The sequence below is a fragment of the Actinoplanes sp. NPDC021490 genome (genome assembly GCF_055562135.1).
In genome coordinates this window covers 284,110-341,087 of the sequence record NZ_JBVHFW010000007.1, presented here as the reverse complement: position 1 = coordinate 341,087, position 56,978 = coordinate 284,110, and the positions used below count along the sequence as shown (strand labels likewise).

Sequence of the window (56,978 nt, the reverse complement as noted above, 5' to 3'; positions counted from 1 at the left end):
GGTCAACGGTTTCCGTCACTGATCCGGCCGGCGCGTCGATGCGCCGGCCGGGTCCCCACCACGCCTCAGGAGAGCTATGTCAGCCACCGATGCCGACACCACGTACGGATTGCATCGGCCCACCATGAACGACGCACGCGAGGCGATGCATCGCGTCCACGGTGACGACGGCCCCTCCGTCTGGGCCCGGTTGCTGACCGCCGCGGGTCTCGGCGCCGCCTCGCAGAGCGAAGCCGACCTGCCCCGGCTCCTGGAGGCGATGGCCCGGCTCGACCCCGTCTCCCGGCTGTGTGCCCAGGCCCTGAACATCCGGCTGTCGTCGCACACCTACCTGAGCGCCGCCCATACCCTCACGAGGAGATAGCAGTGGCCACCCTGAGCCTGCCCGAACTGTTCGCCCGCCTCGGCGCGCCGCAACGGATCCGACAGATCGCCCGCTACGACCTGTTCAACCCCGATCTGCCACCGCTGCTGGACGCCATCGCGGCCCGCAGCGCGGAGCAACTGCACGCCCCGGTGTCGGTGGTCTCGGTCATTCTGGACAGCTCGCAGTTCATCCTCGGTGGCCACGGCGTCACCGGCTGGGTGGCCGAAGCACAAGGCACCCCGGCGGAGTGGGCCCTGTGCACCCAGACCGTTCTGGGCGGCCGGCCCTATTGCGTCAACGACAACACCAGCGACCCGCGGCACGCCGCCAACCCCTTGCTGACCATGAGCGGTCTGCGGAGCTACGCCGGGGTGCCGCTCCGGGACGAGGGCGGTGAAAGTCTCGGCTCGCACTGCGTCCTGGACTTCGTGCCGCGAAGCTTCACCGACGAAGAACTCGCCGTTCTCGAGCACGGTGCCGAGGAGGTCATGCGGGTCCTCGCCGACTTTCGCACCGGCTGAGGCGCCGCGGGACGCGGCGCGGGGAGTCCGCCCGATCGGCGACCTGTCGTGAAGTTCGTGGGCCATCGGCCGGTAATACGGCTCAGCCGACGACTTCCAAGGTCGACGTGAATGGTGCAGGGCATCGCCGGGCAGTTCGTCCGGAGCGTCACCGGGTGAACGGGGCTGGGTGTGTCTGACATTTCGACGGGTGGATTGTCACCGCGTTCTCACCGTGGTGATCGGCGTCATCGGGGTGCTGCGGCTGCGGGAGACCAACGACCGCATCGAGAACATGCATCAGAACAACCTGCTGGCTGTAGGTTATGTCGGTACGGTGAAGGCGGACTTGGCGTTCGTCCGGTTCCAGCTGTTGAACATGCTGGTCGTGGACACGGACGCGGCCCGGGCGAAAGCGCAGGACCAGCTCGATCGGCTGGATGCCGATCTCGATCAGCAGTGGGCGGCTTATCAAGGCACCGGCGTCGCCGGCCGCGAACGACAAGTGGCCGCTTTCAGCGACAGCCTCGAAACGTACCGTCAGGTACGCGATGAGCGACTCATTCCCTTGGCGATGGCCGGCGACGAGGCCCAGTTCGTCAAGGTTCGCACCGCGGCCGCGGACGCCTCGATCAACACGATGGTCACCGCGCTCGACGAGATCAACGGCATCGAGTCGCGGTCGGCGGACCAGTCGCTGATGGAGTCCCGCCGCGCGGCCGACCAGGCGCAGCTGTTGATGATCGGCCTCATCGCCGCCGCGATTGTTCTCTCCGCGGGCATCGTGGTCGTGGTCACCCGGGCGATCGCCGGCCCGCTCCAGCGTACGGTCGCGGTGCTGGCCGGGCTGGCCGAAGGCTTCCTGGATCAGCGCCTGCACGTGGGTAGCCGCGACGAGATGGGCCAGATGAGCGGCTCCGTCAACACCGCGCTCGAGCGGCTCACCACCGCCATGCGCGAGATCGGTGTCAACGTCGAAACCCTGGCGTCGTCGTCCGAGGAACTGTCCGCGGTGGCCGCGTCGGTCAACGATTCCGCCCAGCGTTCCGCCGGCCAGGCTCAGGGCGCCTCCTCGGCCGCGGAGCAGATCAGCGTCAACATCTCCACCATTGCGGCCGGTTCCGAAGAAATCGGCGCCTCCATCTCGGAGATCGCGCGCTCGACGTCCAGCGCCGCGGCGGTGGCGGCCGGAGCGGTCACCACCACCGCGGAAGCCCGCCACATCCTCGACCGGCTCGGCGCGTCGTCGGCGGAAATCGACGACGTGGTCAAACTGATCACCAGCATCGCCGAGCAGACCAACCTGCTCGCTCTGAACGCCACCATCGAGGCGGCCCGGGCCGGTGAGATGGGCAAGGGCTTCGCCGTGGTCGCCTCCGAGGTCAAGGATCTGGCTCAGGAGACGGCCCGGGCCACCGAGGACATCTCCTCGCGGGTCGCGGCGATCCAGGGTGATTCGCAGGCCGCGGTCACGGCCATCACCGCGATCAGCGAGGTCATCCACCAGATCAACGACAGCCAGACCGCGATTGCCGCGGCCGTCGAGGAGCAGACCGCCACGACCACCGAGATGAGCCGTAACGTCAGTGAGGTCGCCACCGGGTCGGCGGAGATCAGTGCCAACATCAGCGGAGTGGCCCAGGCTGCCGCCGAGACCACCAACGCGGCCGCCAACACCGAGCAGACCTCCGCCGACCTGGCCCGCGTCGCCGGTGCGCTGCAGACCAACCTGGCCCGCTTCCGCTACTGAGTCCTAGGCGAACAGGTCCCGGCGGATCCCGGCCGCGCGGAAGAGGTAGTCGCGGGAGGTCTCGAGTTCGCCGCGGAGGCGGTTCAGGTCCGCGTCGAGCAGCTTCCCTTTCCACTTGCGCACCTTGCCGGCGACGATCACCGTCTCGACGTTCGTCCGGTCCATCAGGGAGACGACGGCTCCGGGCGCGCTGTTGAGGGGCGTCACGTTGATGGCCGTGGCGTCGAGCAGCACGATGTCGGCTTCCTTGCCCGGCGTCAGCGAGCCGGTCCGGCGGCCGAGGCGCAGGTGCTCGGCGCCGTTGACGGTCGCGAAGCGCAGGACGTCGCGGACGGTGAACAACGGCGGGGTGCCCGGGGCGGGAACCGGCCAGTTGGCAGGCGGTGTGAAGTCGCCCTGTTCGAGAACCATCTGGTTGACGATCATGCGCTGCATCATCATCGCCGAGCGCATCAGCGTGAACGGGTCGGCGGCCATCGTGGTCTCAACGTCGGAGCTGAGGGATGGCTGCATGCCGAGAGCCTGCAACTTGAGGAACGGCGGCATGCCGTGGCGCATGGTCATCTCGATCGGAGCGGCCACCGAGACCCGTACGCCGGCGTCCCGCGCCCGTTGCCACGCCAGGTCGGACATGCCGGTCATGTGGATGAGCAGCACGTCGGGGCCGAGCCCGATGTCGTTGTTCAGCCCGCCGGTTCCGCGGGCGATGTCGTCGAGGATGGGCCGCATGCCCGCGCCGGAGACGGCGTGGGCGGCGATCTGCAGGCCCAGATCGCGGGCGATGCCCCAGGATCGGGTGTAGGTCTGTTCGCTCAGATAGACCTCGCCGCCCATGACCATGCTGACCAGTTGGTCGTCGGAGGAGAACCACTGCTTCCTGATCCGGTACGCGTCCTGCGGGTAACGGGCTCCCGGGCGGCCGTCGCCCTCGAAGTAGCCGAACGCGGACCGGCGGCCACTGTCGATGAGGGCCTGGACGGCGGCGTCACTGTGCTCGGGCGAGTGGTGGATCTGGGAGACGTCGAGGACCGAGGTGACGCCCGCGTCGAGTTGGGACAGTCCCGCGAACAGCGAGTTGATGTAGACGTCCTGGGGCCGGTAGACCGGTGCGAACCGCTGCAGGATGTAGTCGGTGTACGAGGGGTCCGCGCTGGGTGAGCCCGAGCCGTCGTCGACCAGCAGGCCGTTGGCGAGGAACGAGCGCAGCGCGGTCTCGAACTGGTGGTGGTGGGTGTCGACGAAGCCGGGCATCACGATGCGTCCCCGGGCGTCGATCACGTCGGCCCCGGCCGCCCGGAGGCCCGGCCCGACCGCGACGATCCGTTTGCCCTCGACGAGGACGTCGGCGACCTCGAAGTCGCCCACACGCGGGTCCATCGACATCACCGTCCCGCCCCGGATGACATAGCGACGTCCCGGTCGGCCGCTGCCGCTCGGCGCCGCGTCCCGGCTCTGCGCCCGGGCCGGAGACGCCGCCAGCAGGCCTCCCCCGGCCGCCGCGGCCGCCGTAGCGGCTTTCAGGAAGGTGCGGCGTCCCTGTGCGAACTGGTGTTCCTGATCTTGTCCGGACACGCCGGACCTCCTCAGTCGGTAGGCGAAATCGGACCGCGGCAGCTCTCTCCGAGTTGACGTGTCACCTCAACATACGGCTTCGAGTTGACTTGTCAACTGGCGAGTACGATGACCGCATGGCGCAGCACGGACTGACCGAACGAGAGCTACGGGCCTGGCGGGTGTCCTTCGAGATGGTGGAGCGGCTGCGGACCCGGATCGAGCAGCAGCTTCAAACCAGCAGCGGCCTCTCCAACGCCGACTACACCGTGCTCGCGGTGCTCTCCGAGGCGACCGGTCACCGGATGCGGCCGTACGAGCTCTCCCGGGTGGCCGGCTGGGAGAAGAGCCGCCTGCACCACCAGCTCACCCGGATGGGCAAACGGGGGCTGATCGTGCGCGAACAGTGCGGCTCCCGCGGCATGTACGCGGTGATCACCGAGCAGGGCCTGGCCGCGCTGCGGGAGGCCGTGCCGGGCCACACGCGGGAGGTACGGCGGCTCTTCGTCGACCGCCTCACGCCCGAGGAACTGGACCGGTTCGCCGGCCTGGCCGCCACGATCCTGGACGGCCTGGAGGCAGAGGAGCCCTCGGAGGGGTGAGGTGCGCCAGGTCCGATCTCGGTAGAGTGCTTCTGGTAAAACACTTCACACCGAATCGAGGCGGACCTTGGCGGCGGGTGGTCGAGTCACTATCTACGACGTCGCTGACCGCGCCCAGGTGAGCATCTCGACGGTGTCCAACGTCCTGAACAAGCCCGACCGGGTCAGCCCGGCCACCCGCACCAAGGTGCTCGCGGCGGCCGACGAGCTGGGATTCGTGCCGAAGGTGCAGGCGGTGAGCCTGGCCCGGCGAGGCACCGGCCGGATCGGCGTCATGGCCCCGTTCACATCGTACGGGTCGTATCTGCGCCGACTGTCCGGCATCCTGACGGCCGCGACCGAGCTGGAGCTCGACGTCGTGGTCTTCGATCACGAGTCGGCCGCCCTTGCCTCCTCGCCGGTGCTGGCCAGCATGCCCATCCACGGCCGGCTCGACGGGCTGATCGTGATGGGGCTGCCGATCGAGGACGCCATCGCCGAGCGGCTCCGGGAGCGCAATCTGCCCACCGTGGCGGTCGACGCCGACAGCACGCTGTTCAGCCGCGTGATGATCGACGACGCCGAGGGCGGCCGCATGGCGGCCGTGCACCTGCGCGACTGCGGGCACCGCCACGTCGGTTACCTGCTCGAGCGGCAGGTCTCCGACTACGAATCCCAGGCGATCAAGCGGCTGTCCGGCTTCCGGAACGTCATCGCCGACGCCGGTGGTGACGTCCTCGTCGCGACCAGCGACAACTCGGTCGACGCCGCCCGGCAGGCCGCGGCGGTGCTGCTCGATGCCCCGGAACGGCCCAGCGCCGTCATGGCGCACCACGACGCGCTCGCCGTCGGCGTCCTGCTGGCGGCCCGCGACCGGGGACTGCGCGTGCCCGGCGACATCGCCGTGATGGGTTTCGACGACGGGGAAGCCGCGACGGCCGCCGACCTGACGACCGTGCGCCAGCCCTTCGAGGAGTCCGGGAGCGCCGCGCTCAACGTCCTGCTCGGTCACATCGACGGCTCGGATCTCCGGTCGACCACCGTCCTCGACGTGCGCCTGGTCAAGCGATCCACGACCTGACACCCGAAAGGGTGTCGCCTGCTGAGAGCGGCTGCGCCATCAATAAAAGTGCTTTAATGGAAACACTTGACTTGGCTTTGGCCATGAGGTTTCGTGCTTGTAACACGAGCGCACGGCCCGACTCTCCCTCAGCCGGCGCGATCCCTCAGCGCCGAAGCATTTGCCCTCCTGGAGGCCTGACATGGCTCATGGACCCATCAGCCGACCGCTACTCGCCGCTTTCACCCTGGCCGGACTTCTGGCCACCGCGGCCTGCAGCGCGCCCGGCAGCAACAGCGACACCTCCGGCACGAACACCAGCGCCGCTCCGGTCACCTCGGCGTCCTGCGGCACCGAGCCGGTGACCCTGAAGGGGTATTTCGAGACCGGTTTCCCGCTGCCCAAGAACCTCGCCGACGAGTTCACCAAGCAGTTCCCGAACGTCAAATGGGACATCCGTGAGGACCAGTTCGCGGTGATCACCCAGAACGCGCCGCGGGTTCTGGCCGACGACCCGCCGGACCTCATGCGCCTGCCCCAGGTCTCCGAGCTGGTCAAGGACGGCCTGCTGAAGAACCTCGACGGGTACGCGACGGCCTTCGGCTGGGACAAGTGGCCCGCGTCCCAGCTCGAGCAGATGCGGGTGTCGGACGCCGGGGAGCGCGGCGACGGCCCGCTCTACGCGATGGGCCTCAACTTCAGCATGACCGGCATCTTCTACAACAAGAAGCTGGCCGCCCAGGCCGGTATGACCAAACCGCCGGCCACGCTGGCCGAGTTCGACGCCGTGCTGCAGAAGGCCAAGGACGCCGGGCTGACGCCGATCAACCAGTTCAACGGGGGCGCCACCGGCGGCCTCGCCTTCCCGCTGCAGAACCTGATGGCTTCGTACGGCGAGGCCGGGCCGATCAACGACTGGATCTTCCAGAAGTCCGGTGCGAGCATCGACACCCCGGCGAACCTGCAGGCCGCCCAGCACCTCGAGAAGTGGGTCAAGGCCGGCTACTTCCCGTCCGACATCAACTCGCAGGACTACGCGACGATGATGAGCCGCTTCATCGGCGGCAAGAACGTGTTCATCTTCGACGGCGACTGGGAGTCGGGCAACCTCGACAAGCAGATGGCCGGCAACGTCCGGTTCTTCCTGATGCCGCCCGCTCAGGCCGGTGGCAAGCAGGCGGCAATGTCCGCCCCGCTGACGTACGGGATCAGCAGCAAGGCGAAGAACGCCGACTGCGCCGCCTTCTTCCTCAACTGGGTCGCGACCAACCAGCCGGCCCGCGACATCGCGGTCAAGGTCGGCGGCTCGCACCCGATGGGCCCGGCGGACGCCTATATGCCGTCGGTCGCGCAGAACACCGTCACGGCCGCCACCCTCGCCGCCGGCGCCACCATCGGCAAGGACAACGGCGCCATGGACTTCATCGCCAACGCCACCGGGGCGATCTACGCCAAGAGCTGGACGCCGCAGCTGCAGAAGCTCGCGGCCGGCCAGCAGACTCCGGACGGCCTGCTCAAGTCGGTGCAGAAGGACTACGAGAGCCAGGTCAAGGACTGATGCCGGCATCAGTCGAGGGGCGGCGCGCCCGTCGTGCGCGCCGCCCCCTGGCCGTCTGGCTGGGCTGGCTGTTCGCGGCGCCGGCCGTCCTGATGTATGCGACCTTCGTGCTGCGTCCCCTGCTGCTGACCGTGCAGTACTCGCTGTACGACTGGAACGGCATCGGCGCCTCCACCTGGGTCGGCTTGGACAACTACCGCCGCCTGTTCACCGACTCCGAGCTGTTCGCCTCGATCGTGCACGCGTTCGAGCTCATCGTCTTCTTCAGCCTGATCCCGGTGCTCCTCGGTCTGTTCGTGGCGGCCACCATCCGCGGCATCGCGCAGAGCCGGCTGGCCACGGTGGCCCGTACGGTGCTGTTCCTGCCTCAGGTCATCCCGCTGGTGGCGGCGGGCATCATGTGGAGCTGGCTGCTGTCCTCGACCGGCCTGGCCAACGAGCTGCTGTCGGCGGTCGGGCTGGACAGCCTCACCCGGGCCTGGCTCGGCGACTTCAGCACCGCGCTGGCCGCCGTCGGAGTCATCGGCGCCTGGGTGCTCGTCGGCCTCTGCACCCTGCTGCTGCTCGCCGGCATGAGCAAAATCGATCCGGCCCTGTACGAGGCGGCCCGGCTGGACGGCGCCGGACCGGTCCGCGAGTTCGTCTCGATCACGCTGCCCAGCCTCCGTCAGGAGATCGGCGTCTGTGTCACGGTGACGGTGATCGCCGCGCTGGCCAGCTTCGACATCGTCTACGTCGCCACCCAGGGCGGCCCCGGCAACTCCACCATGGTTCCCGGCCTGGAGATCTACTACCTCGCCTTCTCGGAGCGGGAGGTCGGGATGGCCTCGGCCCTCGCCGTCGCCCTGGTCGTGCTGGTCCTCGCCTGCGTGCTTCCCATCCAGCGACTCACCAGGGACGGCTCCCGATGATCGTCAACCGCCGCGAGACCCTGGTCGGGCGGGTCCTGCTCGTCCTGCTGATGGTGATCACCGTGGTGCCCTTCATCAGCCTGTTCGTCACGGCCCTGCACCCGGCGGGCACCTATCCCTCGGGGCTGTCCTGGCCGGACAGCCCGCAGTGGGGCAACTTCGCCGACGCGTTCCGGGCCGCGAACATGGGCAAGCTGCTGCTGTCCAGCTGCCTCATCGTGCTCGGTGTCGTCCCGATCTCGCTGTTGCTCGGCACCATGGCCGGCTTCGCCTTCGGGCACCTGCGGGTCCCCGGTCACCGGATCGGTTTCCTGGTGTTCTTGCTGGGTCTCACGCTGCCCTTCGAGGGCATCATCACGCCGCTGTACTACCAGATCCGGGACATGGGGCTGCTCAACACCCGGTGGGCGATCATCCTGCCGCTCATCGGCCTGTTCATGCCGTTCTCGGTGGTGTGGATGCGCGCCCACTTCGTGACCATGCCGGAGGACCTCTCCGAAGCCGCGCGCATCGACGGGGCCGGCACCTGGCAACTCTTCTGGCGCGTGCACGTGCCGTTGGCCATGCCGGCGCTCTCCTCGCTGGCGATCCTGCTGTTCCTCTGGACCTGGAACCAATTCCTGCTGGCCATCGTGCTGGTCGACGACCCGGCGAAACGGACCATGGCCGGCGCCCTCGGCGCGTTCCAGGGCCAATGGGGCACCGACATCCCGCTGTTGTGCGCCGGAGCGCTGCTGATCCTCGTACCCACGCTTGCCGTCTTTCTGGTCTTCCAGCGCCGCTTCGTCGCCGCGTTGCTGCAGGGCTCGATCAAGGGCTGAGAGATGAACAGACCACACCAGTTCCCGTACGCCGGCCGGTGGCCGTCGTGAGCACAGCCCCCGCCCCCACCGACGACGAACGCCGCAACTTCCTGCGCTACACCCGCACCCGGTCGTGGCCGATGCTCCAGCGGTTCCCGATCGCCGACGAGACGCATCTCGAACTGCTCGCCCAGATGCTGGCCGGCACGCCGGAGGCGATCCGCTCGCTGCTCGAGTCGTTGCGCGACGAGACGCGCGCGGGAGCGGAGCGCCTGCTGGCCGACCAGCAGCACCGCGACATCGTCACGTCACTGCCGTTCGGCCCGGACGACCGGATCGTCGCCGTCGGCGACTCCATCACCGCCGACCGGCTCGGCTGGTTCGACCTGCTGGCCGCGTCGCTCGACCGGATCGCGGCGCCCACGCCCACCCTGATCAATCTCGGCGTCAGCGGCAACACCACCGCGGACGTGCTCGAGCGCTTCGACCTGCTGATGGCGGCGAGACCGAGCCGGGTGCTGCTGATGCTCGGCACCAACGACGCCCGGGCCCACGGCCGCACCGACCGCTACCGCATGGCCACCCTTCCCGAGACCGAGCGCAACCTGCGGGCCTTGATCGACCTCATCGCCCTCGATCTGAACGCACCGGTCACGGTGATCACTCCACCCGCGGTCGACCAGGCCCGCATCGACACCACCTTCGGCGGCGCCCCGGTGCACTGGAGCGCCGAGGCCGTGGCCGAGGTGGCCGGCGTCGTCCGCAAGGTGGCCCCGGACGCGGTGGACCTGCATCAGATCACGCAGCCGCACGTCACGACCGACCTGCTCGAGTCCGACGGGGTCCACCCGACACCGGCCGGGCAGCGGTTCCTCCTCGGCCACATCGTCGAGCATCTCCGGCACGTGGCGTGACGCGGGCGGCCGCCGTCGTTCACGGTTTGCGGCCGACGCCCCCGTACTGGTCGATCTCGCGGGCCTCGGCCTCCGGCCGCCAGCTGGTCACCGGCACCAGACCCGGGTCGACCAGCTCGAGGCCCTGGAAGAGCCGCGTCATCCGGGCCGGGCTGCGCAAGTGATAGGGCAGGGCGGCCGACTCGTTCCAGATGCGGGCCGCCTCGACCACCGCGGGAGTGATGTCGGTGCCGTCGTAGAGGGCGAGGTAGCTGCCGGACGGGACGGCGCCGATCGCCTTTCCGACCATGGCCTGGGCGACGGCGTCATCCTCGACGTGACCGAGGACGCCCATGAACAGGATGGCCACCGGCTGCGTGAAATCGAGCGTGCGCCCCGCCTCGCGCAACACCAGATCCATGTCGTGCATGTCAGCCTGGACGTAGCTGGTGGCGCCTTCCGGCCGGGTGGTGAGCAGCGCCCGGGCGTGGACGAGGACCAGCGGGTCGTTGTCGACGTAGACGATGCGGCTGTCGGGCGCCACCGCTTGCGCCACCTGGTGGGTGTTGTCGGCGGTGGGCAGGCCCGTGCCGATGTCGAGGAACTGGCGGACGCCGGCCTCGCCGGCCAGGTATCGCACGGCCCGCACGTGGAACTGCCGGCTGAGGCGGGCGTGCTCGGCGAGTTCGGGCTGACCGGCCAGGATCTGGTCGCCGACCGCCCGGTCCACGGGGAAGTTGTCCGTGCCGCCCAGCAGGTAGTTCCAGATTCTCGCCGTCTGCGGGACGGAGGTGTCCACCGCCGGCTGCTGCTCGTCGTCCGACACGCGCGTCCTCCCGAGAACCGATGAGTGGCGCCAGCATAGCGCCTTCCACTGTGGACTTTTATCCCGGAAATCGGAGGCCGGCGGCCGCAAAGCGCGAGCACGGTTGTCAGTCGTGCACGACCGCCGGCCGGCGGGACGGGGCCAGCATCATCGCGACGGCGGCGATGGTGACGACGGCGAACAGTCCCACCAGCGCCTGAACGGCCGCGGGCACGTCGACGAAGAAGGCCGGCAGCGCGGTGACCACCGAGATGATCCGGGCGCCCGCCGCGACGCGGACGGCGCCGCGCCGGCCGGTGCGCCAGGCGATCACCACGGCGACCACGGTGATAAGGCCGAGCACGGCGTCGATCAGCAGAATCGCGTACGGCGGCCCGTCCTGATCGCCCGGGGCCGGCTGGAACGGTGAGGTGAGATCGAGGAGCCCGAGCAGGAAGGCGATGATCAGTCCGGCCTTGTTGAGCTTGGTGAGCCGCATGGGAGACACTCCGGAATCAGACGAGCACCGCTGATCGGCGCCGATGTGCCCAGCCTGCGGGCCGGGACCTTCCCGCCGGACCGGTGCGCGCACCGGCCGCGCCGGGGACTTCTCCCGGTCCTACCCGGGAAGATAGTCCTGGGCCGGGGCGGGCACAGCCCGCATGATGGACGCATGACGCCGCCGGACGGGCCGATCACCGTGGTCCTCGTGGACGACCACCCGGTGGTCCGCGGTGGCCTGCGGGCGCTGATCGAGTCGTTCGAGGGTTTCGCGGTGGTGGGCGAGGCCGCCGACGGCGAGCAGGCCGTACGCGAGGTGCTGCTGCACCGGCCCGACGCGGTGATCATGGACGTGATGATGCCGCGGGTGGACGGCGTCGAAGCCACGCGCCGCATCGTGCGGGCCTGCCCGACCACCGCCGTGCTGGTGCTCTCGATGGCCGAGGACGACGACGTCGTGTTCAGCGCCATGCAGGCCGGCGCCCGCGGTTACCTGCTCAAGGGCGCCGCGCAGGAGGAGATCGACCGGGCCCTCAAGGCGGTGGTGGCCGGCGAGGCGATCTTCGGTCCCGGCGTTGCGGCCCGGGTTCTGGGCGTGTTCTCCCGCGGGACGGCCGACCGCGCCGAGCCGTTTCCCGGGCTCACCCCGCGCGAGCGCGACGTGCTCGAGCTGGTGGCGCAGGGCCGGCGGAACGCCGCCGTCGGGCAGACGCTGGGGATGGCGTCCAAGACGGTGGCGAACCACCTGTCGTCGATCTTCGCCAAGCTTCAGGTCACCGACCGCTCGGCGGCCATCGTCCGGGCCCGCGACGGCGGCCTGGGCCGGGGCCGCCCGACATGACTCCGGTGGTGTGGACGGGATGGCTTCCGCTCGGCGCCGGGCTGGTGGTGCTGGCCGGAGCGGTCCTGGTCCTCCGCCGCACCCGGGCCGATCGAGCCGTTCCCGTACGGCTGCTGAACTTGCTGCTCGCCGCCTCGGTGACCGGTCTGCTGTCCGTTGCGCTGCGGCTGACGACCGGGCCCGGCGTGTGGCCCGACCGGTTGTGGGCGCTGAGCCTGGTCGTCCTTCTCCCGCTGGCGCTCCTGCTCTATCCGGACGATCGCCCGCCGGCCGGGCTCGGCTGGACCGCGGCGGCCGTGGTGGGCCTGTCCGGTGGCCTGGCGTTGATCTATCCGGCCACCTTCGCCGGCAGCGGTCTCAGCGAACTCGTGGCGTACCTGCTGCTGCTGGCCGCGCAGTGGTGGCGCTACGAGCACACCGGCAGCACCGGCCGGCGGGCCCTGCAGTGGCTGGCGCTCGGAACGGTGCCGGGACCTCTGCTGGCCGTCATCGCGAGCTTCGCCATCCCGTACGGGGCGTTGGCCGTGCTCGCTCTGGTCGTGTGGATCATTCTGGTGGGCTGTCTGTGCATCGGCCTGGCCGCTCCGGACCTCCGCGACGTTCGCTCGATCATGCTGAGCGTCAGCGTCCACTCGGTCACCGTCCTGCTGGTGGTGAGCGTGTTCGCGGCGGTCGTCGCCCTGACCGAGACGTTCGCCGGAAGACCCGTCGCCCTGTCGCCGGGCACGCTCGGGCTCGTCGCGGCGGCCTGCGCGATCGGCTACGCGCCCTTCGCGCGACTCTTCCGTCAGGTCATCGAGCTGCTGCTGTTCGGCGCCCGCAGCGACCCCTGGCAGGCCGCGTCCCGCGCCGGGGAACGACTCGGCGACGACCCGGTGCCCGCACTGCGTTCCCTGCGCGAGTCGCTTTCGCTGCCGTACGCGGCCCTGCTCGACGAATCCGGCCGGCCGATCGCGGTCAGCGGGCGCCCGCCGGAGTCGGTGGTCCGGCGCCGCCTGGTCGCGGGGGACGACATCCTCGGATCTCTCGAGATCGGCCTGCAACCGGACCAGCAGTCGCTGCTGCGCGGTGACGAGCAGGTGGTGGCCGTCCTGACGCCGGCCCTCACCCAGCTCATGCAGGCGCGCAAGCTCCGCGCCGAGTTGCAGGCGTCCCGCGCCGTGGTCGTCTCGGCGATCGAGGAGGAGCGCCGGCGGCTGCGGCGCGACCTCCACGACGGCATCGGCCCCCGGCTGACCGGAGTCGCCTACGCCGCCGACGCCGCCCGCAACCTCCTGCACCGCGACCCGGCGCAGGCCGCGCAGCTGCTCGCCGGGGTGCGGGCCGAGGCCGGCGAGGCGATCGTCGAGGTGCGCCGGCTGGTCGAGGGCCTGCGCCCGCCCAGCCTGGACCAGGTCGGGCTGGAACGGACCATCCGGCAGCACGCCCAGCATCTCCTCGACTCGGACGGCCATCCGATGACCGTCGAGGTGCGGGTCGCCACTGCCCTGCCCGCCTTGCCGGCCGCGGTGGAAGTGACCGCGTACCGCATCGTCGTCGAGGCCTTGACCAACGCCGCCCGGCACTCCCGCGGCCGACAGGCGACCGTCACCCTGGCCGTCGAGGAGTCGGCCCTCGCCGTCGAGGTCCGCGACGACGGGCCGGGCCACGAGCCATGGGTCACCGGCTACGGGCTGACGTCGATGCGCGAGCGTGCGGAGATGCTCGGCGGCACCCTCACCGCCGACCCCGGCCACACCGGCGGGCTGGTCACCGCCCGGCTGCCGATCGCGGACGACGCCGGTCCGGGGTCCCCGGCGCGTCAGTAGCCGCTCCCCGGATTGCGGGGCATCCCGATCGGGTAAGGAAGGGGAACCACAATCGAGGAGGCACCACCATGGCGACTCTCGCCCAGCGCATCGGAGCATTTCTGCGGAGTCCGCGGGGGCAGCGTCTGGTCGACCAGGGCCGTCGGCAGCTGGCCAAGCCGGAGAACCAGCGCCGGCTGCGCGGTCTGTTCACCCGGTTGCAGGGCAAGCGGCGCTAGGCCGGCTACTCGGGCGGCAGCGGCACGCGTACGTCGACAACCGTTCCGGACGGCTCGTTCGAGGTGAGCGTGATGGTGCCGCCGTGGAGCCGGACGATCGCACCGGCGAAAGTGAGGCCCAGCCCGCTGCCGGACGTGCTGTGATGACGCACGTTGCTGCCCCGGAAGAACCGGTCGAAGACGCGGTCCTGTTCGTGGTGCGGGGTGCCGATGCCGGCGTCGGTGATACGCAGTTCCGCCATGCCGTCGCCGACGCTCAGGCGCACGTGCACGTCCGCGCCGAGCGGGCTGTATTTGACGGCGTTGGACAACAGGTCGTCGACGACCTGCCGCAGACGGGCGGCGTCGCCGCGCAGCAGAACCCGGTCCGGCAGGTCAGTACGCACGTGGATGCCGCTGTCGGCCGCACTGTGCCGGGTCGCGGTGACCGCGCCCACGACGATCGGCACCAGATCCACATCCTCGACGTGCAGCGGCACGTGCCCCGACTCCAGTCCGGCGAGGTCGAGAAGCGTCCGGACGATCCGCTCCAGCACCGTGGTGTTACGCCGGATCGCCTCAATCATCTGCCGGTGCTCGCTGTCCAGCACGTGGGCGTCGTCGCCGAGCATGGTGGCGTAGGCGGCGATCGAGGTGAGCGGGGTACGCATCTCATGGCCGACCAGAGCGATGAAATCGTCTTGAGCGCGGGAGAGCTGCCGGGCCAGCGCTTCGGCCCGCCGTAACGCGACGTAGACGCCGATCTGCGCGGCTACACCGTCGAGCAGAACGGTGAGCAGTTCCTCGTGCTCTTCCTTGATGCCGGCGCAGCAAGTCAGCACACCCAGTAACACGCCGCCGTCACGGACCGGGACCGACAGGACGGTATGGACGCCGAACCCCTGATACGCCGAGCCCAGCTCCGGGTCGGCGGCGATGTCAGCGACCCACGCCGACCGCCCGGTCTGCCAGACCCTTCCCGTGGCGCCGTGCCCCCGGACCGGCGTACGGCCGAAAAGGTCCTGCTCCGCGCCGGAGGCGTCCCAGTGCCCGACCGCCCGCAGATCGCCGGTGGTGTCGTCGATGAGAAACAGTTCAGCGCACCGCCAGCCCAGCGCCTTCGTGACCAGCTCCAGGATTGCGGGCGCCGCTTCGCTGATTGAACTCGACGCGGCGAGCACTTCCTGCACGACCAGGTGGCAGGCACGGAATCGTTCGGCGCGGCGCATCGCGGTCAGTTCGTGCGCCACGGCGACCGCGCCGAGCACACCACCGCCCTCAGCGAGGATCGGCCGTGCGGTGGTGGCGAAGGTGCGCACCCGTTCGCCCGGCCCCACGGTCAGCACGTCCACGGCGTCGAGATGTTCCCCCCGGAAGGCCCGCATCAGGGGGGTCTGATGCCAGGGCATCGGCCGGAGACGGGCATCGTGCAGGATGCCGTCCACCGATGCCGGGTAGTCGTCCGGAAGGTCACTCCCTGACGGGATGCCCTGCGAGTCGCGCAGCACCCGGTTGAGCACGGTCACGCGGCCGGCGGCGTCGCAGGCGATGACCCCCACGGTGAGGCTGTCGAGCAGAGCCGTGAGGAAGCTGCTGTTGTGGTCCACCTTCTCCTGTACGGCGGCCTGCTCCGACAGATCGGTGAGGAACACGCAGGCGAGCGCGCCCGCCGCCCCCCGCACCACCGACAGTGAGGCCTTGACCGGCAGACGCCGGCCGTCGCCGCGCCGCACGGTGACGTTCCGCAGCATCGGTCCCGTGGGCGCCGCGGCGAACAGCCGGCCGAGCGCGGCGCCGACCGGCATCCCGCCGTACACGGGCAGCAAACTGTCGTCCAGATGCCGGCCGCACACCTGATCGGCCCGGAAACCGAGCATGTCCTGGGCCGCACGGTTGAAGCCGAGCACGGTTCCGTCGGCGGCCACCGCGACAAAGGCTTCCTGCACGCTGTCGAGCAGGGCCGCGCTGTCCAGCAACGCGACTTCCGCCGTGACCGGCGCGGCGCCGGGCGGACGCAACAGCTCGGCGATCTCGATCAGAAGGGCGACGTGGTCGTCGGTCCACTGCCGGGCAGTGGTGTCGAGGACGGCCAGCGACCCGACCGGACGGTCCCGGGCATCACGCACCGGCACCCCCAGAAAGGCCCGGAGCCCGAACTCGGTCGCCAGCGGATGGTCCTGCATCTGGCCGCAACCACTGGTGGTCATGTCATCGCACAGCACCGGATGGTCCTGGCTGACGACGTACTTGCACGCCGAGTACGTCAGCGGCGCCCGGCCCTGCGACGTCAGCGACTCGGGCATGCCATAGCTGCCCTGGAAGAACTCCTCCTGGTCACCGACCAGGGTCACCGCGGCCGCTGGAGCGTGCAGCAAGCGGGCCGCCAGCCGAGCGATCGCATCGAGCGGAATCGGTTGCGCGGGCAGGGCGCGACGCGCCAGATCGACCGCGCGCAAGCGTTCGGCGTCGCCGAGAACCGCCTCGTCCACCTCGATCATCGCCACACCTGTTCCACGCGCGGGTCATTGCCGCGCCCGCTTTCCCAGCATTTAGCAGGTAAAACGTCAGATGTGCGGGACCGGCCGACCCGGGCCGAGGGTGCCAGAAATCATATTACGTCTGACGTCAGAACAATCCTATGATTTCTCGGACGGCGACCAGGAGGCCGGAGGGAACGTGACGTCATCGGACCAGGCGCCCGCGTCGGGCCTGCCCCGGCCGGCCCAGAAACGACGGCCCGCGAGCCTGGCCCTTGCCGTCACCGCGGAACTCGTCGACCGGGTGGTGCACGGAAGCTATCCGCCGGGGACCGCCCTGCCTCCGGAACCCGTGCTCGGCGATGTCTTCGGGGTGAGCCGGACCGTCGTACGGGAAGCGGTGAAGATCCTTCAGGAGAAGGGCCTGGTGCAGGTCCGTCAGGGGGCCGGGACCATCGTCACGGCGCCGGTCATGTGGGACATGCTCGACGAACTCGTTCTGCGGGCGGCCATCGAGGCGGAGGAGGGCATGACGATCCTCGACGATCTCGTGGTGACCCGCCGGGTGCTGGAGTCGGACATGGCCAACGTCGCCGCGCGGGCGGGGGGACGCGAGACCGTCGACCGGTTGCGCGTCCTGGTGGAGGAGATGGACGAGCTCGTCGACGACCATCTCGCGTACGCCCGGCACGACCGCGCCTTTCACGACACGGTCATGCAGGCGTCCGGGAACCGTCTGGCCCGCGGTGTGGTCCGGGCGCTGGAGAGCCAGGTGGTCAGCACCGCCCGCTACATGGGCAAGCCGGAGCGGGCCCTCTGCGTCGCCTCCAACCGGGGCCATCGGCGCATCTACGAGTGCATCGCGGCCCGTGACCCCGAGGGCGCCGCGGACGCGATGTTCACCCACATCACCGAGGCCTGGCTGGTGCGCCGGGGCGGGCCGGACGACCCGCTGCGGCTGCGGCGCTGACGCTGACCGGGCCGGATCCGGGCCGCAGGTAAGGTACAGCCATGATGGCTGCGCCCGACAAGTTCGCGTTTCCCCCACGCCGGCGGGCCGAACGTCTGAGCGTGGCGGTCGTCAGCGAACTGGTCGAGCTCATCGTCACCGGCCAGCTGGCCGAAAACGAGCTGCTGCCTCCGGAAGGCCCGCTCAGCGAGCATTTCGGCGTGAGCCGCACGGTCATCCGCGAGTCGGTCAAGCGGCTCGAGGAGAAGGGCCTGCTGATCGTCACCCAGGGCCGGGGGACGCAGGTTGCCCGGTCCGGCTCGTGGAACATGCTGGACCCGCTCGTGCTGTCCGCGCTCATCGACAACGACGAGTCCCTGGGCATTCTCGACGAGCTGACGATCGTACGGGGAAATCTCGAGTCGGCGATGGCCGGCGCCATGGCCGCGCAGCGCACCGACGAGGAACTGACCCGCATCGAGCACGCCCTGCAGGTGATGCGCGAGACTCAGCACGAGAGCGATTCGTTCCGGCAGGCCGACGTGGTCTTCCACCTGACCGTGATGGAACTGTCCCGCAATCATCTCGCCGAGAACATCGCCAAACGCCTGTACCTGCATGCGCTGGAGAGCAACCGATTCCACGGCATGGGGTACGAGAACGCCTTCCAGTCGACTCTCGACGAGCACGCCGCCGTCGTCGACGCGATCGCCCGTCAGGACGTCGCCGCGGCCGAACAGTCGATGCGTCACCACATCGTCACCTCGTGGCAGCGCCGCCGTTTCGAACCGGCACGCCAGAAGCCGGAGGACTAAGGCCGGTCCGGGATCAGGCCCTCGGCGGCCAGGTCGTGCCAGACGCCGTCCGGGATGCCGGTTTCGAAGCGGCGCACGTTCTCGTCCACCTCGTCGGCTGAGCGCATGCCGGCGGCGACCGCGACGACCGCGGGGTGCCGCAGGGGGAAGGCGAGCGCGACCGCGGGCAGTTCCACGCCGTGGCGTTCGCAGACGGACGCGATGCGGTGGGCCCGCTCGACCACTTCGGGGCCGGCCGGACCGTATTCGTACGTGGCGCCGCGGGCGGGCCGGGCCGTGGCGAGCAGGCCGGTGGCGAAGACGCCCGCCGCGACGACGGCGACACCGGCCTGCCGGGCGGGGTCGAGCACCGTTGCGAGGCCGGTGTGGTCGAGCAGCGTGTACCGGTTGGCCAGCATGACGACGTCGACAAGACCGTCCCGGATGAGGCCGGCCAGCCCGTCGGTGGCGTTCGTGCCGATGCCCACGGCCTTGACGGCACCGGCCTGCTTCAGCCGGGCCAGGGCGGCCAGACCCTCCCGGGCCGCGCCCGGCCACGCCTGGTCGGGGTCGTGCACGTAGGCGATGTCGACCGCATCCAGGCCCAGCCGCGACAGGCTCGTCTCGAGGGAACGCTCGACTCCGGAGGGCGAGAAGTCCCACTGCCGCCTCAGATCGCCGGGAACGGCGAACCCGTCGGTGTCCTGCCGGGCGGGCGTCGCGTTCGGCACGAGGAGACGGCCGACCTTGGTGGACACGACGAACTCCTCGGGCCGATGCCGGCGCAGCTCGGCTCCGAGGCGGCGTTCGGACAGCCCGAGGCCGTAGTGCGGGGCGGTGTCGAACCAGCGGAGGCCGTGTTCCCAGGCCCGCCTCGTGGTCCGCTCGGCTTGCTCGTCCTCGACGGCCCGGCCGAGGTTGCCCAGCGCCGATCCGCCGAGAACGAGGACGCCACGCCCGGATCGGCCCCGGGACAGCAACTGCCGGAGGCCGTCGGTCACGCCGCCACCCGGTAGAAGGCCGAGCCGGTGCCGGACAGGATCGCTTCCCGCTCGGTCGCGCTCAGATCGCCGAGGAGCTCGTCCACGGCCGTCCGCCAGGCCAGCGCCCCGGTGCCGAGCTCGGCGACCGGCCAGTCGGAGCCGTACATGAGCCGGTCGGGGCCGAAAGCCGCGAGCGCCACCCGGACGACGTGCCCCACGCTGTCCATCCTGGTCCGGGTGGCGAGTCCGGAGATCTTCGCCCACACGTTGGGCAGCTCGGCCAGTTCCCGCAGGCCCGCCTCCCAGCCGTCGAGGTCGTCCGCGTCGGCCACGCCGCCGAGATGGTCCAGCACGAACCGGACATCCGGGTGCGCTCGCACGACGGTGGCGGTCAGCGGCAGCTGCCGCCATCGCACCACCAGGTCGAATCCGAGGTCGTGCCCGGCCAGCCGGTCGAGGCTCGCGCCCACGGCCGGCCGGGCCAGCCACTCCGGGTCCGGGTCGAGGTGGACCAGATGGCGTACGCCCACCAGCCGCCGACGGGCCGCCGGGTCGAGCCGGTCGATCTGGGGTGCGGGATCGGCGGTGAGGTCGAGCCAGCCCACCACCCCGGCGATGCGCCGACTCCGGTGCGCCAGCAGGCGGCGGGTCTCGGCCGCGCTGTTGCTGGACTGGACGACCACGGCGGCCGCCATGCCGGTCGCGTCCAGCATCGGCACGAGGTCGGCGGGCTCGAAGTCGCGGTCGATCGCCGCCATCGTCGGCGGGTCGATCCACGGCTGCGGGTCGGTGGACCGGTTCCAGAGGTGCACGTGGGTGTCCAGGCCACGATTCATCACAGGGGCCGGCTTCCGTCGGGGACCAGGCGCAGACCAGCCCGTACGGGTCGGACGTGCGGCCCGGTCACCGCCGCGCCGGCGCCGTTGGCCCGCAGCCGGTTGATCTGGTCCTCGTCGACCCGGATGCCGATGCCCGGCTCGTCGCCCAGGACGATCCCGCCGTCCTCGTACTGCTGGTCGACCTGGAGCCCGATCGGCGCGGTGAGGCCCTGAACCTCGAAGGCCAGATGGTTGGGCACCGCCGCGGCGGCGTGCGCGACCGGGTTGGCGTGGTACGCCACCGGGCTCACCGGCAGGTCGTGGGCGTGCGCCACGGCCGCCACCCGGAGGAAGTGGGTGATCCCCCAGACGTTGCCGACCTGCACGATGTCGACCGCGTCGGCGTCCAGCAGCGGCCGGTACTGCTCGAGGCCGGTGAGGTTCTCGCCGGTGGCGACGGCGGCGCGGATGCCCCGCCGCACCGAGGCGAGCCCGGCCGCGTCCCACCGGCGCACCGGTTCCTCGACCCAGGCCAGGTCGATCCGGCGTTCCAGGGCCGTGATGAACCGGACGGCCTGCGACCGGTTCCACGACTCGTTGGCGTCGAACATGAGGGCCGGGCGGGGCGAGTTGCAGGCGAGGACGTCCCGGACCGCTTCCAGCCGGCGCAGGTCGTGCTCGACGTCGTGGCCGCCCTTGAGCTTGGCCGAGCTGAAGCCGCGGTCGGCGAACTCCTCGTACAGCCGCACGAGGGCGTCGTCGTCGAGGGCGATGTCGAGCCCGGACGCGTAGCCGGGAACGAACCGGTCGAGCGCCCCCAACGTACGCCAGAGCGGTTCGCCGGCCGCCTTGGCCTTGAGATCCCACAGGGCCATGTCGATCGCGCCGACGGCGCCGAACGTCGCCCCCGAGTGGCCGGTCTTGAAGACGTGGTCGAGCATCCGGTCGTAGAGCGCCGACACACCGCGCGGATCCTCTCCGTCGACGGCGGCGAACACCCGGTCGATGTCGCTGTGCGCGCCGACGCCGACTCCTTCGAGGCCGCTGTCGGTCTCGAGGATCAGCACGTGGACGTCGGTGCGCGGGGACGTCATCACCCCGTTGGCGTCGCCGATCAGCCGTTCCCAGTCGTGCTTGGTGGTCAGGCTGCGATATCCGGTGACCTTCACCCGTTCTCCTTCCCTGCGCGTTCCCGGCTCATTCCTTGGTTCCGCCCGCCGTCATGCCGGCGACCAGGAACCGTTGTGAGAAGAGAAAGACGATCAGTACCGGCAGTACCGAGATGACGGTCGCCAGCGCGAGCGTCGGGAGCTGAATGGATTGCGAGCCGGCCGAACTCGGATTGAACGCCGGGGTCGAGGCCAGCAGGGAGGTCAGTCCGACCTGGATCGGGTAGCCGTCGCTGGACGGCAGCATGACGAAGGGCAGGAAGAAGTTGTTCCAGCTCTGGACGAAGCTGAAGAAGGCGACCAGGGCGACGATCGGCGCGGCCAGCGGCAGTGCGATCTTGGTGAACACCTGGAATTCCCGGCACCCGTCCACCCGGGCCGCGGCGAGCAGGTCGCGGGGAATGCTCGTCGAGAAGTAGATGTAGGTGAGGTAGACCCCGAACGGGAAGAACGACATCGGCAGGATCACCGACAGCGGGCTGCCGATCAGCCCGATGGTATTCAGCTCGAGGAAGATCGGCAGCACCAGGGCGGTGTTCGGGATGAGCATGACGACCAGGGTCAGGATCAGCAGCAGGCGCCGGAGCCGGAACTGGGTCAGGGCCATGGCGTAGCCCGCCGGGATGCTGGCGATCAGGGTGATGACGAGGGCGCCCACCGCGTACAGGGCCGAGTTGCCGACCCAGGTGGTGACTTCCCCGTCGCCGAAGCTGAACAGCGAATTCCAGTTGGTGGTGAGCCCGTCGAGGCTGCCCGGCCCGAACGGGTGGCCGACGGTGAGGCCGCGCGCCGTTTTCGTCGAGGCCAGCAGCAGCCAGACGATCGGGATTCCGAAGAACAGCACGAAGACCAGGAGGACTACCGCCATGATGGTGCGGCCGCTCCACCCGCTGACACTTGCCCGCCGGGTGCCGGGGCGATTGATCTGCCGTGTCGTCATGAGGTTCAGTCCGTCTCGAACAGGCCGCCGCGCATGACGAAGAACGCCGACAGCACGAGTGCGATGACGAGCAGCAGCAGGGAGATCGCCGCCGCTCCGTTGAAGTCGTTCTGCTGGAACGCGTACTGGTAGGCCAGCTGGTTGAGCGAGTAGTCGTTGGGCACGACCGCGTTGCTGGCCTGCGACAGCAACTGCGGCTCGACGAACAGCTGGGTTCCGGCGGCCAGGGACATGATTCCCATGTACGAGATCCACTTGCGCAGCAGCGGCAGTTGGATGCGCCAGGCGATCTGGATGGTGCCGGCGCCGTCGATGCGAGCCGCCTCGATCACCTCCTGGCTGATGTTGTTCAGGGCCCCGTACATGATCACGATCCACCCGCCGGCGCCGGTCCAGAACGCGATGATGGCGAAGATCGGCGGAAGGTTGCCGGGCACGATCACCTGGACGAAGCTGTCCAGCCCGAGGAATCGCAGCAGGCCGCCGACCGGGCTGGCCGTCGGGTCGAGCACGAACAGCCAGAGCAGGACGCTCGACGCGCCGGCCAGCGCGCCCGGCAGATAGAAGACCAGCCGCAGGGTGCTGCTGAGCCAGCGCCACCGGATCGTGTGCACGACGATCGCCAGCAGCGTGACCAGCACGACCAGGGAGACCAGCCAGATCACCAGATAGAACGCGACGTGCCCGACGGCGGGCCAGAAGCGGAAGTCGCCGACGACCTTGGTGAAGTTGTCCAGTCCGGCGAAGCCGCCCTCGCCGGTGGTGAAGGCGAGGTAGACGGCGTACAGCGTGGGCAGGATGCCGAAGGCGACGGTCAGGGCGGCATAGAGGGCGACGAAGCCGTAGCTCATCGCGCTCCGGCCGCCGCCGGGATGCCCGCCGCTCGGCCGGCGGCGCGGGACCGCCACCGGCCGGGCGGCCTGTTCCACGGCGGTCACTTGACCGTGTAGCCGTCGACCTGAGCCTGGTTCTTGATCGCGGTCTGCCATTGCGGGAGCAGATCGACCAGGTTCTTGCCACCGGCGATGCCCGGGGTCATCGTCTTGGCCCAGATGGCTTCCTGACTGAAGATGCCGGATCCCCAGCCGTCCCAGATCTCCGTGCCCGCCTTGACGATCGGCTGCAGGTCGGTGGCGTAGTAGCCGCTCGACTCCTGCTTCTTGATCCACTTGGTGGCCGCGTCCGCGTAGGCGGGATATCCGGGCGCCAGGTTGACCTGGTAGTCGTCGGCGGTCGTGACGAACTCGGCGAACTTCGCGGCCGCCTTGAGGTTCTTGGAGTGGCTGCTGATGAACCAGGTGCCACCGCCGACGTTGCCGGTCACGGCGGGCTCACCGGGCCACGCGGGCGGGGCGGCCACGCCCAGCTCGCCCTTGGCGACGTTCAACGACTGCGGGTTGTTGAAGATGGCGCCCGCGTACCAGGCCGGTCCGGGCATGACGAGAACCTTGCCCGAGTACTTCTTGACGAACTCGGGCGTGAAGACACTGATGTTGGGCGTCGTGCCGTTCTTGATCAGCGTGTCGAGCATGGACGCGGCCCGCTTGCACTCCGTGCTGCCGGTGTTGACGGTGACCGACTTCGGGCCGGTGATGTTGTTGGCCTGGCACTTGCTGGCCCAGAAGAAGACCTCCGGGGTCCAGGCGTCCCCGACCGTGCCCACGATGTAACCGGGGTGCTCGCGAGCCACTTTCTCGCCGAGCGCCTGGTATTCCGGCCACGTGGCCGGCACGGTGTAGCCGAACTTGCCGAGCAGGCTCTTGTTGTACCAGAGCACCGCCTGGGCGAGGTCGTTGCGCAGGCAGTAGACCTTGCCGTCGACGGTGCACGGGTTCAGCGAGCCGGGGGTGAAGCCGTCCAGCGTGGCCTTGGGGACGAGCCCGTCGCCGAGAACCGCCGCGAACGCCTGCTTGCCGTTGCTCTTCTGGCTGGCCCAGGCCGCGTCGTTGTTCTGGGTGGAGAAGACGACGTCCGGCCAGCCGTTGCCGGCCCGGTCGAACAGCTGCATCTTGGTCCGGAACGAGTTGGATCCGTTGGCCGACCCGTCGTAGGTGACCACTTTGATCGGCACGTCGGGGTTGGCCTTCTTGAACGCGTCGGCCGCGCCGGCCCGGTCGGCGTCCACCCAGACCGTGATCTCGGCCTTGTCGTCCTGGGTGGCCTGCGCGAAGCCGTAGGTGTCCGTTGATGAATCGTCGTCACCGCCGCTGCTGCCGCAGCCGGTCAGTGCGAGGGCGACGGCCATGGCGCCGGCCAGGCCGATCGTGGTGGCTCGACGGGGGCGTCCGGCTCGCGTGATTCCCAACATATCGGTGTCCTTTGTCAGTCCGACCCAATTGACGCGCTCTTCATCGGCACGAAATATAAGGGCATACGTATGATGTTTGCAACAGGTGCGGTGCACCGCGACGAGAGCGAGGACGCCCGATGAAGGGTGCGGCATATGTCGGACATGGACGCTTGGAGACGGTCTCGCGGGATGTCACGCCACCGGGCCCCGGTGAGCTCCAGATCGCCGTCGCCTACTGCGGCCTGTGCGGCACCGACCTCCACATCGCGCACGGCGACATGGACGCCCGGGTCCGCACACCACTGGTCTTCGGGCACGAGACCTCCGGCACCGTGGCCGCGGTCGGCCCCGGCGTCGAGGGCTGGGCGGTGGGCGATCCGCTGACCGTCATGCCGCTGATCTGGGACGGCGCCTGCGCCGCCTGCCTCGCCGGCCACCAGCACATCTGCCAGAACCTGGTCTTCGTCGGCATCGACTCGCCCGGCGGTCTCCAGCAGCGATGGAACGTTCCGGCATCGATTGCCGTACGGCTGCCCGCCGGCCTCGATCTGCGTACCGCCGCACTGGTCGAACCGGTCGCGGTCGCGGTGCACGACGTGCGGCGCTCCGAACTCCAGGTCGGCGACCACGCCGTCGTCCTCGGCGGCGGCCCGATCGGCGTCCTGATCGCCGGTGTCGCCCGCGACGCGGGGGCCCACGTCCTGGTCGCCGAGGTCGACCCGGCGCGCCGGAGCCGGATCGCCGAGCTCGGATTCCCGGTGGCCGACCCGGCCGCGACCGACCTGACCGCCGAGGTCGAGCGCTGGACCTCCGGCACCGGCGCCGATGTGGTGTTCGAGGTGTCGGGCGCGGCCGCCGCGGTCCGCTCGGCCACGGCACTGGCCCGGGTCCGCGGCACGATCGTCGTCGTGGCCATCCACCCGACGCCCCGGGAGGTCGACCTGCAACGCGTGTTCTGGCGCGAACTGCGCCTGCTCGGCGCGCGGGTTTATCAGCGGTCCGACTTCGACCGTGCCGTCGACCTGCTCCAGCACGGACGGATACCCGTCGACGCCCTCATCTCGCACGTGGTCCCGCTGGAGGAAACGGCCTCCGCGATGGACGACCTCGGGGCCGGCCGCGCCATGAAGATCCTGGTCGACGTGGCCGGGCAGGAGCCGGCATGAACGGGCTGTTCGATCTCACCGGCCGTCTCGCGGTCGTCACCGGCGCCCGCCGGGGCATCGGCCGCTCGATGGCCGAGGCGCTCGCCGCCGCCGGCGCGGACATCATCGGCGTCAGCGCGTCGATGCGGGCCGAGGACGACGTCGCCGGATCGGTCCGCGCGCTCGGCCGCTCCTTCGAGGCGCACGCGGTGGACTTCGCCGATCGCGACGCCGTGGTGGCCCTGGGCACCGAGCTCGCCGGGAAGGCGCCCGACATCCTCGTCAACAACGCGGGAACGATCGAGCGCGCACCGGCCGCGGAGCATCCCCTCGTGTGGTGGGACCGGGTGATCGAGGTCGACCTGTCCAGCCAGTTCGCGCTCACCCAGCTGATCGCCCGGCCGATGCTGGCCCGGGGCAGCGGCAAGGTCGTCTTCACCGCCAGCATGCTCAGCTTCCAGGGCGGCATCAACGTGCCGGGTTACACCGCGGCCAAGTCGGGCATCGCCGGGCTGACCCGCGCGCTGGCGAACGAGTGGGCCGCCCAGGGTGTGAACGTCAACGCCATCGCGCCCGGCTACATCGCGACCGACAACACCGCCGCGCTGCGCGCCGACCCGGTCCGCTCGCGGTCGATCCTGGACCGGATCCCGGCCGGCCGATGGGGTGAACGCGACGACATCGCGGGAGCGACGGTCTTCCTCTGCTCCTCCGCCGCCGACTACGTCTCGGGTGCCGTCATCCCGGTGGACGGGGGCTGGCTGGGGCGCTGAGACCGGACACGACATTGATGTGTGGCGATGCCCGAGGCTATGTTGATCGACATGCCTACTTCCCGACGCGGGCTCCTCCGGCTCGGCGGCGCCGCCGCGATCAGCGTGGCCGCCGGCACCGTCGTGCTGCGCAACGCCACGGCCGAGGCCGCCGACGCCCCGGAACAGCGCTTCTACCTGGGCACCTACACCGCCTCCGGCGGTCAGGGCATCGCCCGGGGCCGCATCGACGCGCCGACCGGCCGGCCGGTGATCGACTCGTGGACCACGGCCGTCCGTCAGCCCTCGTGGCTCGACATCGCGCCCGGCTCGGGCCACCTGTACGCGATCAGCGAGGTGTCCCCCGGCGGCACCGTGAGCGCCCTGACCATCGGCGAGGACGGCGACACGTCGCTGCTCAACACGCAGCCGACCGGCTCGGGACCGGCCCACGTGGCCGTCCACCCGAACGGGCAGTTCCTGTTCACCTCGCTGTACGGCGGCGGCGCCGTCGTCACCCACCGGATCGCCGCGGACGCGACGGTCGGCGCGGCCACCGACACCAGGCGGCAGTCCACCGGCGGCCGGGCGTCGAACGCCCATCAGGTCGTCGTCGACCCGGCCGGCGAGTACGTCCTCGCCGTCGACCTCGGCGTGGACACCGTGTTCACGTACCGGCTGGACCCGGCCGCCGCGACGCTCACCGAGGCCGGGCGCCTGAGGTTGCCGACCGGCAGCGGACCGCGGCATCTGGCCTTCCACCCGGACGGCACGTACGCCTACGTGGCCGGCGAACTGGCCTCCACGGTGACCGTGTGCGCGTACGCGGACGGCGTCCTGACCGCCGGACAGGTCACCTCGACCGTGCCGAACCCGGGCGTCACCAACTACCCGGGCGAGATCGCGGTGTCGGCCGACGGCCGTTTCGTCTACGTCAGCAACCGGGGCACCGACACCGTCGCGGTGTTCGCCGTCAGCGAGGGCGGGTCCCGCCTGACCCTCGTCGCGACACCGGCGTGCGGAGGTGTCTGGCCGCGGCACCTGGCCATCGACGCCACCGGCACCTCGCTGTACGTGGCGAACGAGCGCTCCGGCACCCTCGCGTGGTTCCCCCTCGACGCGACGACCGGCGTGCCCGGTCCGGCGGCCGGCTCGATCGCGGTGACCGCGGTAGCGCAGATCCGCCTGGAATGAGGGGTGCCGCTACGATCGTCCATTGTCGATCTTTCCGACCTCCTTGCCCGCCGCCACGACAGGGGAACGAAATGCCCGCCTCCTTCCGCGCCACGGCCGCCGCCGCAGCCGTCGCGGCCACCGTTGCCCTGCTCCCCTCGCCCGCCCAGGCCGCCGCACCGCAGCTCACCGTCGTCGTGCCGGACATCCAGGCCGGACCGGCCGGCCCGCTGGCACCGTGGACGTACCTCGGCCTGCAGACCAACGCCGACTGGCACGGCCTGCTGTACGGCACGCGGCTCGAGCTCGACGCCTCCGGCCTGTCCGGGGTCGCCACGGTGTTCGTGCCGTCGGTCGGGGCGGACGGCGTCATCCGCCCGGACACCCAGCAGTGCCGCCAGCAGGGTGCCGTCACGACCTGCGACATCGGCGACCGGGCGCCGAACAGCTGGTTCCCGCTGCCGCACATCGTGGTGCAGGCCGCTCCGGGCGCTCCGGCCGGCCGCACCGGCACCCTGAAGATCTCGGTGAGCGGCCGCACGGAGACCGGCGCCCCGGTCGGCCCGGCCGTCGCCACCCCGGCCGTCGTCGTCGTTTCGTAAGGCAGCCTGTCCGGGCCCACCGTTCTTCAGCGACCTCAGGCACCCGCTCCTGCCATCGCCGGGTGCAGGACCACCTTCGTCCATCCGTCGTCCCGCTTGTCGAAGTGCTCGTAGGCCTCCGGCGCCCGGTCGAGGGGCAGCTCGTGGCTGACGATGAAGGACGGCTGCGCCTTGCCCCCGGCGATGAGGTCGCGCAGCTGCCCGGTTGTACTTCTTGACCGGCGCCTGGCCGGTGCCGAGGTGCTGGCCCTTGAACCAGAACATGCCGTAGTCGAAGGCCAGCTTGCCCTGCTTCGCCAGCTCGTCGGCGGCCCCCGGGTCCTGCGGTACGAAGACACCGACGTTGCCGATCTTTCCGGTGAAGCGCACCGAGGCGACCAGCCGGTTCATCGTCAGGTTGGCTCGCTCCTGGCCGTCGGGCTCGTGCGCCTGATAGCCGACGCACTCACAGCCGTTGTCCGCGCCCAGCCCCATGGTCTCGTCGAGGACGGCCTGCACCGGATCGGTTTTCGAGTCGTCGATGGCGATCGCGCCGATCGACTCGGCCAGGCGCAGCCGGTCCGGATGCCGATCGACGACCATGACCTTGCTCGCCCCTCGGATGGTCGCCGAGAGAGCAGCCATCAGTCCCACCGGTCCGGCGCCGTAGATGACCGTCTGGTCCCCGGGCTTCACACCGGCCATCTCGGTGGCGTGGTAGCCGGTGGGGAAGATGTCGGCGAGCATCACGTAGTCGGTCTGGCGCTCCTCGGCGTCCTCCCCGAGCCGCAGGCAGTTGAAATCACCCCAGGGCACGCGCAGCAGCTCGGCCTGTCCCCCGCCGTACGGGCCCATGTCGGCGAAGCCGTACGCGGCGCCGGCCATCTTCGGCTCCGGCTGGGCGGTCAGGCAGTAGTTCGTGAGCTGACGCTCGCAGTTCTTGTAGTGCCCGCAAGCGATGTTGAACGGCAGGACGACCCAGTCGCCCACCCGGACCTTGTCGACCCCGTCGCCGACCTCGATCACCTGCCCCAGGTTCTCGTGCCCGAACCAGCGGCCGGGCTCGAAGTCGGTCCGGCCCTCGTACATGTGCAGGTCCGAGCCGCAGATGTTCGCCGACGTGATCGCGGTCGGTATTGGCAGAAATTCCGATAACGACCGGGTTTACGACCCGCGGCTGTGGGATCGGCGGATGACTCAGCTATGTGAACCTTCACAATCTGTATTTAAGAAGCCGACTCAACTTTGCATCAACGGGCAAATAAATTCACTCGAAAACCGTTACGCGACCGGCCAGAACAGCGCCATCGGCTTTGCTTTGGATCGTGCGGCTTGCTGTATTGGCGTGCAGCATTGACGGGCCTCAATAGTTAACGCTAACTTCACGACCACGAAATCACCGCGAGTCGTGTTCGAAGAGGAGTCCCGGTGCCCGTACCCCCATCCCCCTCAGCGCCCCGGCGGAGGCTGTCCACGATCGTGGCGGCCGCTCTGACCGGCGTCGCCACGGCCGCCGCGGTCGCCGTGACCGGCCCGGCCTTCGCCGCCGGGCCCGTGCTCTACGCCGCCCCGTCCGGAACCGGAACGAGCTGCACCGCCGCCGAGCCCTGCTCGCTGATCGCGGCGCAGGCCGCGGTGCGGTCGCTGAACAGCTCGATGTCCGGCGACATCGTCGTCCAGCTGGCCGACGGGGTCTACCGCCAGTCGTCGCCGTTGCGGATGACCGCCGCCGACTCCGGCTCCAACGGCTACCGTGTGGTGTGGCAGGCGGCGCCGTCGGCCCGCCCCGTGATCAGTGGCGCCCGGCCGGTCACCGGGTGGTCGCAGGCCGACGCCGGCCGCAACATCTGGCGGGCCAACGTGGGCGCGGGAATCGACAGCCGGCAGCTCTACGTCAACGGCGCCGTCGCGACGAGGGCCCGCACCCAGGTGAACCGGGCCGATTTCACCGCGGACAGCACCGGCCTGCGATTCACCAACGGCGCGCTGAGCTACCTGAACAATCTGGCCAACCAGAGCCGGATTCAGATGGAGAGCGTCAATTCCTTCACCGACCGGTACGCATCCGTGCAGCGCATCAGCGGCAATCAGATCGCGATGCAGCAGCCCGGATGGAGCAACAACAACTTCGGGTACGACACGTTCACCCAACCGCACCGGGCCGGGCCGCTCTATCTGAGCAACGCCTACGAGTTCCTGGACAGCCCGGGCGAGTGGTATCTCGATCCCGGAACCGGCGCCCTGTCGTACATCCCGCTCGCCGGGCAGAACATGGCCAACGTCAGCGTCGAACTGCCGGTGCTGCAGTCCCTGGTCCAGGTCGGCGGCACGTACGACGCGCCCGCGCACCACCTCACGTTCAGCGGCATCACCTTCACCGGCACCAGCTGGCTCGGCCCCAGCAGCAGTCAGGGCTACGCGGACCAGCAGACCGGCGCCTACATCTACGGCAACTGGAGCTGGCCCGCCTTCAGCTCCTGCCACAACGGATGCACCCAGTTCGAGGCCACCCGCCCGAACTGGCTCCAGTCCCCCGCCGCCGTCCAGGTCTCGGCGGCCAGCAACGTCACCTTCACCGACTCCCAGTTCGTCAACCTCGGGCAGACCGCGATCGGCATCGGCAACGACGTCAGCGCCCACGGCAGCGGGGTCGGGCTGGGCGCAAGCAACATCACGGTCACCCGGTCGGAGATCGCCCGGAACGTCGCGGGCGGCATCGTGGCCGGCGGTGTCCGCGCCGACGCGCACCACCCGGGCGACGCCCGCATGGTGAACCGGAACATCACGATCAGCAACAACCGCCTGCACGACCTCGGGACGGACCACCGCGGCATCGTGTCGGTGCTCGCCACCTACGTCACCAACGCCGTCGTCTCGCACAACGAGGCCTACAACCTGCCGTACACCGGCATGTCCATCGGCTACGGCTGGGGCTCGAACGACGCCGGGGGCAGCAACCACTACGCCGACCGGGGGCTGTACAACTACCAGCCGCGCTACAGCACCGCGACCACCGCCTCCGGCAATCAGCTCGTCGGCAACTACGTGCACGACGTCATGCAGCAGATGAACGACGGCGGGTGCATCTACACGCTGTCGGCCAACCCGGGCGCGGTGATCAGCGACAACTACTGCCTGCGGACCAACGGCTACTTCGGGATCTACTTCGACGAGGGCTCGCGCTACTACACCGCCCGCAACAACGTCTTCTCCTCCACCGGTACGTGGGCCACGGCCAACTACTGGTTCGCCGAGAACATGGGGAACTTCACCGTGACGAACAATTGGTCGACCAACAACAGCACCAACGTCACCAACGGCGACCGGGGCAACGTGGTGTCCGGGAACGTGACGGTGTCCAACGGCAACTGGCCCTCCGGCGCGCAGGCGGTGATGTCGGCTGCCGGGCCACAGTCCGGCGGCACCGAGCAGACGGTGCAGATCGTCGGAACCCAGTCGAGCCGCTGCCTCGAGGCCGGCAGCGCCACCAACGGCGTCACGGCGCAACTGGCGGACTGCGGAAGCGGGACGGGCCAGCGCTGGACTTCGACCTCCGGCAAACAGCTGAGGGTGTACGGCAACAAGTGCCTCGACGCCTCCGGTCAGGGCACCGCGAACGGCACCGCGGTCATCATCTGGGACTGCGGCGGACAAGCCAACCAGCAGTGGAACGTCAACGCCAACGGCACCATCACCGGCGTCCAGTCGGGGCTGTGCCTCGACGCGCCCGGCAACGCGACCGCAGCGGGCACCAAGCTCAACCTCTGGGCCTGCAACGGCGGCGCCAACCAGCAGTGGACCTCCCGCAGCGGACTCCGGTCATGACCGGCGCCGTGAAGGCCTCCCGCGGCTGGGCCCTGGCCACCGCTCTGCTGCTGGCGTTCGCCGGTGTGCTGGTCGTGTCCCCCGCCCCGGCGCGGGCCGCGACGGCGATCACCCTCAACGGCTCGTCGGGTGGCCGGGTGTTCGACGGTGTCGGGGCGATCAGCGGCGGCGGCGGCAACAGCCGGCTGCTGGCCGACTATCCGGAGCCGCAGCGCAGCGACATCCTCGACTACCTGTTCAAGCCGGGCTACGGCGCGGCGATGCAGATCATGAAGGTGGAGATCGGCGGGGACACCAACTCGACCTCCGGCGCCGAACCGAGCCACGAACATGTCCGGGGCACCGTCGACTGCAACCGCGGGTACGAGTGGTGGCTGATGGGTCAGGCGAAGGCCCGCAACCCGAACATCAAGCTCGTCGGCCTGTCGTGGGGTGCGCCGGGCTGGATCGGCAACGGCAACTTCTGGTCCAGCGACTCGATCGACTACCTGATCGCGTGGCTCGGCTGCGCGAGCTCACACGGGCTGACGATCGACTATCTCGGCGGCTGGAACGAGCGGGGCCGGGACCTGAACTGGTACAAGAACCTGCGGTCGGCGCTCAACTCCCGCGGCTACCCCAACGTGAAGATCGTCGCGTCGGACGAGTTCGGCTGGGCCTCCGCCGACGACGCCCAGCGCGACCCGGCGTTCGCCGCCGCCGTGTCCGTGTTCGGCGCGCACTACGTCTGCGGATACCGCAGCGCGCAGACCACCTGCCCCAGCTCGACGACCGCGGTGAACAGCGGCAAGGCGCTGTGGGCCAGCGAGAACGGCTCCGACGACTACAACGCCGGCGCGACGGCCCTGGCCCGCGGCATCAACCGGGACTACATCGACGGCAAGATGACCGCCTACCTCAACTGGCCGGTCATCGCGGCGGTCACCCCGAACGTCCCGTGGGCGACCACGGGAGTGGCCGTGGCGCCGCAGCCCTGGTCCGGCTACTACTCCATCGGCAAGAGCACCTGGGTGATGGGCCACACGACTCAGTTCACCGCGCCGGGATGGCGGTACCTGGACGGCGCCACCGGATATCTCGGCGGCAACCGGAGCAACGGCAGTTACGTGTCGCTGAAGTCGGCCAACAACAGCGACTACAGCACCGTCATCGAGACGATGGACGCCACCTCGGCGCAGGACCTCACGTTCAACGTCACCGGCGGCTTGTCGACCGGGACCGTGCACGTTTGGTCGACCAACGTGCGGTCCGGCAACACCGCCGACCACTTCGTCAAACGCAGCGACATCGTCCCGTCGAACGGCGCGTTCTCGCTGACCGTCCAGCCCGGCTACGTCTACAGCATCACGACCACGACCGGGCAGGGCAAGGGAACCGCGACCAGCCCGGCGCAGGGCAACCTCGCGCTGCCTTATGGCGACGACTTCGACAGCTACCGGACCGGGGGCCAGGCGAAGTATCTCTCGGACCACCAGGGCTCGTTCGAAGTAGTCGGGTGCGGCGGAGGCCGTACGGGTCAATGTGTTCGCCAGATGTCGGAGCAAACGCCGATTTTCTGGACCGGAGGTCACGCCGAGCCGTTCTCGCTCCTGGGCGACGTCAGCTGGCGCAACTACACCGTCTCCTCCGACGTGATGCTGGAGAAGTCCGGATACGCCCAGCTCATCGGGCGGGCCGGCAACTACAACCACGACGGCCCGGACAAACTCAACGCCTACTACCTGCGCGTCGCGGACAACGGGTCGTGGTCCATCCGCAGCAACAACACCAGCGGCAACCAGCGGACCCTGGCCAGTGGCACCACAACGGCTTTGGGCACCGGCCGCTGGCACAAGCTGGCGCTCACGCTCAACGGCAGCACCCTCACCGCGGCCATCGACGGCGTCACCGTGGGCAGCGTGGCCGACTCCGTCTGGGTGGCCGGCCAGGTCGGCTACGCCACCGGCCAGGGCGTGACGGCCCAGTTCGACAACCTGACCGTCACCCCGCTCGGCGGCGGTCAGAGCCCCACGGGTCAGGTGCGCGGCGCCGGCTCCAACCGGTGCCTGGACGTCAACGGGCAGAGCCAGTCGGACGGGGCCACCGTGCAGATCTGGGACTGCAACAACGGCGCCAACCAGACCTGGACGGCCACCTCGGCCAACCAGCTCACCGTGTACGGCAACAAGTGCCTCGACGCGACCGGCGCCACCGCCGGCTCCCGGGTCCGCATCTGGTCCTGCACCGGCGGGGCCAACCAGCAGTGGCGGCTCAACGCGGACGGCACGATCGTCGGCGTCCAGTCCGCCCTGTGCCTGGACGTGACGGGCGCGGCCACGACCAACGGCGCCGCCGTGGAGTTGTGGACGTGCAACGGCGGCAGCCACCAGCAATGGATCAGATCCTGACGGATCGCTGACCACCCCTGGGGGCGGGGTGAAACTCGGGGGCCGGGATTCCAGACAGGGGGTTCCCGGCCCCCGACCGCCTCGCCCATCGCTCGGCCTCAGCCGGTCCCGGTGGGCCGTCCGTCGCGTCGCTCTACCGGGTCTGCTCGTCGCGAAACGGAGGGTGACGGCTCCGGGCACTTAGCCGGTCGGGGTCCACTGCTGTGCCGCGGTGCCGTTACAGTCGAAGATTTGCAGCCGGGCGCCGTCGGTGGTGGCGCTCTCCGGGTCGTCCAGGCAACGCCCCGACTGGGGGTTCACCAGTGCGAAGTTCGTGCCGGTGACCCAGCGTTGCGCCCCGGAGCCGTTGCACGTCCACAGCTGGACTGTGGTGCGGTTCGCCGTGCCGCCGTTACTGACGTCCAGGCACTTGCCCAAGGCTCGCAGCGTCCCGCCGGCACCCGGCGCGAACGTCCACCTCTGAGCCGCGGTGCCGTTGCAGGTCCACAGCTGGACCGGGGTGCCGTCCGAGGTCGCGGCGTTCGACACGTCCACGCACTTGCCGGGGATGCCGGAGCGGAAAGCCGCCGTGCGCAGCTGCCCGGCCGAGGTCAGCGCGGTCTCCACCAGAGCGGCGGCCGCACGCATCCCGGCCGCGTTCGGGTGATACGAGGAACGGCCCGCCGGCGGGTGCCCGGTTTCCACCCACGGGTCGGTGGAGCAGGCGTCGTGCCCGCGGCTGACCGCGGCGAGGTCGACGAGGGTCGCACCGGTGGCCGCGGCCGCCGCGGCGGTGGCCGACTCGAGGCGGGCCGCGATGCTCCGCTCGTACGCCAGTTGGTCCGGGGTCAGCGGAACACCGGCGCAGGTGCCGGAGCCCGGCAGGATCGTGAAGTAGTTGACCAGGTAGACGTGCGCGCCGGGGGCGGTGTCGTGCACGGCGTTCACGATGTTCTCGATGCGCCCGGTCAGCTGAGGGAACGTCCGGTCGATCGCACCCCGGTCGACGCCCGCGCACCCGCTGCCGCCGTCGTTCTGACAGGTATAGGCGCCCAGGCTGCCGAGATAGTTGACGTCGTTGCCACCGATGGTCACGGTGACGACCTGGGTCGCGCCGGTCACCGCGCTGATCTGCGGCGGACGGCCGGATTGGCTGTCGGTAAGCACGTTCGCGGTGGTCGCGCCGCTGCATGAGACGTCGGTGAGGTCGGCGCCGATCGCCCTGGCCACGACGCTGGGGTAATTGCTGCCCGACCGGGCGCACGCGGCGGCCCCGGCGCCCGGTTGCGCCGGCGGGACCCCGGGGCCGGCGGCGAACGAACTGCCCATCGCCACATAGCTCAGCCCGGCGGATGCGGCGACAGCGTTCGCGGACGGTGTGGCCGGAACCGCCACGGATAACGCCAGAGCGGCGGCTGCCAACAGGTGCGGACCGGGCATCACGAGCCTTCCGTCGACGGGACAGAACACCGCAATGCTGCCACGGCATCGACAGTCGCCGATTCGTATATCGGGATCATGGCCGTTCGGGCCGGTTGTCTTCCCCAAAAACGCTCCCCAGGAATGACCCGGCGTGGCGCCCGTCCGGCGGGATGTCACTGAGGTGCAGGGCCACCCTGTGCCGATGGCGAGGGTGTGGCGCTGCCGCCCTGCTGGTGGTCGGCTCGCATCAATTCAGCGATTCCCGACCGGTCCGCGGCCGAGGGCAGGCCCCAGCCGGGACGGTAGCCGTAGACCTGGTCCAGCCCGGTGGCGGAGGTCCGGCCGTCCAGGATCTCCACCGACGCGGTGTCGATGAGGGCGGGATGCTCGACGCCGCAGGCCTCGGAGACCTTGAGCAGGTCACGCCGCAGGGTCTTGATGTAGTTGGCGGCACGCTCGGACTTCAGGGCCGGGTCCAGCCCGCGGGTCAGCCACGGGCTTTGCGTCGCCACGCCGGTCGGGCACGTGTCGGTGTGGCATTTCTGCGCCTGGATGCAGCCGATGGCGAGCATCGCCTCGCGGGCCACGTTCACCATGTCGCAGCCCAGAGCGAACGCCACGATCGCGTTGTCCGGCAGGCCCAGTTTGCCGCCGCCGGCGAACACCACCCTCTCGTGCAGTCCTCGCTCGGCGAACTTCTTGTAGACCCGGGCGAAGCCCACCTGGAACGGCAGCGACACCGTATCGGTGAAGATCAGCGGGGCGGCGCCCGTGCCGCCCTCCCCACCGTCGATGGTGACGAAGTCGACCCCGCGACCGGTACCCGCCATCAGCGAGGTCAACTCGTCCCAGAACTCCAGGTCACCGACCGCCGACTTGATGCCGACGGGCAGGCCGGTCTCGGCCGCGAGCAACTCCACCCAATCGAGCAGGCTGTCGGTATCGGTGAACTCGGCGTGCCGCGACGGACTCACACAGTCGACGCCCTGGGGGATGCCGCGGGTGGATGCGATCTCCGCCGACACTTTGGCGCCGGGCAGAAGTCCACCGAGTCCCGGCTTGGCGCCCTGACTCAGTTTGATCTCCAAGGCGCGGACGGGCGCCGACGCCACCAGATCCTTGAGCCTCTGCAGGTCGAACCGGCCCTGCTCGTCCCGGCAGCCGAAATAGGCGGTGCCGATCTGAAACACCAGCTCGCCACCGTTGCGGTGATAGGGCGAGAGCCCTCCTTCACCGGTGTTCTGCAAGCACCCGGCGGCCGCGGCGCCCCGGTTCAGTGCCTCGATCGCCTTACCGGACAACGAGCCGAAGCTCATTCCCGAGATATTGACCACCGAACTGGGCCGGAACGCTCGCGCGCGGCCGCGGGCCGCTCCCATCACCTTGGCGCAGGGCAGGCCGACCTCATAGCCCGCGGTCGGCGCGGACCGGGGCACCGCCCGCCCGAACGTACGATGCTTGATGATCGGATACCCGGCGGTGTACTCGAGGTCATTGTCCGTACCGAACCCGAAGTAGTTGTTGTCCTTCTTCGCCGAGGCGTAGACCCAGCGGCGCTGGTCCCGGGTGAACGGCCGCTCCTCGTTGTTGCCCGCCACCACATATTGCCGCAGCTCCGGGCCGATGGCCTCGATCAGGTAGCGACCACGCCCGATCACCGGGAAATTGCGCAGAAGCGCATGGTCACGCTGGAAGAGATCGCGTGCCGCCACCGCCGCAACCGCCGAGAAGGCGGCCATGGCCGCCCGGGTGCCCCACTTCATGACCGGCTATTAGCCAGGCCCGCCGTACGTCAAACAGAACATGCGGTTGTCACCCGCGATGGTGGACACGCCTCCTCACCGGAGAGCTTGGCCGACTTCGTCACCTGCCTCGAGTCTGCTCATGCGGTGAGGGTGGCGTACCGGCCGCCGGCCGAGATCAGGGTTTCGTGGGTGCCCTGTTCGAGGATGCGGCCGCGGTCGACGACGGCGATCTGGTCGGCATTGCGTACGGTCGACAGCCGGTGCGCGATGGTCACCGTCGTCCGGCCGCGGGCCAGCTCGTCGAAGGCTCGCTGCACGGCCCGTTCGGTGGCGGTGTCCAGGGCGCTGGTGGCCTCGTCGAGGACCAGGATGCGGGGATCGCGCAGCAGCGTACGGGCGATGGCGATGCGCTGCTTCTCGCCGCCGGAAAAGCGGTGCCCCCGGGAGCCGGCCATCGTGTCGTAGCCGTCGGGAAGCCCGCTGATGACGTCGTGGATCTGTGCGGCCCGGGCGGCCTGCTCGATCTGGGCGTCGGTGGCGTCCGGGCGGGCGTACCGCAAATTCTCCCGCACCGTGGTGTGCAGCAGATAGGTCTCCTGGCTTACCATCCCGACCACCCCGGCCAGGTCGGCCAGGCGCAGGTCGCGCAGGTCGACGCCGTCGATGGTGATCCGGCCGGCCGACGGGTCGTGGAACCGCACGATCAACCCGCCGATGGTGGTCTTGCCGGAGCCGGTCTCCCCCACCAGCGCCAGCGAGGTGCCGGCCGGCACGTCCAGGCAGACGCCGTCGAGGGCGGCGGTCCGGCTGCCGGAGTAGTGGAAGGTCACGTTCTCGAAGCGCAGGTGGCCGCGTACCGGATGGGGCAGATCGACCGGCACGGCCGGGTCGTCCACCTCGATCGGCAGGTCCAGGTATTCGAAGATGCGCCCGAACAGGACCTTCGACGTGCTCAGCGAGACGCCCACGTTGAGCAGGCCCATCAGCGGCCGGAACAGCCCGGCCTGCAAGGTGGTGAAGGCGACCAGGGTGCCGATGCTCAGCGTGCCGGCGGTCGGCGGCAGTCCGGCGCTGAGATAGATGATCGCCGGGATGGCCGCGAAGATGATGCTCATCGTCGCCATCCGCCACCGGCCGGCCAGCTGCGAGCGCATCTGCAGGTCGATGAGGCGGGTCGAGGACTGACTGAACCGCTCGACGAGCGCGTTGCCGGCGCCCATGGTCTTGCTCAGTTGCGCCCCGCTGATCGACAGTCCCTCCTCGATGGTCACGTTGAGGTCGGCCAGCTCGGTCTGGCGCAGGGCGGTGATCTCCTTGCGCATCTTGGCGACCCGGCGGCTCAGGTAGAGCGCCGGCGGCAGCACGATCAGGGAGACCAGGGAGAGCTGCCAGGACAGGGCGACCATGGCGATCCCGCTGGCCACCGCGGTGGTCAGGTTGGACGTGACCGACGCGGCGGTCGAGGTGACCACCGACTGCACGCCGCCGACGTCGTTGGTGATGCGCGACTGGATCTCGCCGGTGCGGGTGCGGGTGAAGAAGGCCACGGACTGCCGCTGCAGGTGGGTGAAGACGTCGATCCGCAGCCGGTGCACGACCCGCTGACCGACGGCGGCGGACATCCACGTCTGGACGACGCCGAGGGCGGCGGTCACCCCGGCGACGGCCACCATGCCGCTGACCAGCCAGACCAGCAGCGTGACGTCCTGGCGGGGCAGCGCGCGGTCGATGACTTCCCGCAGCAGGAACGGCGAGGCCATGCCCAGCACGGAGGACGCCATGATGAGCACCATCACCACGGCGAGCCGCAGGCGGTGCGGCCTGAAGAGCCGGGCGATGCGGCGCAGCGGGACGTCGGGGGCGCTGTCTTCCAAAGAGCACAACCTTTTTCCGTACGGGATGAGCTGAGGTTAATGGGCCGTCCTACCGAGCCGCCCAGGCGCGCAGGAACTCGTAGTGCGGCCGGTGACATCGGTAGCAGTCGGCCAGCATCGCATTGTTGTCCACCGTTTCGGCGTACGTCCGGGTCGGTTCGGTGAAGCCGGAACTGCCGGCGACGTCGCGGTGCCATGGCTGGGTCCGTCGCCAGACCCGTTGATCGCCCGGCGTCCACGACAGCGCCGAGGGCAGGAACGGTATCCCGGCGTGCTCGCAGTAACCCCGGATGACCTCGCCCGGCGCCGCGATCAGCGTTTCCGCCTCGATGACGTACGGGGTGGCGCCGGACTCCTCCCGGACCCGCCGGGCCAGCTCGGCCTGATGGCGATAGCCCACCTCGGCACACTGCATGCCGGGGTTCATCGCGTAGTGCGAGGCGATCACCGAGCGGGGGTCGCGGATGATGAAGGTGTGCGACCCGGTGGCCGGGATGTCCTCGCCGCCGCGGCCGAGGTAGTCGTACTCGGTCGTCTCCTTGACGAAGACCCGCCTGTCACGCGCCCGTTCGTCGAGCAGTTTCAGCAGTTCGGCGTGGCTGGTGGCGGTGGCGTCGCCGACCGTCGCGTGGCCCTGGACGACGATGCTGGAGAACGGTTCGTGATAGACCTCGTGGTCCCCGCGTTCGAGCATCATCCGCAGGAACGCGGTCGACCGCGACCGCGGCGTTCCCCAGAGGAACAGCAGGCCGGACCGGGCGGCCGGCATCACACCGGCCCGGCCAGGCCGGCGGGACGAATGTCGGTCCATTCCCGTTCGATGTAGCCCAGACAGGCGTCGCGGCTGTCCGGCCCGGACACGGTCCGCCAGCCCGGCGGCACGTCGATCGCCTCCGGCCATAGGGAGTGCTGGTTCTCGTGGTTGACCAGCACGAGGTACGGGGTGTCGTCACGTTCGAAGGGGTTGCTCATTCGGCCGGCCTTCCGGTGGTCGCAGGCGTGCTGGGGGAACGGTCGAGGTGCTCGGCCACCCGGGCGCCGATCATTTCCAGCACCTCGGCCCGGGCCAGCTGCCGGTGCAGGTATTTCAGGGCCACGACGTCGATGTGGCCGGTCACGTATCGCTGCCACATCGGGGAGAAGTACTGCTCGGGGGTGCGAGCCGCGGCCGCCTCGACGAACAGGACATCGCCGTCGAAGAGACCGAACTCGTGGTTGTCCACGAGCTTGATCATGTTTTCGTAGAAGCCGACGATCGCCCGGCCCTTCTGCCGCATCAGGAACGAGTAGGGCCCCTGGCGTTGCCGCAGCTGGTCGTAGAGGGCGTCGCCGGTGAGCAGGTGCCGCTCGCCGGCCGGCACGTCCAGGTCGAAGTGCCGCGCGACCGCGTTGAGCCGCGCCACCTGGGTCGCCCGGCGGTGCGGGGTGGGCCGGGAGTCGAGCATCGCCAGCAGCTGGACCCGCTGCCCGTCCCGCTGCAGCTGGACGGCCATCTCGTGGACGATCTCGCCGCCGGCGCACAGGCCCAGCAGGTGGTACGGGCCCTCCGGCTGGACGGCGCGGATCTCCCGGACGTAGTCGGCGGCCATCGCGGTCAGGCTGGCCGGCATCTCGTCGCCCGGACGCAGCCCGCGTGCCTGCACCCCGTACACCCCGAAGGGCTCCGGCACGGCGTTGACCAACGGATAGTAGAGCCAGCTGAGCCCGCCGAGCGGGTGCACGCAGAACAGCGACGCGGTCCCGGTGTGCGGCCGCAGCGGCACGAGCACGTCCAGCGCCGAGTCGTCCGGCCCGGCCGCGACCCAGCCGGCCAGGTTCCGCGCGGTCGGCACGGCGGCGACCACCAGCGGATTGACGGCTACGCCGAACTCCGCCTCGATCGCCCGGCTCAGCCGCTCGACGGTCTCCCGGCCGCCGCCGAGGTCGAAGATGTTGTCCTCGGCGGCCACCTGGCCGACCTCCAGCGCGTCGGCGACCAGCCGGCGCATCCGCTTCTCGGCCTCGGCGGAGCCGCTGGGCGCCGCGAGCGCAGGCAGACCTTCGATCAGGCGGGCCATGTCGGCCAGGGTCGCGCTCTCGAAGACGGCGCGGAACGGCAGGTCCACGCGCAGCGCCGACCGGATCTGGTTGACCATCTGCATGGCCAGCAGCGAGTGCCCGCCCAGGACGAAGAAGTTGTCGTCCCGCCCCGCGCGGGGCACGCCGAGAATCTGCGCCCACAACCCGGCGAGGGTCTGTTCCACCGCGCCGACCGGCTCCACGTACGTACGCTCGGCCGCTTCGCCCGGATCGGGCAGGGCGAGCCGGTCGACCTTGCCGTTCACGGTCAGCGGCAACGCATCGAGCACCACGAACACCGACGGCACGAGATGATCCGGCACGGCGGCCGACATCTCGCGGCGCAGCACGGCCACGTCCGTCGCCGGGTCGGCCACCACATAGGCGATCAGGCGGGCGTCCACGCCGCTCCCGCGTACCGTGACCGCGGCCCGGCGGACCCCGGGAAGCGCCGCGGTGGCCGCCTCGACCTCGCCCAGCTCGACCCGTACGCCGCGGATCTTCACCTGGTCGTCCTGCCGGCCCAGGAACTCGATCGCGCCGTCGGCCCGGCGCAGCCCCCGGTCGCCGGTGCGGTACATCCGTTCGCCGGGCACGAACGGATCCGCCACGAACCGTTCCGCGGTCTGGCCGGGCCGGTTGAGGTAGCCGCGGGCCAGCGGACGCCCGGCGATGCAGATCTCACCGGGTACGCCGGAGGGCAGATGCTCGGCGTCCGCACCGAGCACATAGACCCGGGCGTTGGCGATCGGGCGGCCGATCGGGACGCTGCGGCCGTCGTCGTCCGGCCGGCAGTCCCAGCTGGTCACGCCGATCGCCGCTTCGGTCGGCCCGTACAGGTTGTGGAGCCGGGTGCCCGGCAGCGTCTCGAAGAAGCGGCTGCGCAGGCCGAGCGGCAACGCCTCCCCACCGGCGATGACGTGGCGCAGGCTGGTGCACCGCCCGGCGCCCGCCTCGGCCAGGAACATCTCCAGCATCGACGGCACGAAGTCGGCCAGGACGACTCCTTCGTCACGGATCACCTCGACGAGGTAGCCGCTGTCGCGGTGCCCGTCGGGCCGGGCCATCACGACGGTCGCCCCGCAGGTCAGCGGCCAGAGCAGCTCCCACACCGAGGTGTCGAAGGAGACCGGGGACTTCTGCAGCACGCGGTCGCCGGTGGTCAGCGCGAACTTCTCGGTCATCCAGGCGAACCGGTTGCTGATCGCACCGCGGACGTTCACCACGCCCTTCGGCGTGCCGGTGGTGCCGGAGGTATAGAGGACGTACGCGGCGTCCTCGGCGGTCACCGCGACCCCGGGGTCGTGCTCCGGTTCCGCGGCCAGGGCGGTGGCCTGCTCGTCGAGGCAGAACAGCAGCCCGGGGTCCTCCGGCAGCCGCGATCTGACCGGCTCGTGGGTGAGCACCACGGCCGTGCCCAGGTCGGCGATCATCAGCCGGCGGCGGGCGGCGGGCAGGTCGGGGTCGAGCGCGACGAACGCGCCACCCGTCTTCCACACGGCCAGCACGGCGACCACCAGGTCGAAGCCGCGTTCCATGCTGATGCCGACCAGCACGTCGGGTCCGGCGCCCGCCCGGATCAGGCGGTGGGCCAGCTGATTCGAACGGCGATCGAGTTCCCCGTACGGCAGGGTCCGCCCCTCGAACCGCACGGCGGGCGCGGCCGGTGTCGCCCGGGCGTGCCCCTCGATGAGCTGGTGGATCCACGGCCCGGTCCGGTCCCGGAGTTCGCCGGTGCTCGCTTGCGCGGCCGTCCGGCGTTCGTCCGCGCTCAGCAGCGGCAGCCGGCCGATCGGCTTGCCCGGATCGGCCACGGCCGCGGCCAGCAGCCGGCCGAGCATCTCGATCATGCGCTTGGCGGTGTCCCGGTCGAACAGGTCGGCGGCGAAGGTCAGCTCCCCGCCCATCCCGGCGGGCCGTCCACCGGCGTCCGAGAACTCCACGAACTGGAAGCTCAGGTCGAACTTGGAGGACCCGGAGCCGACCGCGACGCGTTTCATGTCGACGCCGGTCAGGTCGAGCACCGCGGTCCGGCCGACCTGCAACGCCACCATGACCTGGAACAGCGGGTGGCGGCCGGGCACCCGGGCCGGGTTGAGCACCTCGACCACGCTCTCGAACGGCACGTCCTGATTGCTGAAGGCGGCTAGGTCCTGTTCCCGGACCCGCGTCAGCAGCTCTTCGAACGACGGATCGCCGGTCAGGTCGGCCCGCAGCACGAGCGTGTTGACGAAGAAGCCGACGAGGTCGTCGAGGGCCTCGTCGACCCGTCCCGCGACCGGCCAGCCGAGCGGGATGTCGGCGCCCGCGCCCAGCCGGGAGAGCAGCGCCGCCACCGCCGACTGGACCACCATGAAGACGCTGGCGCCGTTGCGGCGGGCCAGGGCCACGAGACTCTCGTGGACGTCGACCGGCACCTTCAGCGGCACCGATCCACCGCGATACGTGCCGACGGCGGGCCGGACCCGGTCGGTGGGCAGCGGCAGCTCGTCGGGCACCCCGCTCAGCAGGCCGGTCCAGTACGCCACCTGGTCGCGGGCCACCTTCACCGCGTCGCGCTGCCACAGGGCGAAGTCCGCGTACTGCACCGGCAGTTCGGTCCACTGCGGCGCCCGCCCGGCGCGGCGCTGCTCGTACGCCTCGCTGAAGTCACGCATCAGCGGTTCCATCGAGGAGCCGTCGGCCGCGATGTGGTGCAGCAGCAGGACGAGGGCATGGTCGCCGGGGCCCACCGTGAGCAGGTGTGCCCGGAACGGAAGGTCCGAGGTCAGGTCGAAGCGGCGCTGGACCAGCCCGTCCACGGCCCGGCCCAGCTCGGTGTCCTCGACCTCGCCGCGGACCAGCAGCGGGCCGACGTCGGCCATCGGCACGACCCGCTGCTGCGGCTCGCCGTCGAGCAGCGGGAACACCGTACGCAGGGGCTCGTGCCGCCGGACCACGTCGGTGACGGCGGTGTGCAGCGCGGCGATGTCGAGATCGCCGGTGAGCCGGACGACGACCGGGATGTGGTACGCCGTGTCGTTCGCGCGCAGCTGGGCGGTGAGCCACAGCCGCTGCTGCGGATAGGACAGCGGCACCACCGCCGGGCGGGTCCGGCGTCGCAGCACGGGCCGGGTCCCGCCCTTGAGGACCGACACCCGTGCGGCCAGCTCGGCCAGGTTGGAGGTCTCGAAGAGATCCCGGACCGGCAGCTCGACCTTGAGCACCGAGCGCACCCGGTTGACCAGCTGCGTCGCCATCAGCGAGTGGCCGCCGAGGGCGTAGAACTCGTCGTCCCGGCCCACCCGCGGCACGCCGAGGATCTCCTCCCACAGCCGGGCCAGTGTCTGTTCGACCGCGCCCACCGGCGCCGCGTAGTCGCGCTCGTTCGCGGTGATGCCGGGATCGGGCAGCGCCTGCCGGTCCACCTTGCCGTTGCTGGTCACCGGCAGCGCGTCCATCAGCACGAACACCGACGGCACGAGGTGGTCGGGGACCACCGCCGCGAGACGTCGCCGCAGCGCCCCCACGTCACGCTGGCCGCCCTCGGTGACCAAGTACGCCGTCAGCCGCCGATCCGCGCCGGCGCCGTGCACCAGCACCACCGCCTGACCGACCCCGGCCAGGCCCATCAGCGCGGCCTCGACCTCGCCGGGCTCGACCCGTACACCCCGGATCTTCACCTGGGCGTCCGCGCGGCCGACGAACTCGAGCTGACCGTCCGCGAGCCGGCGCACCACGTCCCCGGTCCGGTACATCCGCTCCCCCGGCGGGCCGAACGGATCCGCCACGAACCGTTGCGCCGTCAGGGCGGACCGGCCGGCGTAGCCACGGGCCAGACCCGCGCCGGCCAGATAGAGCTCGCCGGCCTCGCCGACCGGCGGCTCCCGCAGCAGGTCGTCGAGCACATAGGCCCGGACGTTGTCGATCGGCCGGCCGATCGGCGGCGTCCCCTCCGCGCCGAGCGGATCGCTCACAGTGGCGGCGACCGTCGTCTCGGTCGGCCCGTAGGCGTTGAGCATCAACCGGTTCCGCGACCAGCGGGCCACCGTCGCGGGCGGGCAGGCCTCCCCGGCGACGACCAGCGTCACCCCGTCCGGAAGCCCGCCGCCGGTCTCGACCACCGACAGCAGCGACGGCGGCAACGTCACGTGGGTGACGCCGCGGCTCTCCACCAGCTCGGCCAGCGCGCGGCCCGGCACCAGCCGGGACCCGTCGGCGACGACCAGCGTCGCCCCGGACAGCAGGGTCGACCACAGCTCGGACACCGACGCGTCGAAGCTGACCGAGGCGAACTGCAGGCGGCGCTTGCCCGGGCCCAGCCCGAGCAGGGTCCGCTGCGCCGTCGCCAGGTTCGTCACGCCCCGATGGGTCACGACCACGCCCTTGGGCACGCCGGTCGAACCGGACGTGTAGATGACGTAGGCCGGGTGATCCGGCCGCAGCGGGGCGTGGCGCTGTGCGTCCCGGACGCTGCCGGCGTCGTTCGAGGCGATGTCGTCGGCGGTCTTGGGATCGTCGAGCACCACCTCGGTGACGCCCGCGGGCGCCGCGGTCCGGGTGGCGGTTGTGGTCACCACGCAGCGCACCCGGGCGTCGGCCATCATGAACGCCGCCCGTGCGGCCGGGTAGGCGGCGTCCACGGGGACGTAGCTGCCGCCCGCCTTCACCACCGCCAGCGCCGCCACCACGAACTCGATCGACCGGTTGAGCAGCAGCCCGACCGCGACCTCGGGACCGACGCCCTGGGCGAGCAGGACGTGTGCCAGCCGGTTCGATCGCTCGTCCAGCTCCCGAAAGGACACCGTGGCGTCGTCGGCGACCACCGCCGGGGCGCCGCCGGAACGTTCGGCCCGCGCGGCGAACATCGCCGGCAGGGTCCGGGCCCCTTCATCAGAGCTGATCAATGGCTTGTCTCCTCCGCTGTCACGATCACGTGCTGAGATCGTGCAATCTGCCCTTTCCGTGCGGGCGGATCAACAGGAGACAAATCACCTCGAAAAAACTGCACAAAACTGGTCCGGAAAGCGTCTTAGTAGCAGAGCGCGCACAGTGGATTTGACGGCGGTAAAGACAACGAGCTGGGCGTGCCTATGACCCCTCGGGGCCGAAGATCCGGCGCATCGGCTGCGGCGGCGTGCCGCGACGGACCCACTCCCGTGGGTAACCGAGCGACACCTCCTCGAAGCGGACGCCGTCGTAATGGGTGACCCGGGGAATGTGCAGATGGCCGTAGACCGCCACGACCGCGCGGTACCGCCGGTGCCAGTCCGCGGTCAGCTCGGTGCCGCACCACTGCGCGAACTCCGGATGACGCAGGACGTCGGTCGGCTCCCGCACCAGCGGCCAATGGCTGACCAGCACGGTCGACATGGCCGGGTCGATCGCGTCGAGCCGCTCGCGGGTGCGCGCCACCCGGTCCCGGCACCACGACTCCCGGTCGGGATACGGCGCCGGATGCAGCATCATCTCGTCGGTGCAGACCACCCCGGCCTCGTACGCCCGGCGCAGCGACTCCTCCTTGTCGAGCACCCCGGGCATCCGGAACGAGTAGTCGTACAGCAGGAACAGGGGCGCCACCGTGACCGGCCCGGCCGGCCCGGTCCAGACCGGATAGTCGTCCTCCGGGGTGAGCACGCCGTTGTCCCGGCACATCCGGACGAGCGCGTCGTAACGTTCCACGCCCCGCAGCTGCACCGGATCGCTCGGGTGGGTCCACAGCTCGTGGTTGCCCGGCGCCCAGATCACCGTGGCGAAACGGTCGCGCAGCCCGGCCAGGGTCCGCTCGACGTCGGCGAAGACCTCCCCGACGTCCCCGGCCACGATCAGCCAGTCCTCGGCCGACTCCGGGCGCAGCCCTCCGGCGATCTTCCTGTTCCTCGGATACGAGACGTGCAGATCACTGACTGCGAACAGGCTTCCCGTCATCGCATCGATCTTGTCAGAAGCCCGGTACCGGGCCGGTCAGCGGGATGACGCCTCGACGTCCGGCACTGATCCGGCGGCGCCCGCGGGGATTACCCACGCTTAGGAGCGCGCCGGCCGGGTATGCGCCCTTTTCGGTCGCCGATCACGGGATGGAGTCATGTCGACGTTGCCGCACCCGGAACGGGTCTCACCCGGACGTCAAGGCCCCCTGGCCGAAGCCATCATCGCCCTGGCCGAGACCCCGGCCGGCGCGTCCGACGTCGAGGAGCGCCTGGCCGCGATCGCCGTCCTGGCCACGGACCGGGTCGCCGCGGCCGACTATGCGTCGGTCACAACGCTGCACGGGCCCGAATACACCACCGTCGCGACCAGCAGCGACATCGCTCTCGCCGTCGACGAGGCCCAGTACGCCGACCGGGCCGGCCCCTGCCTGCAGGCCCTGGAGACCGGCGAACCGGTCGGGGTGCCCGACACCACGGCGACGATGGACTGGCCCGGTTTCCACGAGGTGGCGCCCGCTCTGGGCCTGCGGGCCTCGATCTCGGTCCCGCTGTACAACGGGCGCGGCACCACGATCGCCGTCCTGAACCTCTACGGCCGCGACGACGCGGCGATGAAGCCACTGATCGACGCGGTGGCGAAACTGTATGCCACCAGCCGTGAACTCGAGCTGGACACCAGCGTGCCCGTGTCCGACCCCGGAGCCGAGGAACTGCTCGCCGGATACGCCGGCGCCCTGGCCGTGCGCGCCACCATCAAGCTTGCCGCCGACATCCTCGCCGGCAGCACCGCCGGCCGCACCGACGACGCCTACACCGAGCTCTGCGAACGAGCCGAAAAGAACGGAACCTCGCTGAGTGTCGCGGCGGCCGCCGTCCTCAAGCAGTTCCTGTAACGGAACGCTGCGCCGCGCACAGGGCCGCATCACCTCGATCCACACCTTCAGCGGCTACGGCCGGCCCGTTCCCGCCACCAAGCCGGCGAAGTCGAAGGAGCTCGGGCCGACGGCGTACGACAAACAAGCGCTCAGGCCAGGTCGGTCAGGGCCGCGTCCGGATGCGGTGGCGTGCGGACCCGGAGCGCGATCGCGCCGGCCACCAGGCAGGCGGCGGCGCCGATCCAGAGCGCCGCGCGGGGGCCGCCCGCGGAGATGATCCAGCCGGTCAGGACACTGCCAATCGGGGTGGTGCCCACATAGACGAGCACCCAGAGAGCCATGATCCGGCCCCGGAAGGCGGCCGACGCGTGCAACTGCAGCGTGGTCGAGCACAGCGTGACGAAGCAGAACGCGGCCACCCCGGTGACCAGCAGCGCGGCCCCGGCCGTGGCGACGCCCGGCGCGAGGGCGGTCAGGGCCAGCCCGATGCCGAAGGCGGTTGCCGCGGCGGCCAGGTAGGGACGGCGGGGATGGCGGATCAGCCCGACCGCCAGCGAACCGGCCACCGAACCGATGCTGAGCATGGTGGAGAGCAGGCTGTAGGTGCCGCCACCGCCGTGCAACGTGTCGCTCGCCAGCACCGGAAGCACCACCGCGAAGTTGAACGCCAGCAGACCGACCAGGGCCATCATGGTCAGCGGCAACCAGAGTTGCTGACGGCCGCGGGCGTACCGCACGGCGTCCGACACGCCGGAGGAGCCGGCCGGGCGCCGGGCCGAACTGAGCGGGCGTACGAAAAGCAGCGCGACGATGACCGCGGCGTACGAGATCGCATTGACCGCGAAGCACGGGGTGGTCCCGGCGGTGACGATCAGCGCGCCGGCCAGTGCGGGGCCGATCACCCGGGCGCCGTTCATGACGACGCCGTTCAGGCTGACCGCGCTGGCCAGGTCGTCGGACGGGACCAGCGCGCTGACGAAGGCCTGCCGGGCCGGGGCGTCGGCGATCGAGACCACGCCCGCGACGACGTTGATCGCCATGATGGCGGGCACCGAGGCGTGTCCGGTCGCGGCCAACGCCCAGAGCAGGCCGGCCAGCACCGCGTACAGCGCCTGGGTGGCGATCAGCAGCCGTCGCAGGTCGATGCGGTCCGCGATCGCGCCGCCCCACGGCCCGAACAGCAGCGACGGGATGCCGCCGACGGCCAGCACCAGCCCGAGGGCGCTGGGCGAGTGGGTGAGTTGCAGGACCAGCCAGCCGATCGCGGTCTGCTGCAGGAACGTTCCGCTGGCCGACGCCACCTGGCCGGCGAAGTAGAGCTGGAACGGTCGCGACCGCAGCGCCCGGAAGGTCCCCCGGCGCGCCGGAACGATCTCCGGTCGCAGCGTCGAGACGTCATGATCCATGCTCGGGCACCTCGCTGATCATGGTGCCGCCCGGGTCGCCGTCGTTCATGGGCTGGTCCTTCGCTCGGAAGCTGTGCACCCATGCTGGCGGCGACGCGGCCGGACAGCGTCCGTCAAACGACTGCTTTGGTATTCACATGAGTCGATGTATGGTGGGAGCGCTCCCAGTTTGCGTCCGCCATTCTGCTCGAGGAGTCGAACATGCTGCGAGGGCGTAGTCGCACGGTCACCGCGCTGACCGGCCTGCTCGTTCTGGTCCTGCCGGCGCTGCTGTCGACCTCGGCGTCGGCGGCCGAACCCGCCGACTCGTCCCGCATCCGCCCGGCGCCCCTCACCGAGCTGACCGTGGTGTCCGAGCAGGTGGCTTCCGGTCTGCGGCGCCCCATCGCGATCACCGGTCTGCCCGACGGCCGGATGCTGATCGCGGAGAAGGACGGCACCGTCCGCGCCTACCACCCCGACACCGGCCTGACCGCCGAACCGGTGCTCGACCTGACCGCCCGGATCGACACCTCGGACAACGAGCGCGGCCTGCTCGGCATCACGCCGGCGCCGAACTTCGCGCGTACCGGCATGCTGTACGTCGCCTACACGAGCCTGCCGGCCGGCGCGCTGACCCTGGCGCGACTGCCCATCAACGCCCCCGAGCGGCTGCAGGTGCTGCTCACCCAGGAACACGCCGAGTACGGCAACCACAACGGCGGGCAGGTGGCGTTCGGCCGCGACGGCTACCTCTACTGGTCCACCGGCGACGGCGGGCACGCGAACGACCCGTACAAGTCCGGTCAAGATCTTGGCACTCTGCTCGGCAAGATCGTCCGGATCGACGTGAACCGGGCCTGCGGCACCAAGCTCTACTGCGTGCCCGCCGGCAACCCGTTCGTGCGTACGCCCGGCGCCCGGCCGGAAATCTGGCTCTACGGACTGCGCAACCCGTGGCGGTTCTCCGTCGACCCGGTCGACAACTCGCTGTGGATCGGCGACGTCGGCCAGGGGCTGGTCGAGGAGATCAACCACATCCGTCCCTGGCAGGGCGGCTCGAACCTCGGCTGGTCGTGCAAGGAGGGCACCCCGGTGTTCGACCCGGACCAGTGCAAGCCGGGCGTACGTTACGTCGACCCGGTCTTCGAATACGAGCACTACCTCACCGAGAACTGCTCGGTGACCGGCGGCGTGGTCTACCGAGGGTCCCGGACCCCCGAGGCATGGGGCACCTACATCGCGAGCGACTACTGCTCAACCCTTGCTTTCGCCGTACGCCCCAAGCCCGCGGGCGGCTACGAGTCCGCCACGATCGGCAACTTCCCCACCCAGCCGACCGCGTTCGGCACCGACGTGCAAGGCGAGCTGTACGTGCTCAGCGACCTCCCGGGAGGGCTGAGCAAGGTCCGGTTCGAGCACGTTCCGCCGGCCTCGGGCGGAGGCGTCTAATCGGGCCGGCTCGTCAGCGCGTCGGCGGCCCGGTTCAGCACCGCTGACCGGTGCCGTTCCGGCTCGGAGCCGGCCCCCGACCGCGTGCCCGCCAGAGCCGCCCTCTCGCGAAGCCGGCGGATCAGCCATTCCGGCCGGTCGGCCTCCGGCGGCAGGGCACGCGCCAGCAGATCCACCACCGCCACGTCCCGATTGCTGACCGCGGCCGCCACCGCCGACGCGTCGACCGACGCGCCCCGGCGCAGCAGCTCCCCGGCCAGCTCGAGGCCGACGGCGTGCGCCCCGGCCCGCAAGGTGTTGCCGACCGGCACCTGCCGTTCCAGCAGCCACGTCGCAACGGCGAGTCCTTGTCCGGCCAGAGCAATGTCGATGGGGGTCAGACCGCCGCGGACGGGCTCCGCCGGATCGCACCCGTGGGCCACCAGCTCCTGCACCAGGCCGAGGTCGTCGCCGGCGACGGCACGTGTCCCAAGCCATCGGGACACCTCAGAATCTGCCCGTCATCAGCGTCCGCACCAAAATCGCTTTCGCTCTGGGCGACCGGCTTCGCCTCGCCCGGGACCTCCCACCCACACCCTTACAACCGGGCACTGACGGATGTGGTGGCCGGATGCGAGCCGGCCCGGGCACGCATCCGGCCGGCGGGCCGCCCCAGCCCCACGCCGCGACGAGCCCGATGGCGCCGGTGCGCGGCCGCAACGCTCGCGGACCGGACTGCGGAGCCGTCCCTTATGACGCCGCCCGACCCGTGTTTGTGCACCGTCGGCCAGATCAATAATCGGCACTGGTCTGGTCGTGCGCCTGCAACACGCGACGCATCTCGCGGGCGGCGGCCTCGAGCTGATCGGTGGATGCGTCCAAACGCACAGTGACGTCGACGGGTTGTCCGGCCGCTTCCAGCCGCGCCTTGAGCACGTGCATCAGGGCCGCCTGTAAGTCCGCGAGAACGATCGACGTTCTTGCGCAAACCTCCACGACCGTCGTGGGCTGCTGCGGAGTTGCCGCCACAGCCCCTACGGTAGGCCTCGACTTCCTCGCGATCCGACCATTACCTATCTCGAGTCAAATTCACCGAACGACATCGCGTACGGGTGATCGCACGGAGAGTAGGGGTGATATTCCGACGCCTCGCAGGGCGCCAACCTCGTTTCCGGGCTTCACCGGCTACCAGGTGTTCGACACCGCCAAGGATCTGGTCAACGCGGGCATCACGCCGAAGCAGTACGAGGCCCAGAAGGTGGGCATGCCGGAGGCGCAGGTCCGTGCGGCCCTGCCGGAGCCGCTGACCGAGCTGCCCGACGACGACCTCTACGCCGGCGACCCGACCCAGAAGGACATGCCGGCCGGCGCTTCGTGCGTCTACTACACGCTCGCCCTGGACGAGCCGAGCGGCCCGGACCTGTACCGGTTGTGCTTCGTCAAGGGGGCCCTCGCACACAAGACCGGCCTGATGCTCCCGTAGTGACCCCGGCGACGCGGCCCCGGAGGTCCCGTTCGGCCGGATCAAGCAGTCAGGCATCGGCACGGGGCGCGGCGAACACCCACACTCGCAACAGGACGAACCTGGTCAGGCCGACCGTCGCGTTGACCGCGGTGATCAGGAGCACGCGCGACCACCAGCCGTCGCCGAGGGCGTCGCCCAGGAGCGCCAGGGCGAGGCTGGTCGCGGCCAGCGCCGCGGCGGACAGCCCGCCACCCTCCCACTGCGCGGCATGCCAGGAGACGCGGCTGCCCGCCCGGAACGTGAGCCGGCGGTGCATCTCGTTGGCCAGCATCGACGACAACGCCACGCCCGCGAGGTTGGCGATCTGATCGCCCAGACCGAGCAGCAGGAAGAAGACGCCGAACTGGACGAGCGACGTGGCGCCGCCGGTCGCGGCGAATCGCACGAGCTGCGCCGGCACCGTGTCGGCGAGCAGCCACGACACCCGGGACGGTCGGCTGGCACGCCGGGGCGCCAGCGGGCCCGTTCCGATGAAGACCGCAGTGCCGACACTCATGAAATCCACCTCCCATACCAAAGCTAACGACTGTTAGCTAACAGTCGTTAGCTTGACGGTGACAGGATTGTCTGTCAAGTGGTGGAGTGAGCACCAGCGTGCGTTCATGGTGATCGCGCCGGCGACGAAGCGATCTACCTCATCGCCTGAGCACGATCATGCCGTTGGCGGGGGTACGGCATGATCGTCGGCGTGGTCATGCGGCGCTGGTTGGTCCCTTTGGTGATTCTGGTTCCGCTGATGGCCTCGTGCGCGCATCCGTGGCGGGCCGCCGGCGGGCTCACGCCATCGGCTGCGCCCAGCATCGCGGCCTCTCCGGTCCCGGTTCCCGTCTCGGCCGGTCCCACTGCTCCGATGGCGATCGAGTCGCCCTCGGCCTGCTCGGTGCTCGGCGTGCTGATCACGGCCGATCGCGGGGCGGCCGCCATGGGCTACCGGGAAATGTCGCTGACCATGCGGAACTGCGGCACCGAGCCGTACGAGGTGAGGGGCCGGCCGGACATCGTCGTGCTCGACGGAGACGGTCGCCCGCTGAAGGTCGCCGTCGTGACCAGCCGGCGCTACACCGCGGCGCCACGGCGTCTTGCGCTCAAGCCCGGCCAGTCGGCGCGGGCGGTGCTGTCGTGGCGTAACACCGTCACCAACATAAGCGGCGGGGCGGATACCGGGATATCGCTGGTGGTGGCCGATTCGGCGGGTGGGACGGGCCAGCTCGTCGCCCTGCAGGAACCTCTGGATCTCGGCAACACCGGACGACTCGAGACCAGCGCCTGGTTCTGAACAGGACCGGGTCGGCCAGAGTGACACCCAGCGCGGCGGCGTGGGCAACTATTGCCTATGCCTGGAGCCTTGCCCGATAGTCAGATGATCTCTATATTGGGGCGATGCCTGACCCCATGCGCGAACCGACGTTCGGCCTCGGCCCGGCGGACGCGCGCACGGCGCGGTGAGCGCGGTGGCCACCGACCCGCGGCTCCGTCGCGCGTACCGCCGCCTGCTCTGGGCCTATCCACCCGGACCGCGCCGGGAGGAACTGCTCGACACCTTGATCGAGAGCGCGTCGCCCGGACGGCGGCGGCCGCTTCCGCGCGAGATCGTCAACCTGATCCGGCACGGCGCCCGGGCCCGGCTCGGACGCCCCGGCAGCCGAAGCGTCGTCGCCCTGGCGTTGTTCATCGCGCTGGCCGGTGGGTTTCTCGGCGCCGGCGCCACGAACCGGCTCGGCTGGCACGCGGCCGAACCGCTGCCGGTCGGAGCCGAAGCCGCCGAGATCACCAGAACCGTTTTTCCCGGGCTGACGGTGTGGGGCGGCGGCCCGGCGGCCGGCATCGTGAGCCAGAGCGACGGCGAGGGCATCGAGTACGGGTACGCCGTCTCATGGGTGAAACACACCCCGGCCACCCGGGATGTCGCCGCGTACACGACGGGGGTCCGGGCCCGGCTCGAAGCGGCCGGCTGGACCGTGACGAGTGTCGACCCGCCACTGGACCAGAGCGACTGGGTCAACCCGAACCCCGGCAATCGGGTGGAGAGCTTCACCGCGACCCGCGGCGATCTGGGGTTGCGCTTCAACGACTACTACTGGCCCGGCAACCCGGAGTACGACGGCGACGGCAACGCCACCTACTACCTCTGGCAGGAGCCACCGTCCTGGCTCAACACCGTGACCTGGAGCGGTTTCCTGCCCGCCGCTTTCCTCGCCTGGCTACTGACCGGGTGGGCCAGCCGCAGCCTGGAACGCAGCCCGTTGCTGAGCAAGCCCGCCGCGGCCGCCGCCTGGCTCGCCGTCCTCTGTGTCGTCCCCGCGGCTCTGCTGACGCTGCCCGGCGACGGGCGGGCCGACGAGACCGCCGCACCGACCTGGCAGGGGCTCTCCTTCGTCCTGGCCTGGCCGGCGAAGGCGTTCGGCGTCCTGGCCGCGTTCGTCCTGCTCGCCGCGGCGGCGCGGTGGTTCCGGCCCGCGGCGGCCTGGTCGGCCGCGATGAGACGCCGGCCTTCCGCTGTCCTCGCCGCAGTTCTGGTGATCGGGCTCGGAGGCTATGTGGTTGTCACCCGCCATCTATTGCCGGGCTCGTGCACGCCGTCGGTGCCGGCCGGTGTCGTCGACCCGCCGGGCGCGCGGCTGAGCTACCAGGCACGGGTCTTCATCAGCGCCCGGGCGACCGACGACCAGCGCAACCTGGCTCAGGCCGCGGCCTGGCGCGGCATGGGCGGTGGCCAGACCTTCGCCGGCGACCCGGGAGCGGCCGATTTCCGCGCCCCGTACTGCCGCCGCGGCCGGCTCGACGCGGAGACGGCCGAGGCACTGCCCCGCTTCTGGAACATCGACCTGGCCAGCCCGGGCCTGTTCGACGGGCTGGCGGCCGAGATGATGGCCATGCCCGGCATCGTGGCCGTGGAACACGTCGCCCCCTGACGGCGCCGGGGGTTCAGCCGGTCGCCGAGACGGAGGCCGGACTCAGGTACTTGTCCCAGGACCACACCGCGGCGGACGCGACACCGGCCAGTGTCAGCAGCAGGAGCAGGCCGAACACGACGGGCCAGGCCCACGCGATGGTTTCCCGGTCGTTGGCGGCGATCGACATGTTCTCTCCCGAAGACGTCGTTGCGGTGATGCCCCCGATTCTTCGGCCCGGCGGACCCCGCCCACATCGGCCCGGAGCCGGATCCCGGCGGGACTCGGCCTATGACCTTGGTTGTAGGCCGGCGCGATCCGCGCCGAGCACCACGACGCTCGCGCCTCCGGTCGACGACCGCCTGTTCCTCGACGAGATCGGCGGAGTTGCCGTCAGAACACCGGCTCGTTCATGGCCGCGCCGTCGACGAACCCGTCGGGGAGTTCCGAGCGCGGGGCCTCGTCGCTCATCGAGAGCAGGACCTGAGCTCCGTACCGGTCGTTGTCCCGGAGAACGAGGGAGTCCGCCGCGGCAGCCGGCCAGATCTCGAGGCGATAGGTTTCGGCGAGTGGCGTGGTGCCGTCGACGTCGGTGTCGCGGCCGACCGCGTAGGCCCTGATCCGATAGGCCCCTCGCCCGGCGGCGCTCAGCAGGGGGCCTTCGGGATCGGTGTCGTACGACCGCAGTCGCAGTTTTCCTCGCTTGGTGGTCACGCTGACCTCGGCGATGCTTTCCCAATCGAGACTGGTATCCAGCGGTGCAGCCGCTGTAAGGGTCACCGTGTGGACGGTGATCCGAGGTGCGCCGGGTCGAGGAGCACATGCGGGCCCGGATCGCCGATGACGTGACCGTCGACGAGCTGGCCCGGGTGGCCAACATCAGCAAGTACCACTTCATTCGCGCCTTCGCGGCTACCACCGGGCTCACCCCGTACAAGTACCTGCGCCGGTTGAGAATGCGGATCGCGGGCGAGAAACTGCGGAACACCACGTACGGCGTTGCCCGCGTCGCGGCGATGAGCGGGTACCGCAGCACGGGGCAATTCACTGCTGCGTTCCGTACGGAAATGGGCCTTTCGCCGGTCGAGTTCCGCAATTCACGGTGATCAACGCGCAACAAACCGCGCCACCGCCCCGTGCCTCCCGGGTACGTCCTCACCGTCACCGGCGCATTGATGCTCGTTGGTAACGTCGGCGGGTATGGGGGACGAGGTCCGGGCCGATCCGCAAGCGCTGGTGCAGCTGGCCAAGGCGACTCTGGGCGGCTCCGACGGCCTGTCCGCCGCGTGGTCGGCCGCCCAGGGCGCCGTGACGCCGGCCGGAGCCGCGTTCGGCAACTCGCTCGGGGCCGGTCAGTGCGCGGTCGCCGCGGCCGAGGCCGCGGCGGCGATGGATGACACGTGGCGGCAGGTCGTCGGGGGTGTATGAAGGTGACGTGGACCGGCTCTATCGGGTGGCGTTCGCCTATCAGCAGG

At 70.3% G+C, this 56,978-nt stretch carries 52 protein-coding genes and 1 pseudogene (1 of these 53 running past the window's edge); 29 read left to right on the top strand and 24 right to left on the bottom strand.

What is annotated here, in order from left to right; genetic code table 11:
* The 4 genes from ACZ3I4_RS21595 to ACZ3I4_RS21580 form a co-directional block, all read left to right on the top strand.
* Positions 1–22: the 3' portion of a methyl-accepting chemotaxis protein gene (locus tag ACZ3I4_RS21595; RefSeq protein ID WP_465383761.1), read on the top strand. It extends 1,616 nt beyond the left edge of the window; only the last 22 of its 1,638 coding nucleotides appear in the window; the start codon falls outside the window, past its left edge; it ends in the stop codon at positions 20–22.
* Between the two features lie 54 nt (positions 23–76).
* Positions 77–364 (top strand): hypothetical protein, encoded by a 288-nt coding sequence (locus tag ACZ3I4_RS21590; protein WP_465383760.1) that lies wholly within the window; start codon positions 77–79, stop codon positions 362–364.
* A gap of 2 nt (positions 365–366) precedes the next feature.
* Positions 367–888, top strand: a complete 522-nt coding sequence (locus ACZ3I4_RS21585; protein WP_465383759.1) for a GAF domain-containing protein — start codon at positions 367–369, stop codon at positions 886–888.
* Positions 889–1,078: 190 nt separating this feature from the next.
* Positions 1,079–2,617 carry a methyl-accepting chemotaxis protein gene (locus ACZ3I4_RS21580; RefSeq protein ID WP_465383758.1) on the top strand — a complete coding sequence of 513 codons (1,539 nt, stop codon included), beginning with the start codon at positions 1,079–1,081 and terminating at the stop codon, positions 2,615–2,617.
* 3 nt (positions 2,618–2,620) lie between these two features.
* Here ACZ3I4_RS21580 and ACZ3I4_RS21575 read toward each other — a convergent pair whose 3' ends face one another.
* Positions 2,621–4,189, bottom strand: a complete 1,569-nt coding sequence (locus ACZ3I4_RS21575) for an amidohydrolase family protein (RefSeq protein ID WP_465383757.1) — start codon at positions 4,187–4,189, stop codon at positions 2,621–2,623.
* Between the two features lie 116 nt (positions 4,190–4,305).
* Here ACZ3I4_RS21575 and ACZ3I4_RS21570 point away from each other — a divergent pair, with 116 nt between their 5' ends.
* The 6 genes from ACZ3I4_RS21570 to ACZ3I4_RS21545 all read left to right on the top strand — a co-directional run bounded on the left by ACZ3I4_RS21570 (position 4,306) and on the right by ACZ3I4_RS21545 (position 9,995).
* Positions 4,306–4,770: a MarR family winged helix-turn-helix transcriptional regulator gene (locus tag ACZ3I4_RS21570; RefSeq protein WP_465383756.1), complete on the top strand. Its 465-nt coding sequence runs from the start codon at positions 4,306–4,308 to the stop codon at positions 4,768–4,770.
* A 67-nt stretch (positions 4,771–4,837) separates the two neighbouring features.
* A complete protein-coding gene (locus tag ACZ3I4_RS21565; RefSeq protein ID WP_465383755.1) occupies positions 4,838–5,830 on the top strand; it encodes a LacI family DNA-binding transcriptional regulator in 993 nt (330 codons plus the stop codon).
* A gap of 181 nt (positions 5,831–6,011) precedes the next feature.
* A complete protein-coding gene (locus ACZ3I4_RS21560) occupies positions 6,012–7,367 on the top strand; it encodes an ABC transporter substrate-binding protein (protein WP_465383754.1) in 1,356 nt (451 codons plus the stop codon).
* Entirely contained in the window at positions 7,367–8,278 is a 912-nt protein-coding gene (locus tag ACZ3I4_RS21555) for a carbohydrate ABC transporter permease (RefSeq protein ID WP_465383753.1), read from the top strand. Before ACZ3I4_RS21560 ends, ACZ3I4_RS21555 begins: the two co-directional genes overlap by 1 nt.
* Entirely contained in the window at positions 8,275–9,099 is an 825-nt protein-coding gene (locus tag ACZ3I4_RS21550) for a carbohydrate ABC transporter permease (RefSeq protein ID WP_465383752.1), read from the top strand. Before ACZ3I4_RS21555 ends, ACZ3I4_RS21550 begins: the two co-directional genes overlap by 4 nt.
* A 47-nt stretch (positions 9,100–9,146) precedes the next feature.
* Positions 9,147–9,995 carry an SGNH/GDSL hydrolase family protein gene (locus ACZ3I4_RS21545; protein ID WP_465383751.1) on the top strand — a complete coding sequence of 283 codons (849 nt, stop codon included), beginning with the start codon at positions 9,147–9,149 and terminating at the stop codon, positions 9,993–9,995.
* A 19-nt stretch (positions 9,996–10,014) separates the two neighbouring features.
* Here the strand turns inward: ACZ3I4_RS21545 and ACZ3I4_RS21540 are convergent, their stop codons facing one another.
* Entirely contained in the window at positions 10,015–10,800 is a 786-nt protein-coding gene (locus ACZ3I4_RS21540) for an SAM-dependent methyltransferase (protein ID WP_465383750.1), read from the bottom strand.
* Between the two features lie 106 nt (positions 10,801–10,906).
* Positions 10,907–11,278, bottom strand: a complete 372-nt coding sequence (locus ACZ3I4_RS21535) for a hypothetical protein (RefSeq protein ID WP_465383749.1) — start codon at positions 11,276–11,278, stop codon at positions 10,907–10,909.
* A 174-nt stretch (positions 11,279–11,452) separates the two neighbouring features.
* Between ACZ3I4_RS21535 and ACZ3I4_RS21530 the strand changes: the two genes are divergently transcribed.
* The 3 genes from ACZ3I4_RS21530 (at position 11,453) to ACZ3I4_RS21520 (ending at position 14,147) form a co-directional block, all read left to right on the top strand.
* Positions 11,453–12,121, top strand: coding sequence for a response regulator (locus tag ACZ3I4_RS21530; RefSeq protein ID WP_465383748.1), 669 nt, complete (start codon positions 11,453–11,455; stop codon positions 12,119–12,121).
* The gene (locus tag ACZ3I4_RS21525; protein WP_465383747.1) at positions 12,118–13,929 is read left to right on the top strand and encodes a sensor histidine kinase; all 1,812 of its coding nucleotides are present in this window, start codon (positions 12,118–12,120) and stop codon (positions 13,927–13,929) included. Before ACZ3I4_RS21530 ends, ACZ3I4_RS21525 begins: the two co-directional genes overlap by 4 nt.
* 68 nt (positions 13,930–13,997) lie before the next feature.
* Entirely contained in the window at positions 13,998–14,147 is a 150-nt protein-coding gene (locus ACZ3I4_RS21520; RefSeq protein ID WP_465383746.1) for a hypothetical protein, read from the top strand.
* 5 nt (positions 14,148–14,152) lie between these two features.
* Here ACZ3I4_RS21520 and ACZ3I4_RS21515 read toward each other — a convergent pair whose 3' ends face one another.
* On the bottom strand, positions 14,153–16,624 hold the full coding sequence (locus ACZ3I4_RS21515; protein ID WP_465383745.1) for a sensor histidine kinase: 2,472 nt from the start codon (positions 16,622–16,624) through the stop codon (positions 14,153–14,155).
* Positions 16,625–16,802: 178 nt separating this feature from the next.
* Between ACZ3I4_RS21515 and ACZ3I4_RS21510 the strand changes: the two genes are divergently transcribed.
* Positions 16,803–17,573, top strand: a complete 771-nt coding sequence (locus ACZ3I4_RS21510; protein WP_465383744.1) for a FadR/GntR family transcriptional regulator — start codon at positions 16,803–16,805, stop codon at positions 17,571–17,573.
* A 41-nt stretch (positions 17,574–17,614) separates the two neighbouring features.
* A complete protein-coding gene (locus tag ACZ3I4_RS21505) occupies positions 17,615–18,367 on the top strand; it encodes a FadR/GntR family transcriptional regulator (protein WP_465383743.1) in 753 nt (250 codons plus the stop codon).
* Here ACZ3I4_RS21505 and ACZ3I4_RS21500 read toward each other — a convergent pair.
* The 6 genes from ACZ3I4_RS21500 to ACZ3I4_RS21475 are packed head-to-tail and all read right to left on the bottom strand — an operon-like array spanning position 18,364 to position 24,564.
* Positions 18,364–19,347, bottom strand: a complete 984-nt coding sequence (locus ACZ3I4_RS21500) for an aldo/keto reductase (RefSeq protein WP_465383742.1) — start codon at positions 19,345–19,347, stop codon at positions 18,364–18,366. The genes ACZ3I4_RS21505 and ACZ3I4_RS21500 overlap by 4 nt on opposite strands.
* A complete protein-coding gene (locus tag ACZ3I4_RS21495; RefSeq protein WP_465383741.1) occupies positions 19,344–20,165 on the bottom strand; it encodes an amidohydrolase family protein in 822 nt (273 codons plus the stop codon). Before ACZ3I4_RS21495 ends, ACZ3I4_RS21500 begins: the two co-directional genes overlap by 4 nt.
* Complete coding sequence (locus tag ACZ3I4_RS21490) at positions 20,165–21,316, bottom strand: mandelate racemase/muconate lactonizing enzyme family protein (RefSeq protein WP_465383740.1); 1,152 nt, start codon at positions 21,314–21,316, stop codon at positions 20,165–20,167. Before ACZ3I4_RS21490 ends, ACZ3I4_RS21495 begins: the two co-directional genes overlap by 1 nt.
* A 28-nt stretch (positions 21,317–21,344) precedes the next feature.
* On the bottom strand, positions 21,345–22,256 hold the full coding sequence (locus tag ACZ3I4_RS21485; protein WP_465383739.1) for a carbohydrate ABC transporter permease: 912 nt from the start codon (positions 22,254–22,256) through the stop codon (positions 21,345–21,347).
* A gap of 5 nt (positions 22,257–22,261) precedes the next feature.
* Positions 22,262–23,194, bottom strand: a complete 933-nt coding sequence (locus tag ACZ3I4_RS21480; protein ID WP_465383738.1) for a carbohydrate ABC transporter permease — start codon at positions 23,192–23,194, stop codon at positions 22,262–22,264.
* Positions 23,191–24,564 (bottom strand): ABC transporter substrate-binding protein, encoded by a 1,374-nt coding sequence (locus ACZ3I4_RS21475; protein ID WP_465383737.1) that lies wholly within the window; start codon positions 24,562–24,564, stop codon positions 23,191–23,193. Before ACZ3I4_RS21475 ends, ACZ3I4_RS21480 begins: the two co-directional genes overlap by 4 nt.
* 152 nt (positions 24,565–24,716) lie before the next feature.
* On the opposite strand from ACZ3I4_RS21475, the gene ACZ3I4_RS21470 reads away from it, so the two are divergent.
* From ACZ3I4_RS21470 to ACZ3I4_RS21455, 4 genes are all read left to right on the top strand, one after another.
* Positions 24,717–25,712, top strand: a complete 996-nt coding sequence (locus ACZ3I4_RS21470; protein WP_465383736.1) for a zinc-dependent alcohol dehydrogenase — start codon at positions 24,717–24,719, stop codon at positions 25,710–25,712.
* Positions 25,709–26,464 carry an SDR family oxidoreductase gene (locus ACZ3I4_RS21465; protein WP_465383735.1) on the top strand — a complete coding sequence of 252 codons (756 nt, stop codon included), beginning with the start codon at positions 25,709–25,711 and terminating at the stop codon, positions 26,462–26,464. Before ACZ3I4_RS21470 ends, ACZ3I4_RS21465 begins: the two co-directional genes overlap by 4 nt.
* 51 nt (positions 26,465–26,515) lie before the next feature.
* Entirely contained in the window at positions 26,516–27,637 is a 1,122-nt protein-coding gene (locus ACZ3I4_RS21460; RefSeq protein WP_465383734.1) for a lactonase family protein, read from the top strand.
* Positions 27,638–27,708: 71 nt separating this feature from the next.
* Positions 27,709–28,218, top strand: a complete 510-nt coding sequence (locus ACZ3I4_RS21455) for a hypothetical protein (protein ID WP_465383816.1) — start codon at positions 27,709–27,711, stop codon at positions 28,216–28,218.
* Between the two features lie 384 nt (positions 28,219–28,602).
* Here ACZ3I4_RS21455 and ACZ3I4_RS21450 read toward each other — a convergent pair.
* A pseudogene (locus tag ACZ3I4_RS21450) lies at positions 28,603–29,286 on the bottom strand (zinc-binding dehydrogenase); the annotation flags it as partial.
* Between the two features lie 19 nt (positions 29,287–29,305).
* Here ACZ3I4_RS21450 and ACZ3I4_RS21445 point away from each other — a divergent pair.
* The 3 genes from ACZ3I4_RS21445 to ACZ3I4_RS21435 all read left to right on the top strand — a co-directional run bounded on the left by ACZ3I4_RS21445 (position 29,306) and on the right by ACZ3I4_RS21435 (position 34,409).
* Positions 29,306–29,554, top strand: a complete 249-nt coding sequence (locus tag ACZ3I4_RS21445) for a hypothetical protein (RefSeq protein WP_465383733.1) — start codon at positions 29,306–29,308, stop codon at positions 29,552–29,554.
* Between the two features lie 71 nt (positions 29,555–29,625).
* Entirely contained in the window at positions 29,626–32,022 is a 2,397-nt protein-coding gene (locus ACZ3I4_RS21440) for a ricin-type beta-trefoil lectin domain protein (protein ID WP_465383732.1), read from the top strand.
* Positions 32,019–34,409, top strand: coding sequence for a ricin-type beta-trefoil lectin domain protein (locus tag ACZ3I4_RS21435; protein ID WP_465383731.1), 2,391 nt, complete (start codon positions 32,019–32,021; stop codon positions 34,407–34,409). Before ACZ3I4_RS21440 ends, ACZ3I4_RS21435 begins: the two co-directional genes overlap by 4 nt.
* A gap of 180 nt (positions 34,410–34,589) precedes the next feature.
* Here the strand turns inward: ACZ3I4_RS21435 and ACZ3I4_RS21430 are convergent, their stop codons facing one another.
* From ACZ3I4_RS21430 to ACZ3I4_RS21400, 7 genes are all read right to left on the bottom strand, one after another.
* Positions 34,590–35,828: a ricin-type beta-trefoil lectin domain protein gene (locus ACZ3I4_RS21430; RefSeq protein ID WP_465383730.1), complete on the bottom strand. Its 1,239-nt coding sequence runs from the start codon at positions 35,826–35,828 to the stop codon at positions 34,590–34,592.
* Positions 35,829–35,983: 155 nt separating this feature from the next.
* Entirely contained in the window at positions 35,984–37,573 is a 1,590-nt protein-coding gene (locus tag ACZ3I4_RS21425; RefSeq protein ID WP_465383729.1) for an FMN-binding glutamate synthase family protein, read from the bottom strand.
* 119 nt (positions 37,574–37,692) lie between these two features.
* A complete protein-coding gene (locus ACZ3I4_RS21420) occupies positions 37,693–39,429 on the bottom strand; it encodes an ABC transporter ATP-binding protein (protein WP_465383728.1) in 1,737 nt (578 codons plus the stop codon).
* 49 nt (positions 39,430–39,478) lie between these two features.
* Positions 39,479–40,198, bottom strand: coding sequence for a sulfotransferase-like domain-containing protein (locus tag ACZ3I4_RS21415; RefSeq protein WP_465383814.1), 720 nt, complete (start codon positions 40,196–40,198; stop codon positions 39,479–39,481).
* Positions 40,198–40,401 (bottom strand): MbtH family protein, encoded by a 204-nt coding sequence (locus tag ACZ3I4_RS21410; protein WP_465383727.1) that lies wholly within the window; start codon positions 40,399–40,401, stop codon positions 40,198–40,200. Before ACZ3I4_RS21410 ends, ACZ3I4_RS21415 begins: the two co-directional genes overlap by 1 nt.
* A complete protein-coding gene (locus tag ACZ3I4_RS21405) occupies positions 40,398–46,334 on the bottom strand; it encodes an amino acid adenylation domain-containing protein (protein WP_465383726.1) in 5,937 nt (1,978 codons plus the stop codon). Before ACZ3I4_RS21405 ends, ACZ3I4_RS21410 begins: the two co-directional genes overlap by 4 nt.
* Positions 46,335–46,557: 223 nt before the next feature.
* Positions 46,558–47,394 carry a metallophosphoesterase family protein gene (locus tag ACZ3I4_RS21400; protein ID WP_465383725.1) on the bottom strand — a complete coding sequence of 279 codons (837 nt, stop codon included), beginning with the start codon at positions 47,392–47,394 and terminating at the stop codon, positions 46,558–46,560.
* 157 nt (positions 47,395–47,551) lie between these two features.
* On the opposite strand from ACZ3I4_RS21400, the gene ACZ3I4_RS21395 reads away from it, so the two are divergent.
* Complete coding sequence (locus ACZ3I4_RS21395) at positions 47,552–48,289, top strand: GAF domain-containing protein (RefSeq protein WP_465383724.1); 738 nt, start codon at positions 47,552–47,554, stop codon at positions 48,287–48,289.
* A gap of 131 nt (positions 48,290–48,420) precedes the next feature.
* Here ACZ3I4_RS21395 and ACZ3I4_RS21390 read toward each other — a convergent pair whose 3' ends face one another.
* Positions 48,421–49,677, bottom strand: a complete 1,257-nt coding sequence (locus ACZ3I4_RS21390; protein ID WP_465383723.1) for an MFS transporter — start codon at positions 49,675–49,677, stop codon at positions 48,421–48,423.
* Between the two features lie 201 nt (positions 49,678–49,878).
* Here ACZ3I4_RS21390 and ACZ3I4_RS21385 point away from each other — a divergent pair, with 201 nt between their 5' ends.
* Entirely contained in the window at positions 49,879–51,108 is a 1,230-nt protein-coding gene (locus tag ACZ3I4_RS21385) for a PQQ-dependent sugar dehydrogenase (RefSeq protein WP_465383722.1), read from the top strand.
* Here ACZ3I4_RS21385 and ACZ3I4_RS21380 read toward each other — a convergent pair.
* Both ACZ3I4_RS21380 and ACZ3I4_RS21375 read right to left on the bottom strand, forming a co-directional pair.
* The gene (locus ACZ3I4_RS21380; RefSeq protein ID WP_465383721.1) at positions 51,105–51,593 is read right to left on the bottom strand and encodes an ankyrin repeat domain-containing protein; all 489 of its coding nucleotides are present in this window, start codon (positions 51,591–51,593) and stop codon (positions 51,105–51,107) included. The genes ACZ3I4_RS21385 and ACZ3I4_RS21380 overlap by 4 nt on opposite strands.
* A gap of 286 nt (positions 51,594–51,879) precedes the next feature.
* Positions 51,880–52,116 carry a hypothetical protein gene (locus ACZ3I4_RS21375; protein ID WP_465383720.1) on the bottom strand — a complete coding sequence of 79 codons (237 nt, stop codon included), beginning with the start codon at positions 52,114–52,116 and terminating at the stop codon, positions 51,880–51,882.
* A gap of 163 nt (positions 52,117–52,279) precedes the next feature.
* On the opposite strand from ACZ3I4_RS21375, the gene ACZ3I4_RS21370 reads away from it, so the two are divergent.
* Positions 52,280–52,570 (top strand): hypothetical protein, encoded by a 291-nt coding sequence (locus tag ACZ3I4_RS21370; protein WP_465383719.1) that lies wholly within the window; start codon positions 52,280–52,282, stop codon positions 52,568–52,570.
* A 49-nt stretch (positions 52,571–52,619) separates the two neighbouring features.
* Here ACZ3I4_RS21370 and ACZ3I4_RS21365 read toward each other — a convergent pair whose 3' ends face one another.
* A complete protein-coding gene (locus ACZ3I4_RS21365; protein WP_465383718.1) occupies positions 52,620–53,108 on the bottom strand; it encodes a GtrA family protein in 489 nt (162 codons plus the stop codon).
* Positions 53,109–53,288: 180 nt separating this feature from the next.
* Between ACZ3I4_RS21365 and ACZ3I4_RS21360 the strand changes: the two genes are divergently transcribed.
* Together ACZ3I4_RS21360 and ACZ3I4_RS21355 are read left to right on the top strand one after the other, a co-directional pair.
* Complete coding sequence (locus tag ACZ3I4_RS21360) at positions 53,289–53,888, top strand: DUF4232 domain-containing protein (RefSeq protein ID WP_465383717.1); 600 nt, start codon at positions 53,289–53,291, stop codon at positions 53,886–53,888.
* Positions 53,889–54,063: 175 nt separating this feature from the next.
* On the top strand, positions 54,064–55,524 hold the full coding sequence (locus ACZ3I4_RS21355) for a hypothetical protein (RefSeq protein ID WP_465383716.1): 1,461 nt from the start codon (positions 54,064–54,066) through the stop codon (positions 55,522–55,524).
* Between the two features lie 13 nt (positions 55,525–55,537).
* Here the strand turns inward: ACZ3I4_RS21355 and ACZ3I4_RS21350 are convergent, their stop codons facing one another.
* Positions 55,538–55,693: a hypothetical protein gene (locus ACZ3I4_RS21350; protein WP_465383715.1), complete on the bottom strand. Its 156-nt coding sequence runs from the start codon at positions 55,691–55,693 to the stop codon at positions 55,538–55,540.
* Between the two features lie 203 nt (positions 55,694–55,896).
* Positions 55,897–56,283: a hypothetical protein gene (locus ACZ3I4_RS21345; protein ID WP_465383714.1), complete on the bottom strand. Its 387-nt coding sequence runs from the start codon at positions 56,281–56,283 to the stop codon at positions 55,897–55,899.
* Positions 56,284–56,303: 20 nt separating this feature from the next.
* On the opposite strand from ACZ3I4_RS21345, the gene ACZ3I4_RS21340 reads away from it, so the two are divergent.
* Both ACZ3I4_RS21340 and ACZ3I4_RS21335 read left to right on the top strand, forming a co-directional pair.
* Positions 56,304–56,609 carry a helix-turn-helix domain-containing protein gene (locus ACZ3I4_RS21340; protein ID WP_465383713.1) on the top strand — a complete coding sequence of 102 codons (306 nt, stop codon included), beginning with the start codon at positions 56,304–56,306 and terminating at the stop codon, positions 56,607–56,609.
* Positions 56,610–56,703: 94 nt separating this feature from the next.
* Positions 56,704–56,931, top strand: a complete 228-nt coding sequence (locus ACZ3I4_RS21335; RefSeq protein ID WP_465383712.1) for a hypothetical protein — start codon at positions 56,704–56,706, stop codon at positions 56,929–56,931.
* The last annotated feature ends 47 nt before the right edge of the window (positions 56,932–56,978 follow it).

Bases quoted from the DNA above. Each gene is read 5' to 3' on its own strand.
- ACZ3I4_RS21590 (WP_465383760.1), top strand. From the start codon at position 77: ATGTCAGCCACCGATGCCGACACCACGTACGGATTGCATCGGCCCACC.
- ACZ3I4_RS21570 (WP_465383756.1), top strand. From the start codon at position 4,306: ATGGCGCAGCACGGACTGACCGAACGAGAGCTACGGGCCTGGCGGGTG.
- ACZ3I4_RS21560 (WP_465383754.1), top strand. From the start codon at position 6,012: ATGGCTCATGGACCCATCAGCCGACCGCTACTCGCCGCTTTCACCCTG.
- ACZ3I4_RS21555 (WP_465383753.1), top strand. From the start codon at position 7,367: ATGCCGGCATCAGTCGAGGGGCGGCGCGCCCGTCGTGCGCGCCGCCCC.
- ACZ3I4_RS21550 (WP_465383752.1), top strand. From the start codon at position 8,275: ATGATCGTCAACCGCCGCGAGACCCTGGTCGGGCGGGTCCTGCTCGTC.
- ACZ3I4_RS21535 (WP_465383749.1), bottom strand. From the start codon at position 11,278: ATGCGGCTCACCAAGCTCAACAAGGCCGGACTGATCATCGCCTTCCTG.
- ACZ3I4_RS21530 (WP_465383748.1), top strand. From the start codon at position 11,453: ATGACGCCGCCGGACGGGCCGATCACCGTGGTCCTCGTGGACGACCAC.
- ACZ3I4_RS21525 (WP_465383747.1), top strand. From the start codon at position 12,118: ATGACTCCGGTGGTGTGGACGGGATGGCTTCCGCTCGGCGCCGGGCTG.
- ACZ3I4_RS21520 (WP_465383746.1), top strand. From the start codon at position 13,998: ATGGCGACTCTCGCCCAGCGCATCGGAGCATTTCTGCGGAGTCCGCGG.
- ACZ3I4_RS21515 (WP_465383745.1), bottom strand. From the start codon at position 16,624: ATGATCGAGGTGGACGAGGCGGTTCTCGGCGACGCCGAACGCTTGCGC.
- ACZ3I4_RS21505 (WP_465383743.1), top strand. From the start codon at position 17,615: ATGATGGCTGCGCCCGACAAGTTCGCGTTTCCCCCACGCCGGCGGGCC.
- ACZ3I4_RS21495 (WP_465383741.1), bottom strand. From the start codon at position 20,165: ATGAATCGTGGCCTGGACACCCACGTGCACCTCTGGAACCGGTCCACC.
- ACZ3I4_RS21485 (WP_465383739.1), bottom strand. From the start codon at position 22,256: ATGACGACACGGCAGATCAATCGCCCCGGCACCCGGCGGGCAAGTGTC.
- ACZ3I4_RS21475 (WP_465383737.1), bottom strand. From the start codon at position 24,564: ATGTTGGGAATCACGCGAGCCGGACGCCCCCGTCGAGCCACCACGATC.
- ACZ3I4_RS21465 (WP_465383735.1), top strand. From the start codon at position 25,709: ATGAACGGGCTGTTCGATCTCACCGGCCGTCTCGCGGTCGTCACCGGC.
- ACZ3I4_RS21460 (WP_465383734.1), top strand. From the start codon at position 26,516: ATGCCTACTTCCCGACGCGGGCTCCTCCGGCTCGGCGGCGCCGCCGCG.
- ACZ3I4_RS21455 (WP_465383816.1), top strand. From the start codon at position 27,709: ATGCCCGCCTCCTTCCGCGCCACGGCCGCCGCCGCAGCCGTCGCGGCC.
- ACZ3I4_RS21445 (WP_465383733.1), top strand. From the start codon at position 29,306: ATGTTCGCCGACGTGATCGCGGTCGGTATTGGCAGAAATTCCGATAAC.
- ACZ3I4_RS21435 (WP_465383731.1), top strand. From the start codon at position 32,019: ATGACCGGCGCCGTGAAGGCCTCCCGCGGCTGGGCCCTGGCCACCGCT.
- ACZ3I4_RS21430 (WP_465383730.1), bottom strand. From the start codon at position 35,828: ATGCCCGGTCCGCACCTGTTGGCAGCCGCCGCTCTGGCGTTATCCGTG.
- ACZ3I4_RS21425 (WP_465383729.1), bottom strand. From the start codon at position 37,573: ATGAAGTGGGGCACCCGGGCGGCCATGGCCGCCTTCTCGGCGGTTGCG.
- ACZ3I4_RS21415 (WP_465383814.1), bottom strand. From the start codon at position 40,198: ATGCCGGCCGCCCGGTCCGGCCTGCTGTTCCTCTGGGGAACGCCGCGG.
- ACZ3I4_RS21410 (WP_465383727.1), bottom strand. From the start codon at position 40,401: ATGAGCAACCCCTTCGAACGTGACGACACCCCGTACCTCGTGCTGGTC.
- ACZ3I4_RS21405 (WP_465383726.1), bottom strand. From the start codon at position 46,334: ATGTTCGCCGCGCGGGCCGAACGTTCCGGCGGCGCCCCGGCGGTGGTC.
- ACZ3I4_RS21400 (WP_465383725.1), bottom strand. From the start codon at position 47,394: ATGACGGGAAGCCTGTTCGCAGTCAGTGATCTGCACGTCTCGTATCCG.
- ACZ3I4_RS21395 (WP_465383724.1), top strand. From the start codon at position 47,552: ATGTCGACGTTGCCGCACCCGGAACGGGTCTCACCCGGACGTCAAGGC.
- ACZ3I4_RS21390 (WP_465383723.1), bottom strand. From the start codon at position 49,677: ATGGATCATGACGTCTCGACGCTGCGACCGGAGATCGTTCCGGCGCGC.
- ACZ3I4_RS21385 (WP_465383722.1), top strand. From the start codon at position 49,879: ATGCTGCGAGGGCGTAGTCGCACGGTCACCGCGCTGACCGGCCTGCTC.
- ACZ3I4_RS21365 (WP_465383718.1), bottom strand. From the start codon at position 53,108: ATGAGTGTCGGCACTGCGGTCTTCATCGGAACGGGCCCGCTGGCGCCC.
- ACZ3I4_RS21360 (WP_465383717.1), top strand. From the start codon at position 53,289: ATGATCGTCGGCGTGGTCATGCGGCGCTGGTTGGTCCCTTTGGTGATT.
- ACZ3I4_RS21350 (WP_465383715.1), bottom strand. From the start codon at position 55,693: ATGTCGATCGCCGCCAACGACCGGGAAACCATCGCGTGGGCCTGGCCC.
- ACZ3I4_RS21335 (WP_465383712.1), top strand. From the start codon at position 56,704: ATGGGGGACGAGGTCCGGGCCGATCCGCAAGCGCTGGTGCAGCTGGCC.